Here is a 57,671-nt window from a genome sequence, read left to right on the forward strand (position 1 = left end):
GGTACCTTCAACATTGTGGTGGTGCAGGGTGCTTCCATTTAATGCAATGGGTGCTGCAAGTGGAATTTCGCTTTCAACTAATGCTGTTGCAAATGCATGCTCTTCAAGAATTTGAGCGTCAGTCCATCGTCCAGGTCGGTAAAATTTAGCAACGTAGCGCTTCCCGTCTTCAGCTAAAAACTGATACACACGGTTTTCGTAGCTGTTTAGCGCAAGCAATCCGCTTTGTAAAAAAATGCCCTGAGATTCCAGGGCATCAAGTATGGTGTCGGGGCTAAGCCCCGAGAAAGAAAAATCAGTCATCGATAAAGAAATTTAGTTGGCTCATCAACGGTAACTGCCTCGCCATCAATGGTGGTGGTTACGCTAATGAAGATATCCGTTACCGTATCTTCCAGATTATAGGCATCGGTTGCAACTGATATCGGCGTGCTGTACACCTCGCCACCTTTAACAGTTACTTGTTGCTCCCCAATGTAGGTGTAGTCAGGCAAACCTTTTACCGCAATAGTGTAGATATGCTCTTGCTGGGTTTTGTTTAGCACCTTAATGGTGTACACATTTTCAATTAAGCCTTCGTTGGTTTCGCGATACAGTGAGTTTCTATCGCGAATGATGTCAACTTCGGTGGGGCTGCGCGTATAAATATTGGCGAATAATAGGCCTAACATGATCACGAGCACCACAAAGTAACCTACTAATTTCGGACGAATAATATGGGTCTTACCGCCTGCAAGCTCCTCTTCAGAAGTGAAGCTAATAAGGCCTTTGGGGTACCCCATTTTATCCATCACACCGTTACAGGCATCAACACATGCACCGCAGTTGATACACTCGTATTGAAGACCGTTTCTAATGTCGATACCGGTAGGGCACACTTGTACACATAAGTTACAGTCTATACAGTCACCAATACCCTTTTCTTGCACTTGTTCATGGCTTAACTTTCTTGGGCGAGGGCCACGTTGCTCACCGCGATTCGCGTTATATGACACGGTAAAGGTATCTTTATCAAACATAGCCGACTGGAAACGTGCGTAAGGACAAATATGCGTGCACATAATTTCGCGCATATACCCAGCGTTGCCGTAAGTACATACAGCGAAAAAGATGACTGAGAACCCGGCCCAAAAGCTAGTATTTAGCGTAAAGAAATCAATAAACAAGCGGTCGATGGGGGTGAAATAGCCTACAAAAGTAAGTGCGGTTAATAGGGCAACAGCAACCCATGCGCTGTGTTTGGCTGTTTTGCGAAGAAACTTGTCGGTATCCATAGGGCGGTTATCTAGCGCTATGCGCTTGTTGCGAGGGCCTTCAATTTTTTCTTCAAACCAAGTGTAAATGTATACCCACGTAGTTTGCGGACACATGAATCCGCACCACACACGCCCTGCGAATGTGGTGACGAAAAACAAGGCAAATGCAGATACGATAAATATGTACGCTAGCAGCGTAAGGTCTTGTGGCCAAAGCGTTAACGAGAATATGGTGAAGCGCTGCTCGCCAATATCAAGTAACACTGCCTGCTGATTGTTGTACTGGAACCAAGGAATAATAGCGAACAGGCCTAAAAAGAATAGGCCAAAAAAACGGCGGAAAGATTCCAGTGGACCTTTTACGGCGCGCACATAAATGCGGCTGCGAGAATCGTAACGTTTCCCTTCAATAGCCCCTTTGGGCTTATGCACTTTTACCGGAGTGACATTTTTTACCGGTATTTGGTCATTCATAGTTACACCTTCGCTAACAACATCTACTGCTACGTTGAGTATAACAGCATGTGCTACATCATCTTTAATGTAGATCAATAGTGACGTGAATGATCCATTTTTTTTATGTTTCAGTCAATACTGAAAGTTCAGAAAGTTTTAGGCTGTGATTTTATGTAAGCTTAGTTCTAAGTTCAATTAAGGCCTTCTAACCACTGACCTTAATCGAGCTTTAAGTAAAACCGTCGCTATTGAATAAGGTTTACTTGCTGTACAGCGGTGTCTGTTTGAAGACCGAAATGACCTAAAACATAAGTATATGACGCGTCTTCACCGTCTATTCTGCTGGTGTGAACGCCGTTAACTGTACATACGCCAGTTGCGCACACAATTTGATCAATATTGCTTTTAATGGAATACACGTTTCGACCAATAGGCACGTTGGCAATGCTGTCTAAAAATGGGCTTGAAATAGAAAGGCCATCTCGTCCGCACGTGCTTGACCACACGTTAAACGGGTACACGCCACATGTGCGCAGGCCTTTTGTTGCACCTGCTATGCCTACAAAGCTATCAACAAAACCTGATGCTGCTAATTTATCGATTTGCTGAATAGATAAGGTAACACCCATTGAGTGTGCGATAACATCAATACGCCCCGTGCACGATGCGTTTACCGCATTGATAATGGCATTCCTAACCGGTGTTTCCTCCGAACCGCTGTGGTTATTGCAGGCAGCGCATGACTTTGAGCCCCAGTTGGGCAAGAACAAGTCGCTTGATGAGTAGCCTCGTCGGTATAACTCATTCACCGTATTGTTCCAACTTGATGGTGATGCACTGTTCCCATGTACCAAAACTACCGCGTCTTTACAGGCATTAGCATAAGTAGCCACAACCGACGAAATTAATAACAGCCCTATCATTTTTATAATTTTCACTTTCTTCAACCCTCGCTTATTAACAATTATTTAACAAGGCTAGGGTAGAAGGCCTGTAACATTATTTCGATAGTACTTTCGTACAGCAAATGAACAATTTATAGTAAAGGAAAGCCAGCACTCAAATATTGAGTGAATGCAAAAGATGATAGTAGTAAGGCGCACGTTGTTTATAGCAACGCGGTAATGCTGATGGTGTGATTTAAATATATATGCAGGCATATATACTGGCGTATAGATAGCGCTATTTATGACCCATAAATGTATGTATATACTCACTAACGTTTAATGGAACTGAACGAAATACAGTGCTTATTCTCAACCAAATATCTATGCTGAATAAGTGCTGTTAAACGTTGTATACAACTGTAGAAGTAGGCTGAGAAGTCATGTTACGTTTTTTTGTTATTGCTGCTGAAATTATTCTTTTGGTACTGGTGCTACGCTCGCCTTTTGCACAATATTTATTTGAGGATGTGCAAAACTCTATTTCTGATTGGCTTGCAGAAATGGCTACCATGCCCGAACGCAACGAATTAGAAGCGCTTAGAGAAAACGTGGTAATGCAAATTGGCCCGCTTAAACCCTACCAACAAACCTATTTACAGGAAATAACCGTAGATAAAGCAAGTCTTCGTCGTTTCAGTGGCGTGTATTGTGATGGCGACGATATAAACCCAAATTTTACGGGAACTAAAAGGGCACAATTGTGCCTAATAATAAAACAGTCGTCGGTTTTGCAAGCACCTAATTAGTTGCTGCTAAGTAGCAACTAATTAGCTAGGCGTTGTAATCGATAGATGAACAAGTGTTGTTTACCTGTAGCGGTTTTTTAGGAGTTTCAACGTGAATAAAGTTATTCTATGTTCTTTGATAGGAAGTGCGGTGGCGCTACCGCTGCTTTTCGCTAGTGCGCCGGTGTCTGCGGCTGAAGTGAAAGTAACATGGGAAAATGCAGAGAAGTACACCGATGTACGTCCTGCCAATGAATCAAGAAAGCGATTTCGCGAACGTACCCTAGCAGCATTGGAAGAGCATATTGTTGAACTTGCATCGAAGTTGCCTGACTCACAAAAGTTAACGATGACGGTAACGAACGTAGATTTAGCAGGCCAGGTTTGGCCAAGTCAATTTGTGGGGTTTGGCGTAGGTGCGGCCAACGATGTACGCGTTATTCAACGTGTAGATATTCCCAGAATGACGTTTAGCTACACCTTGTCAGATAAGCAAGGCGCTGTGATCTCAAGTGCTGAAGAAGTGCAGCTGAAAGACATGAATTTTATGGAGTCGAATATTCGCCAAAATCGCGGAGACACGCTGAGCTACGAAAAAATCATGTTAGAAGACTGGTTTAACGATACTTTTACGACAAACGTGGCTGCAAACGAAGAGTAGCGAATTGTCCTCTTACCGGCTATCGTGCCTGCGCTAATATAAGCCCGATATAAATATATAAATGCTAAGGAAAAGGCCGCCAATTCTTGACGAATTAGGCGGCCTTTTTGTATCTACGATGTGACGACAGCTCTGCTTATTTGGCAGGACTATCTACTTACGTTTACAAGTAATCGAACTCACTGCCAGCAATGGCAAGTGTGCTGTCAGGACCCGCAAGGTACGCTGCTTTGTGTGCATCGCGACGAGGAAGTAGACGTTCAATGTAGAAATCACGTGTCTTTTTCTTCGACGCAGCAAGTACAGCATTGTCGCCGCGTGCTGCCGTGTCGGCCATGCTGTACCACAATACCCCAATTAGCGAGTATGCAGTGTAGTTCAGGAAGTCACAGGCAGCCGATGCTGCTGTAGTTGGATCCATGCCCAAGCAGTCCGACGCCGATGCACGCCAGTCGTCTAGAATGCCTTGAGCAAGCGCTTTGTCTTCTGCATTTTGAATGTCAGCAACTAATGCACTAAATGCACTGTACGTTGCTTCCATCATTTGACCGCCATCGCGCGTTAATTTACGGCCAATCAGGTCAAGTGCTTGAATACCGTTAGTGCCTTCATAAAGCATAGCAATACGCACATCACGCATTAATTGCTCCATGCCCCATTCGCGAATGAAGCCGTGACCGCCAAATACCTGAACACCAATGCTAGTGGTCTCTAGGCCCATATCGGTCATAAATGCCTTACAAATTGGCGTTAAGAACTGCAGAACTTTGTCGGCATTTTCTTTTTCTTCACCGTCGCTTAGCTTTTCTACGTCCATAAACTTCGCGTAAAGCAGCGATAGCGCACGACAGCCTTCAATTAACGACTTCTGCGTTAATAGCATACGTGCAACATCTGGTTGGAATACAATAGGGTCAGCTTTGCCTTCAGGGTTTTGAATACCTTGAGGCGCACGTGACTGAACACGCTCGCGTGCATAAGTAAGCGCACCCTGATAAGACGCTTCAGCAGCCCCTAGACCTTGCATACCTACTTGGAAACGCGCGTCGTTCATCATAGTAAACATGCACGCTAAACCTTGGTTTTCTTCACCTACTAACCAGCCAGTAGCATCATCGAAATTCATTACACAGGTTGGGCTCGCTTTAATCCCCATTTTGTGCTCAATGCTACCCACAGATAAGCTGTTTGCTTCGCCTGGTGCGTTGTTAGCGTCTGGTAGGAATTTAGGAACAAGGAACAAGCTAATACCTTTGACGCCTTTCGGTGCATCAGGAAGACGCGCCAGTACAAGGTGAATAACGTTCTCACTCCAGTCATGATCGCCGGCGGTGATAAAGATTTTGTTACCTGTAATTTTATAGCTGCCGTCGCCTTGCGGCTCAGCTTTAGTATTAAGCAAGCTAAGGTCGGTACCCGCGTGTGGCTCTGTCAGGTTCATAGTACCAGTCCACTCGCCGCTAATTAGCTTAGCAAGGTAGATATCTTTCAGCTCTTTGCTGGCGTGCTTAGTCACCGCTAGCGTTGCACTTTCGGTTAGCATAGTGGTTAAACGCCAGCTTAAATTCGCCGCGTTTAGCATTTCATGAACCGGAACTGCCATGGTATACGGTAAGTCCTGGCCATCGTACTCTGCAGTACCTAGCATCGCATTCCAGCCGTTGGCCACATACTCTTGGTATGCTTCAGCGAAGCCTTTAGGGGTCGTCACTTTGCCGTTTTCTAGTTTACAGCCTTCTTCGTCGCCTTCACGGTTAAGAGGAGCAACAACATCAAGTGCGAACTTCGCGCCTTGGGAAATAATTTCATTGGCCAAGTCACTGTCGAAATCGCTAATACCTAGCTTTTCGTAGTGCGCATCAAGTCCAAGCCAGTCTTTCAGAAGGAACTGAAAATCAGCTGTTGGGGCATGGTACAGAGGCATGGATGACTCCTTTTTCAAACAAGTGTTTTAATTTTGCCTATTATAGTCATAAAAAGCATAGTCAGAGTAGTCCGTTAAAGGAAAGTTAATAATAAATTTGGTTTATATTGCGTTCAGAAAACATCGCAAGTAGGTCAACAGCTAAGGTAATTCATCACATATCGCACTTGCTTTTCTGCTGTGCCTTGGCATGCTTATCTACTGGTAATTAAATTAATAAGAAGCGTGTTATATGACAGAGCAGCATCCCGTATGCGTTGTGACTGGTGGAAGCCTTGGCATTGGCTTAGCCGTTTGCGAGGTGTTTTCAAGTAATGGCTATAAGGTAGTTAACCTAGATATTCGCGACTTTGAAACCGCCCCGTTAAATAGTGAGTGGGTTGACTGCGATGTAAGCGTTGTAGCTAATGTAGCAAGGGCAATAGATCAGGTTGCTGCAAAGTACGGTCGTATAGATGCCTTGGTATGCAATGCAGGCATGCATGTGTCGGCAACCATTGAAGAGACTGATGAAACACTGCTTGATAAAATATTTAACCTTAATGTTAAAGGTGCCTACGGTGCTATTAAAGCCACGTTACCAGTAATGAAAAAGCAGGGGGCTGGTGCCATTGTGGTGATGGGATCAGATCAGTCCTTTGTGGGCAAACGAAATTCATTTGCGTATGGGCTAACAAAGTCGGCGCTGGCGTCGGTGGCAAAAACAACGGCCCTAGATTACGCTCCTTTTAATATTCGCGTGAACGCAGTATGCCCCGGTACTATTGAAACGCCTTTGTTTCATAACGCCATAGATAAATACGTAGCGGCTTCTGGAGCAAATAAGCGTGAAGTGGTGAAAGAGGAAGCCGCTGCACAGCCTATCGGTAGACTAGGGCAGCCTGAAGATGTTGCCGAGTTAACCTATTTCTTATGCAGCGAAAAAGCATCGTTTATTACAGGTAGTCTGCACGCTGTCGATGGCGGGTATACTGCGCAATGACCGTAAAAGGTGGTGCGGTTGAACCTCGTGATAAATGGGTAGACCCTCATATTCATTTGTTTGCGCTAGATAAAGGGCATTACGATTGGCTAAAGCCTAGCAACCCCCCATACTGGCCTGATAAAAGCCAAATTACCAGCTCTCGAACAGAAACACAGTTAAGACTGGCATCACATAATAAGTTACGCGGCTTTGTGCATATTGAAGCGGGTTTCGATAACGAAAGGCCGTGGCGCGAAGTGGAGTTTTTAACACAGCACTGCACTATGCCTTTCAAAAGTGTGGCGTGTATAAATGTAACTGCAAATTCGGCCATACAGCATATCAGTAAACTAGCACGCTACAGCGCTGTAGTGGGAGTAAGGCATATTCTTGATGACGATGCCTACGACATTCTTCGTTCGCCAAAAACGCGTCATAGTTTGGCTTATTTAAGTGAACAAGGGCTGTCGTTTGACGCGCAGTTTGATGTATCAAACGCTCAGGCAGTAAGCGCGTTATTGCGCGTGGTTGAGAGTAACCCGGCGTTAAAGGTTATTGTTAACCATACAGCCATCGCGCCGTTAGATATGGCCAGTAGAGCGTTCCAAAATTGGCAACAGCATATTCAGTTAATGTCGAACACCGGCCAAGTGGCGTTCAAATTCTCTGGCCTTGAAATGCAAGACAGAAACTGGCGATGGCAGCGTGCAAACTCGGTGTTTAACGCGTTAGTAGACGCAGCGTCAGGGCAAAATGTTATGTTTGCAAGTAACTACCCACTATCGCTTTGGCGTATGCCATATATTGCGTTGTGGAATGGCTTTAAGCAAATGGCGGAGCGATATGACAGTGCGCTACAAAAAGCGTGGCTTACAGACAATGCGAATAAATGGTACTGCCTTCACAACTAGCGCGCCTTGTAAATAGCACTTCTTTTATCTAGCTCGTTTTTGCAATAAAAAAGGGTTAACCGTAAAACGTTAACCCTTTTTTGATGTTTAGCATTTTGTTAGCACTATTATTTTAACGACGTCACCGTCATGTTCGGTGAACGATATACCACTTCATCGTTAAGCTCTATGCCAATTCCAGGAGTATCAGGCGCTTCAATAAAGCCATTTACAGGCTGCGGGTCTTGAAGGCAAAGTTCGCGGTTCCAATCTTTAATGGCGTAGGTGTGATGCTCGTGAATTAAAAAGTTAGGAATAGCCGTCTCTAAGTGCAAGCTAGCCGCCGTTGCTACCGGGCCGCCACACACGTGAGCCTGAATGCGTACATCGTAAATATCAGCGTAATCACACACTTTTTTCGCTTCAGTAAAACCGCCGCATAAGCCAACGTCGGGCTGAAGTACGTCAAGCGATTGGTCTTCAAGGTAAGGGCGTACATCCCAGCGGTGATACAAACGTTCGCCGCCTGCAATGGGAACTCTTACATTTTTCGCTACCTTGTCGTGTAGTTTTGAGTTCAGATAATTAACCGGCTCTTCGTAATACAAACAGCCAATTTCTTCTACAATGTCACCCAGCTGAATTGCCGTAGAGGCGCCTAGTAAGCTATGACATTCAAAGATGATATCGCCATCTTCACCCATGGTGTCTCGAATGGCTTGAAGACGCGCTTTAAATAGTTTTAGCTCTGGTTTAGTGAAAAGCTTGGTTCTATCGAAATGGGTATTGCCGTCTTTGTCGTAAACGATAGGATCTACTTTTACGGCATCGTAGCCATCTTTTAACGCTTTTTCTGTCGCACGCGCATAGTCGGCAGGGTCGTTCAGTTTGGTAACTTCTTTATCCCAGTCAAACTGCAGCTGGCTTGCATAGCTGCGTAATTTACCGTTTGTTTTGCCACCTAATAGTTCGTAAACAGGGAGGCCCAATGCCTTACCTTTGATATCCCAAAGTGCAGTATCGATAGCGCTCATTGCTGCATAAATAACTGGGCCGCCGCCTAGGCCCCAAAAACCTTCTCGCAGCATACGCGACCACAATAGCTCGGTGTGAAACGGGTTAAAGCCAATTAGCATTGCTTCAGCAATTTCTTTAATCATATGAGCGGCAGCACTGTGACCCCAGTCGTAGGCCAAGCCGGCTTCGCCCACACCCGTTAATCCTTCATCGGTGTAAACACGCACAAAAACCGGGTTCCACTGAGGGCGTTTAGGGCATTCAATATCAAAAATTTCTACTTTTGTGACTTTCATTGTGTTGATGTTATTCCGTTAAAGTAAGGGTTATTCGCAAAAACTCGGGTCTAGCTTGTAGGCTTTACGTAGCATGGCTGGCCACGCTTTTTGACCGCCGGTTTCGCCGCTGTGTACCACTTTGGCTTGTTCGTATATACCGTCGATAATAGGTTTAGGGATCTCAATAATGTCTTCATTCGACTGCATTAGCGCTAGCTGAATTTCACACGCGCGCTGTAAATCATAGAAGCGCATAAAAGCATCGCCAACGGTAGGGCCTACTGTAAGGCCACCATGATTAGGTAGCAGCATGTGGTTGGTGTCACCTAAGTCATTTTGTAGACGCTGTTTTTCGCCATCATCTACGGCTAAGCCTTCATATTCGTGATAAGAAAGTGAAGGTAAAGAAAACATAGAGTACTGGCTCCATGGCCTTAAGCCGCCTTTTACCGACGCCACGGAAATGGTGGCAAGCGTATGCAGGTGGATGACACATTGGGCGTCGTGACGAACTTCGTGAATGGCACTGTGTATGGTAAAACCGGCAGGGTTTATACCGTAAGGGGTGTCATCAAGAATGTTGCCCGCCAAGTCTACTTTAACCAGGTTAGACGCAGTTACTTCATCGAAGGTTAGGCCAAATGCATTAACCAAATAATGGTCGGTGCCGGGCACTTTTGCCGATATATGGGTGTAAATAAGGTCGCCCCAGCGCATATCTGCCACAAGGCGGTAGCAGGCCGCAAGGTCTACTCGGGTTTGCCACTCTTCATCAGACACTTTGCCTTTAAGGCTTAAGGTGGGCAGTGAAAACAAGCTGGTTCTCCTAAAAGGTGTAAGCGCTCAATTTACCAATACGCTTTGAAATGAACAACGCTTTGTCAGTACAGATTGTTATTAGCTAGAGCGTGTGGCTATTACTTGGTTCTTATTACCACGCTATTTTACCGAGTATGCTGTGTAAGCATCGCGAAGTACAACCAAGTCATCTGCAAAGCGTAAATCATCATGGGTGAGTAAAAATGGGTCTACTTTTTCTAGTGCTGTCACCTCAACGGTAGCCCAAGCAGGTGCGTCGAATACTTCTGGTAATACGTCTAGCCCTGCGTCGGTATAACACCCAAAAAGTAGTAAGCCATTGCTACTTTGTCCAAGAAACTGCTGTACTTCAACGTTAAACCCCGTTTCTTCCCATGTTTCTCTATGCGCCGTGCAGGCCGCAGAAACGCCATCAATACGGCCCCCACCGGGAAAGTCTAGCTTTCCAGATAAGCGATGACGAATGAGCAGTAAACGGTTATTGGTTTTTATGACACAGGCAGCAGCTTTGAAAGTATCGGCAGATGAATCGAGATGCACTTTAGATAAGTTTTTATGCATGCGGCACGCGGGCGTGTTTGGAATAGATTCTGAGCAGCCTAAAAGCGTTAAAACCGCGAAAATTACTGATAAGCGAAATAAGAATGACATCGAATTGGGTAAAATACTCGTAACAAAGACGTGCAAAACAGTCGTGCTCAAAATGGGCTTTGCACAACGTAAGTAAAAATAACAAAACAGCATGTAAGTTAACCGCTTGATGACACACTCTCAAGCGAAATTTTCATGTCAACTGCTTGGATTAACGGCCGAACAGTATTTTACCTATAGGAAAGGTTATGTCTTCACGTATTTCAGTGTCTCCACTTTTAATCGGTGTTGTACTTCTTGCTGCCATAGTGGTGTATTTAAACCTGCCAAACGAGCAAGCTTCAGGACAACGAGGCCCGCGCGCAACGCCGGTGAAAACTGCAATTGCTGAAACGAAAACCTTACCCATTACTATAGAGTCGTTAGGCACTGCCGTTGCTAACGAATCGGTAAATATTACCGCGCAAGTTACCGAAACCGTGAAAGCTATCAACTTTGAAGATGGCGATAAAGCAATGGAAGGTGAGCTGCTTGTTCAATTAAATAACACCGAAGAGCGCGCTCGAGTAGAAGAGCTTAAAGCCAATATCGACGAGGCAAAACGCCAGTTTACGCGTATTGCTGACCTGCGCCAATCTAATGCAACCTCTGAGCAGTTGTTAGATGAACAGCAAGCCCGAGTGAAAGCCCTTGAAGCGCAGTTAGATATCGCCATTGCTCAGCTTAATGACCTTCAAATTCGAGCGCCGTTTAGCGGCTTATTAGGTAATCGTGAGATTAGTATCGGCTCATTGGTTCAGCCGGGCACCACAATTTCAACGCTTGACGATATTAGCGTAGTAAAAGTTGACTTCAGCATAGCTGAAAACCATTTGGGAAGCGTTGCTAAAGGGCAGAGATTGTCTGCCACGTCTGTCGCCTATCCTGGCGAAGCATTTGAAGGTGAAATTACGAATATAGACACTCGTTTAGACCCGGTAAGCCGTGCTATTCGTGTGCGCGCTACTATTCAAAATAAAGACAGCCGTTTGCGCCCCGGCATGCTGCTTACTGTGGTTGTAGAAAAACGCGTGCTAAATACACTGGTACTGCCAGAAAAAGCCTTAGTACCCGTAGAAGATAAACAGTTCGTTTACGTGGTGAAAGGCGATGTTGCACATCAGCAAGAGGTGGTGATTGGTGAGCGTCGTCCAGGCTTCGTACAAATTATTGAAGGGGTTAGCGTAGGCGATGAAGTGATCACAGAAGGTACGCTTCGCGTTCGCGACCAGTCGCCTGTTAATGTCTTAAACCGATAGGAGCGCATATCATGCTATTGTCTGACGTATCGGTTAAGCGCCCGGTCTTTGCTACGGTAATCAACCTTATTCTTATTATTTTCGGCATTGTGGCAGTGTCGATGTTGTCACTGCGTGAATATCCCGACATTGACCCGCCCATTGTGTCGGTATCTACCACTTACACTGGCGCTTCAGCAAATATTGTTGAAACACGTATAACGCAGTTGCTTGAAGATCGTATTTCAGGCATTGAAGGCATAAAAAATGTCACGTCGACGTCGAGAAATGGACGTTCGGACATTACCATTGAATTCAAGCTTTCCCGAGATATCGATGCTGCAGCGAACGATGTGCGCGAGCGTGTAAGCCGCGCGTTAAATAATTTGCCTGACCAGGCCGATCCGCCTGAAGTGTCAAAGGCGAATTCTGATGAAAGCGCAGTGGTGTGGTACAACCTAAGAAGTACCAATTTAAACACCATGGAACTTACCGACTACGCAGAACGGTTTTTAGTAGACAGGCTATCAATTGTTGATGGTGTCGCGCGTGTGCAAATTGGCGGCGGCCGTCGTTATGCGATGAAGGTGTTTTTAGACCGCAATGCAATGGCCGCTCGTGGTATCACTGTTAGTGACGTGGAACAAGTCATTCGCGCTGAAAACGTTGAGCTACCTGCCGGTGAAGTAGAATCGGTTGACCGTAATTTTGAAGTGCGCGTAGCCAGAACGTTTTTAACGCCAGACGACTTTGCTGCGCTTACTGTAGCGGTGGGCAGTGACGGTTATTTAGTGCGCTTGGGAGAGATTGCCAACGTAGAGCTAACCGCTGAAGACGATGAAACCGAGTTTCGTGGTGACGGCGTAAACATGATTGGTTTGGGTATAATCAAACAATCAAAAGCAAATACGCTAGACGTAGCTAGGGCAGCAAAAGAGCAAATTACACGTATAGAAGAGTCGTTACCCGACAATATCTTTATTGTACCTAGTTACGATTCAAGCGTGTTTATCGAAGCATCCATTGATGAAGTTTATCAAACACTTGCTATCGCCATGATGATGGTTGTGATAGTTATCTACCTGTTCTTGGGCAATGTGCGCGCCACCTTTATTCCTGCTGTCACCGTGCCAGTATCTATTATTGCCGCGTTTATTGTGATGTACGCACTTGGCTTTTCAATTAATTTGCTTACGTTGTTGGCCATGGTACTTGCCATAGGTTTGGTGGTAGATGACGCCATTGTTGTACTAGAAAACATCTATCGTCGAATTGAAATGGGTGAGCCACCAATACTTGCAGCCTATCGCGGCGCACGAGAAGTAGGTTTTGCTGTTATTGCTACCACGTTAGTCCTTATTTCCGTATTTGTACCGTTGGTATTTTTAGAGGGGAATATTGGTAGGCTATTTACTGAATTTGCGCTAGCTATTGCTGCTGCTGTGGCATTTTCAAGTTTCACAGCACTGACCCTATCACCCATGATGGCATCTAAAATTCTGAAAAAACGTGAGCGTTCATCGGGTTTTGGTAACTGGATGGATAAGCGGTTTAGCGCGCTTGAAAACAGCTATTTCAACAGCTTAGGCAAAACCCTTCATCAACCATTACTTATGGTAATCATGTTAGTTGTAGCAGTAGTTGCTTTAGTGCAGCTTTCTGAACGTGTCCCTAGCGAGTTTGTACCTAAAGAAGATAGAGGTAACTTCTTTATTTTGATGAATGCCCAAGAAGGTGCCAGCTTTGAAAGCAATGCGTCAAACCTCAAGCAAATTGAAGATGTGCTTATGCCGTATCGTGAGAACGGAAAAATAAACCGTCTTTTGGTACGCACACCGGGGTTTGGCGGCAATGCAGGTATTGCTATTGTAGGTTCAGCAGATTGGGATGAGCGAGACTTTTCCACCTTTGAGCTCATGGACGAAATAAGCGCAAAGCTTAATACCGTGCCTGATGTTCGTGCATTCGCCATTATGCGAAGTGGTGTGTCAGGTGGTGGTTTTGGACGTCCTGTTCAGTTTGTATTGCAGGGTGATACCTATGAAAACTTGGTTGCGTGGCGAGATACTGTGCTTGAGAAAGCCAGTGAAAATCGCAATCTCATTCGCCTTGATTCAGATTATAAAGAAACATCTCCTCAATTATTGGTGAACATTAATCGCGACCGAGCAGCGGACCTCGGTGTTTCAATAAGTGACATTGGCGGAACACTGGAGGTGATGCTAGGGCAGCGTAGAGTATCTACCTTCCTAGACAGAGGTGAAGAATACGACGTTATTATTGAAGGTATCGAAGATGATTTTAGAAGCCCCAACAGTATAGAAAACTTGTATGTGCGTTCTTCGCGTACCGGTGAGCTTATTCCTATGGATAACTTACTTACTTTTGAAGAGCAGGCTACGTCGTCACGATTAAACAGATACAACCGTATGCGTGCGGTTACTATTTCTGCCAATTTATCCGATGGCTACACACTGGGCGAGGCATTAGCGTACCTTGAAGATATTGTTCGAACGGAATTACCAGATAACGTATCGATAGACTACAAGGGCGAGTCGCAGCTGTATAACGAAGCCGGTAACTCATTTGTCTATGTATTTCTTCTGGCGTTGGCAGTGACCTACCTTATATTGGCTGCACAGTTTGAAAGTTGGGTGCATCCATTGGTTATCATGCTAACCGTTCCATTGGCCCTTGTGGGCGCTTATATTGGGCTTTTCTTCTCAGATATGACCATAAACATCTACAGTCAAATAGGTCTAGTTATGCTCATTGGTCTTGCGGCTAAGAACGGTATTCTTATTGTTGAATTTGCTAATCAGCTTCGCGATGCAGGAATGGAGTTCGAGCAGGCGCTTAAACGCGCCGCAGCGCAGCGCCTACGTCCTATTGTGATGACAGGTTTTACTACGGTATTTAGTTCACTGCCACTCGTGTTGGCTTCAGGCCCTGGCGCTGAAAGCCGTATGGTTATTGGTATGGTCATTTTCTCTGGTGTGTTGTTGTCTGCATTTATGACGCTGTATGTTGTGCCTACTGCTTACAGTTGGATGGCCAGAAACACAGGCTCGCCACTTATGCGAACGCAAGAAATAGAAAAACTTGAAAAAAATATACCTTACAAAAAAGGTGAATAGTTTACGTGAGCGGGCCAACACACTGTGTTTGCCTGCTTTTTGTGCAGATATGCTGGGCTAAGGCGAATAAATAGTAAACATTCAGGTATTTGATGCTATACCCTAATATTATTAGGTATTCGTTTTTATATAAAGGTATATGTTTTTATATATTTGATATACAACACTTATTTTTCTTCTGGCTAGCAATTAGTCACCTAAAAATGGCAAGTTAATGCGTTGGAACGTATTCATTAGACAATTGTATAGTTGATTAAACTTGCCCTTCCTCTAAACTGCGCCCAATTTCAAACGCTTGTATAAGTTATTAATTTTTAAACAGTAAAAACTTAATGCGCAAATTGGCGAATATGGCTTTTGTGACTAATACTTACTTCGTTGTCTGATAATTAGCATAAAAGATATCGCAACGCTTAACACCTTGCCTACGAAGAGTAGCAGTTGATAAGCAAAAGAGCATGAAACCTAATAGTAGAGTTTAGAGGACACATCATGAAGAAATGGATACTTGCAGCAAGCCTATGCTGCAACGTGGCTTTTGCTGAAGTAGCAGTTATCGTTAATCCAAGTAACGGTGACGCCCTCGACAAAGATAGCATCAGCCGTCTATTCCTTAATAAAGCGAAAGCGTTCCCAAGTGGCACGCAAGCAGAGCCAATTGCACTGGAAGAAAGTGCGGCGGCAACAGATGAATTCAACGGTAAAGTGTTGAACAAGACAGCGGCACAGCTAACTGCGTTTTGGTCGAAGCTTGTATTCACCGGTAAGGGTCAGCCTCCTAAAGCACTGTCGAGCGATGCAGACGTTGTTGCAGCCGTAGCGGCAAACGCGGGTGCAATTGGCTATGTAGATGCAAGTGCAGTAAACGACAGCGTTCGTGTAGTTGCTACGTTTTAGTTTACCGACAAATAAAGATTTAAAGGAACACACATGAAAACCAAATTAGCTATGTTATCTATGGCTGGCCTTTTGGCGGCACCTGCAATGGCAGACGTACAGATTAATGGTTTCGCGAACCTTATTGGCGGTATGACGCTAAGCGATGGCGAGACTGTTTACGACTACGACGATGATTTCAGCTTCGATCCTGCAAGCGTATTTGGCTTGCAGGTACGTGGCGAAGTTAGCGATAAGTTATCTGCAACGGCGCAGGTAGTTGGACGTGGTCGCGACGATTACGACGCAGACTTTGAATGGGCGTACATGACCTATGCGCTAAGCAACAATACAAACATCAGTGCTGGTCGCCTACGTATGCCGTTATTTAAATACTCAGCATCACTTGATGTTGGTTATTCGTACCACTGGCTAACACCACCTGATGCTGTGTATGGCATCGACTTTAACAACATTGATGGTGTACGCGTTGACTACTCAAATTATGCTGGCGATTGGGAATACGGCGCACAGTTTACTGCGGGTCGTGTTGAAACTAACACAACAATTTCAGGCACACCTGCGCTACTTGAGCTTGAAAACGTACTTGCAGTGTCTGTAGAAGCCACTCGCGATTGGTTTAGCGTTCGCTCGCTCATTGCACGTGGTAAAACAAGCGCTCAGAACCCAGAGTTTGACGGTTTTGTTGCTGGTTTAGGCCAATTCGCCCCGTTTGTTCCAACAGCAGGCGCCGCGGCTGAAGGCTTTAGCGTAAATGAAGATACAGGAACCTTCTTTGAAGTAGCGGTAGATATCGATAAGTACGACTGGTTTGTAGGTGCAGAATTTACACAAACTGAAGTAGATGGTTCTATTATTGCTGATAACAAAGCGTACTACATTACCGCAGGTCTACGTCTTGGTAAGTTCACGCCACACATTACTTATGAAGTAGAAGAGGCGGATAATGCAAACCAACTAGCGCTTGTTGCTGGTCTTCCATCAACAATTATGACGGGCGATGCAGTAACTGATGTAACATATGCAGGTTTAGTGCAAGCCGCGGGTGGTATTGCAGCGCAGCAAGAGCTTGATGTTTCGGCTGTTACTGCGGGTCTTCGTTATGACGTTGAGCCAGGTTTTGCTCTTAAAGTTGACGTTACTTGGTATTCTGACGACTTGAACGATGCAAACGATGCGACCCTACTGAAAGTAGGTGCGAACTACACGTTCTAAGTAGTGAAAATAGGGTCGCGCTTGTGTAAAGCGCGACCCTTTTAATTTAGATTAAAGTTTTTCGTAAATAAGAAGATATAATAGAACAAGAGGTATTTTCGGGTTAGCCTGAAAGTAGATGTAAATAATAAAACAGTGAGATAGCTGATGAATTTCCTGAAGAAAATGCCCATAGCGACAAAGATATTTCTAATTCCGGGAATAGCGGCGTTAAGCTTTATCATATTTTTGCTTATCACCGTATACACGGCGCTAAATAACGGCGCTACGCTTGAAAAGGTACAAAAGGTACAGTTCCCAGCGCTACAGCTATCCGCTTCAACGCTTGTTGATATGCAGAAAGTGCGAGACACACTTTCAAGCGCCGTAACAACGGGCGATCAAGACACACTAGCAGTTGCACAAGACCTAGCTGCTGAAGTGGAAACAGGCCTTAATCAAATTTCATCCATAAGCCCAGATTTTCGTTCTGAGATCTCGCGCATTTCTTCAGGTTTTGAAGATTACTTTAAAGTTGCCTTTGATGTGTCGCAGTCAATGGTTAACGGAACCGCTGATTTTAGCCGCCTTGGCGAGTTGTCGTCACAAATGAATGGCTCATACGACGGCGTTATTGCCTCGATGACGCGCTTCAGAGACGCACAGCAAGCTGCATTTGAAAAGGCATTCAAAAATACTGATTCAGCAAATACATCGCTTATCAGCACGGGTGTAATTCTTACTATCGCCGTAACCATTTTATTATTTGCTACAGCTGTACCGATTGTACGCGGTATTAAGCAAAGCATTGACGATGTTGTTCGCTCGTTAAAAGACATTGCCCAAGAAAACGGCGACCTAACGGTACGTATTGAAACGAAAAGTGAAGATGAAATTGGTGAGCTTGTTTATTGGTTTAACCAATTTATGGATAAACTTCAAGGCGTTGTAAAAGACGTTGTTGAAGCTAGTTTGCCACTGTCTAACCTAGCGCAAAACCTTCGCGGTGTAACGGAAGAAACGCAGCGTACTATCGACGTTCAGCAGAAATCAGCGACCAATGCGAAAAAAGCGGTTGATACCATGAGTGGCTCGGTAGATGGCGTGGCACACAGTGCAGCACAGGCAGCGAGCGACGCTAATGAAGCGACGTCTGCGGCAAGTGAAGGCCGTCAAATTGTACAGCAGACGGTAACCAGCATTCAGCAGCTCGCTGAGAACGTGCGTGAGACCGCTGACGTAATTGCACGTCTCGAGTCAGATTCAAACAAAGTTGGCTCTGTGCTTGATGTAATTAAAGGTATTGCTGAGCAAACTAACCTACTTGCACTTAACGCGGCGATTGAGGCTGCACGTGCCGGTGAACAAGGCCGCGGCTTCGCGGTTGTTGCTGATGAGGTACGAACGCTAGCTTCACGTACACAGCAGTCTACTGAAGAAATTCAAAGCACCATCGAGCAGCTACAAAATGCAGCCCATTCTGCGGTAGAAGTAATGGCTCGTGGTACTGAACAGGCAACAAGCAGTGTTGAGACTGCCAATAAAGCCGGTAGCAGCCTAGAAACTATTACTAGCACTATCGGCCGTATTAATCAGATGAACGAGCAAATTGCACACAACACCGAAGACCAACGCACGGTTGCTGTTGATATTGTACGCCACGTAGATGAAATTCATGAGCGTACAGAGCAAACTGCAAGTCGCTCTGGTGAATTAGGTAGTATGTGTAACGAGCTTGCAGATTTAGCGCAGCACCTAGAATCGATTGCTAAGCAGTTTAGAGTGTAAGCTAAAAGCTAGCATCAAAGTAATTCAAGAGCCTCCGAAAGGGGGCTTTTTTGTGTCTGCGTGTTGAGAGTAAAGCGCATTACATCTAAAAGGTGAGGTTTATTTTAAACGTGTCGCTTTTTCAGGGGCTCAATGTTTAAAAACGCAGACATCAAAAATCCCCAGCCAAAGCCGGGGATTTTTATTCGAAGTATTACTTTTTACTACTCGTCTAAGAAGCTGCGAAGCTGCTCTGAACGGCTAGGGTGGCGAAGCTTACGAAGCGCTTTCGCTTCAATCTGACGAATACGCTCACGCGTTACATCAAACTGCTTGCCTACCTCTTCTAGCGTGTGGTCGGTGTTCATATCAATACCGAAACGCATACGCAGTACTTTCGCTTCACGTGCTGTTAGGCCTGCTAGAACTTCTTGAGTAGCGTCTTTCAAGCTACCGCCAGTTGCAGAATCGAGGGGCTGAATAATTGTGCTGTCCTCGATAAAGTCACCAAGATGTGAATCTTCATCATCACCGATAGGCGTTTCCATCGAGATTGGCTCTTTTGCAATTTTCAGAACCTTACGGATCTTATCTTCTGGCATTAGCATGCGTTCCGACAATTCTTCAGGTGTAGGCTCACGTCCCATTTCCTGAAGCATTTGACGAGAGATACGATTAAGCTTGTTAATAGTCTCAATCATATGCACAGGTATACGGATAGTACGAGCTTGGTCCGCTATTGAACGCGTGATTGCCTGACGGATCCACCATGTTGCATAGGTAGAGAACTTGTAGCCACGACGGTATTCAAACTTATCTACCGCCTTCATTAGGCCGATGTTACCTTCCTGAATAAGATCAAGGAATTGAAGGCCGCGGTTTGTGTACTTCTTCGCAATTGAAATTACAAGACGAAGGTTAGCTTCTACCATCTCTTTCTTCGCACGGCGTGCTTTCGCTTCACCGATAGACATGCGACGGTTAATGTCTTTGATATCAGCAATAACTAAACCAGTTTCTTGTTCAACTTGGTTCATCTTGCTGATGCAACGCTCAATTTCTTCTTGGTTAATGGCTAAATCTGCTGCGTAAGCCGCGCCAGATTTTACTGCTTCATGTAACCATGCCGTTGATGTTTCGTTGCCTGCGAACGCTTTAATGAAGTCTTTCTTCGGCATTTTTGCGTTAACAACGCAGAACTTCATAACAAGACGTTCTTGGATGCGAACCTTGTCCATCATCTCACGCATGTTTCTTACCATGCGGTCGAATTGCTTGGGTACCAATCGGAACTCTTTAAACACGTCGCTAAGCGCAGTGATTTGCTCGCGAGAGTCGGCATGAGCACGACCTTTCTTCTCGATAACAGCGCGCGTTTTTTGATACTGCTCACGTAGCTCAGCAAAGCGCTCGCGAGCTAGTTCAGGATCAACACCGCCTTCATCTTCATCGCTGTCGTCGTCATCACCGTCGTCATCTTCGTCATCAAGCTCTTCTTCTGAAAGCTCTGAACCAACGTGAGTGGCCGTAGGTGCTAAATCTTGGTCGTCGTTCGGGTCTACGAAGCCTGAAATGATATCGCTTAGGCGAATTTCTTCCGCTTCAAAAAGGTCCCATTGGTCAAGTAGATAAGTGATGGCTTCAGGGTACTCAGCAACAGAGCACTGAACCTGGTTGATACCATCCTCAATACGCTTAGCGATTTCAATCTCGCCTTCACGCGTAAGAAGTTCAACCGTTCCCATTTCACGCATATACATACGAACAGGATCGGTTGTGCGGCCAATTTCACTTTCTACAGTAGCAAGTGCCTGTGCTGCAGCTTCAGCAGCATCTTCATCGGCATTAGCTTCTTGCATGAGAAGTTCGTCTGCATCAGGAGCTGATTCAGAAACTTGAATTCCCATGTCGTTAATCATGCGGATTATGTCTTCGATTTGATCAGAATCGACAATGTCTTGCGGCAGGTGGTCGTTAACTTCTGCAAAGGTTAAGTAACCTTGCTCTTTACCCTTTGCAATCAGGAGTTTAATCTGAGACTGCTTGCTTTGCGCCATATAACCTACACTTCTCACATTCAATTAGTTTGCATTAAAAAAGACAACACACACGTCGGCATGTTCCCTTATTTGCTGTATTACTGCTTTTGTATCAAGGCCGTTTTGTTGCTCGATGCCACGCTGCTTTCATTTTACGCATATGCGGTGCACATCGGCTCGGGTTCGGTTCTGCCCGTTATCGTCGGCTATATCTTTGCTACTTTTGTTGCTGTATTCTTGTTCACATAAGCTGTTCAACTTAGCAGTTCGCATTGGCGTTCATATTAGAGCTGCCTAATGCTTCCAAGTCTACTTACAGCGAATTAGCCAGTATAGCAGAGTCAACGGTTGTTTGACCAGATTGACGGCTGATTTTTTAGCCAGTATTTTGTGAGCAAAAAGGGTTAACCCGTTGGTCAGCTTTTTTGTCTTTCCCTCATAAGTAGGTTCAGTTCCTCTTTCTCCGCTTTTGTCAGCGGTTGAACCCTAGAACGAGAAATTAAGGTCTCTATTCGGCTATCGAAATGCCCATCAAGTAAGCGAGCGAAGCTGTCGTTATAAACACGTTCAGCATCCTCGTCTTTAACTAAGTGTTCTTGCAACAATAATTTCGCGATAGTAGAAGAATGGGGATGGTTGCGGAAATTTTCAACAAGTTGCGCAGTATTAGCTTTAGGATTGGTTAAACAAAACGTGTGAATATCGCGCAATAAGTCCATGCCAGCAGCGTTGCTTCCGGCGAAAATACCAATTTGTACGTCTTCGCACTGGCTTGCCAACGCAGGTTGGTCTAATAGCAGACGAATTAGCATACGCAGCGGCGAAAGCTTAGGCTTGTTAACTTGCGTTCTATTAGGTGAATACGCTTGTTTGCTGCCCTGGTTTGCTCGAGTTATATCTTGCTGAAGTTTAAAACGATCGAATTCTCCAGTGTGTTTGGCAAGCTCTTCAAGCAGCATTTGTTTCTGATCTTCACCCAACGTACTTTCAATAAGTGGCATAGCGGCTTTTTTAAGTGCTATTTTGCCCTCAGGTATACCCACATTATGGGTTTTCAACAGGTTTTCAAAGAAAAATCGCGACAAGGGCATTGCCGTATCGAGCATACCCATAAAGGCATCTTTACCAACTTGGCGTACCATGGTGTCTGGGTCTTCGCCGTCAGGCAAAAATAAAAACGAAAGTCGCACGCCATCTTTAAGCGAGGGCAGGGCATTTTCAAGTGCACGCCATGCGGCTTCGCGACCAGCGCGGTCTCCGTCATAACAGCATACAATGTGTGACGTCGCGCGCACTAGCATTTGTATATGTTCGGGAGTAGTGGCCGTACCTAGCGCGGCAGTAGCAATATTGATGTCGAACTGGCTAAGCGCAACCACGTCCATATAACCTTCAACAATCACTACCGTATCAAGGTTTCTGTTTTGCTGCCGGGCAGAATAAAAACCAAAAAGCTCGCTTCCTTTGTGGAAAATACGCGTTTCAGGCGAGTTTAAATATTTAGGACCACCGTCTTCTAATACACGTCCGCCAAAACCAACTACGCGTCCTCGCTTATCGCGGATGGGGAACATAATTCGGTCACGGAAAAAGTCATAGGTGCGACCTTGGTCGTTCTTGTTCACCAGCTTTAAATCAATGAGTTGCTTTATGCGCTGGGGATCGGTTCCAAATGTCTTTAATAAGGCATCCCAACTATCAGGGGCGTAACCAATTTCCCATTGCTTAACAATATCACCGCTTAAACCGCGATTTTTAAGATAGTCGATGGCCTTTTTACTGTTGCTGTTCTGACGAAGCTGATGCTGGAAAAAACGAGCTACTTGTTCCATTACAGCGTAGTCGTCTTGCTGCTGTTGTTTTTTCTCCTCGCTCATAGCGGGGCGACTGCCTTTTTCACGAGGAACTTCTAAACCGTGATAGCGCGCTAGTTCCTCAATGGCTTCAACGAATTCAAGCCTGTCGAATTCCATCATAAATGAAATAGCGTTACCGTGAGCACCACAGCCAAAGCAATGATAAAACTGCTTGTCTTGGCTTACGGTAAACGAAGGGGATTTTTCATTGTGAAAGGGGCAGCATGCTTGATAGTTCTTGCCAGCTTTTTTCAACTTAACACGACTGTCTACAATCTCTACAACGTCGGTACGAGAAAGTAAGTCATCAATAAAATCGCGAGGTATTTTTCCAGCCATGGGAGAGTCAAAAACGTAAATCGAACAGTACTGTAACAGGGAAGTTTGAAAATGAGAACGACTAACCAATCAGCGTTCTCATTTTTACCTCTTATAAATGCATGACTAGGGTGTTGCGCCTTCGTTATACACTTTTTGCATTTGGACTTATGCGTTCAGGCGAGCCTTAATTTTAGCGCTTAGCGCGCCCATGTCGGTGCGGCCCTGTACTTTTGGCTTTAATGCGCCCATTACTTTACCCATGTCTTGCATACCGCTTGCGCCTGTTGCGGCCATTGTTTCATCAATAAGCGCACTAAGTTCATCATCAGTTAATGGCTTGGGCAAGAAACCTTCAATATGCGTAATTTCTTCGCGTTCTTTACTTGCAAGATCATCACGATTGGCAGCATCGAACTGAGACGCAGCGTCTTGGCGCTGTTTTACCATTTTGGTTAATACCGCAAGAATTGCGCTATCGTCTAATGTGATTTGCTCGTCGATTTCTTTTTGTTTAATCGCAGCAAGCGCCATACGGATAGTGCCAAGGCGAACTTTATCTTTCGCGCGCATTGCGTCTTTCTGTGCATTTTTTAAATCATCAATTAGTGCCATGATGCTTCCTGTTTTTGTTTGATTAAGCGAAGTAAAAAATAGAGGCCCAGAAACGCGAAAGGTGCTGCAATTGCAACACCTTTCAGACTCGTTACTTAACCCTATATTAGTAGAGTTTTACGCGACGTGCGTTTTCACGAGCTAGCTTCTTAAGATGACGCTTTTTAGCGGCAGCTTTCTTGCGCTTGCGTTCCCAAGTTGGCTTTTCGAAGAATTCACGACGACGAACTTCAGAAAGAACACCTGCTTTTTCACAAGAACGCTTAAAACGACGCAGCGCCACATCAAACGGCTCGTTTTCTCTAACTTTAACGATAGGCATTAAACACTCACCTCAAAACTTTTACTGTGTAAATCCGGGTAAAATTGTGCGCTAAAAAGGCCACCCGGGTTAAAAATGGTGCGAAATTCTAATCATATCTACAGAGAAAGTAAAGGATGAATTGCCAAAAAATAGTCAATAAACTGCAATTACCCCTTTGTTAGCATTCCATGAATGCTGGTTTAAAGGTAAACTCTGCGCCCATATGATATGAGCGACCCACCGCAAAGAATATGTTTTGATGTGGAGTCGGATTCGATCGCGGGCAGATCATAAAGAGGATCGCACAAGATCGCCAGTAATAATTTTAAGATCTTTGAAAATCTATAAGTAGTGAATAGGGGTCGCCTTAATGCGGATTTTGGGAATAGAAACATCGTGTGACGAAACAGGCATTGCCGTGTACGACGACGAAAAAGGGTTGTTATCGCACGAATTATACAGCCAAGTTAAGCTGCATGCCGACTACGGTGGTGTTGTTCCAGAACTGGCCTCACGCGATCACGTTCGTAAAATTATCCCTCTTATTGAAAAAGCCATGCAGGATGCCAACAGCAAACCTTCAGATATTGACGGCGTTGCATTTACACAAGGTCCAGGTTTGGTTGGCGCACTGTTGGTAGGTTCTTCTGTAGGACGCTCGTTAGCTTACGCATGGAACGTGCCCGCGGTTGGCGTTCATCACATGGAAGGACATCTTCTAGCCCCTATGCTTGAAGCACATGCCCCTGAATTTCCTTTTGTGGCACTGCTTGTGTCTGGCGGTCACTCTATGTTGGTTAAAGTAGAATCCATTGGTGCTTATGAAGTACTTGGTGAATCTATCGACGATGCAGCCGGTGAAGCATTCGATAAAACTGCAAAACTGCTTGGTTTGGACTACCCAGGTGGCCCGCTGCTGGCAAAGTTGGCTGAAAAAGGTGAACCGGGGCACTATAAGTTTCCACGCCCTATGACTGACAGACCAGGTTTAGATTTTAGCTTTAGCGGTTTAAAAACGTTTGCCGCTAATACTATTCGCGATGCAGACTTAACCGGAAACGATGCTGAGCAGATAAAAGCCAACATTGCGTATGCGTTTCAAGAAGCGGTTGTAGATACGCTTATTATCAAATGCAAAAGAGCACTTAAGCAAACAGGCATGAAGCGACTAGTAATAGCGGGCGGTGTAAGTGCCAACACTATGCTGCGCGAGCAAATGCAAAAGTTAATGACGGAGCTTAAAGGTGAAGTATTTTATCCTAGCCTTGCTTATTGCACAGACAACGGTGCAATGATTGCGTACGCGGGTATGCAGCGACTAAAAGCGGGTGAAATACTTGGGCTTTCTTCTCAGGCCAAACCGCGTTGGCCGCTAGACACCTTAACAGCTATCTGACGTTAAGTTAGGCGCTTTAGAATAAAAGTATGCAAAACATAAAGCACGGCAAAAAAATAAAAGAAGTTGAGGTAGTAGTGTGAGTAGGGCAGCAAATAGTTTGAATATGCAGGGCATTACTTGGTTTTTAATATGTTTCTTTTTATCGTGTACACCGACACATGCTGCCAACGAAAATATACAATTAAAGGTAAATGCACCACAGTACGTGGTGTTAATGTCGCTTGATGGTTTCAGGCACGATTACGTGGAGTTACACAATGCCAAGCACCTCAATCGCATAGCTAAAGACGGTATTCGCAGCGCGTCGTTAACACCGGTTTACCCTGCCAATACATTTCCCAATCATATTTCGTTAGTAACCGGGTTATTACCTAAAAACCACGGCATTGTTAATAATAGGTTTTACGACAAGTCACGCCCGAATATGCAAAATGGTATGCCGGGCTATGCACAATACAAGCTGGGCGGCGGACTTAAAGACAGTACGTGGATAACGGGTATTCCGCTATGGACATTGGCTGAGTATCACGGTTTAAAAGCCGGAGCCTTTTTCTGGCCTGAATCCGATGCGCGCATATCAGGTGCGCTGCCTACTTATCACTACCACTACTCAAAGTTTGCGAGCTATCAGCAGCGCATCGATCAAATTGTGCAGTGGATGAGTTTGCCGGAGGTGTCTCGCCCCCGGCTTGTCGCAGGTTATTTTTCACTAACCGACACCATAGGTCACAATGAAGGCCCAGCGTCTGATGAAACTAAAGATGCCGTACAGTTCGTGGATGCGTTAATTGGGCAGCTGTATGACAGATTAAATGCCCTTGGTATTAACGTTAATCTTGTTGTGGTGTCAGACCACGGTATGACAAACATTGATAACAACGCGTTAATTGATGTTGCCACGCTCAATATTTCAGATAATTTTATTGCTGAAAACGAAGGGGCACAAATTCATCTTTATGCACTGCCGGGCGTATCTGACGACGAAATAAGCAGAGAAAAAGAGCGTCTAAACTCTATATCGCAAGGCAAGTTCTTAGTGCTTAACGATTCGCAGCGTGCAGATAGAGCAATGCAGAAAGGCGACCGTACCGGCGATATTTTAATTGAAATTGCGCCACCCGCGCGTTTTGTTAGCGGCGGGAAAACCTATTCTAATAAAGGCAGTCATGGATATTTAAATACGCTGCCCGATATGGGCGCGCTTTTCATTGCTGCCGGGCCCGCTTTTAAAAAGGGAGCAACGCTTCCGGCATTTTCAAACCTTGAAATTTACCCCGCGTTGGCAAAAATCCTAGGTATAACGCCGCTTTCACCCATTGACGGTAAAATTGACGTATTGGAAGACGGCCTTACTCTTTAATATTGCCCTTGTCCCATACTTTACTTTCGTTGCCAGCAAATAAGCGGCTGATGTTGTCTTTATGGCGTACAATAATAAGTAGAGACAACATAGCTACAGGAATGGTGTACAGAGGTTTAATAAGGTAGGTAAAAATGGGTGCAAGCGACACCGCAATAAGTGCGCCCAGCGATGAATAGCCAGTAAAAAACACCGCAATAACCCAACACAAAATAAGTAGCCCAGCCAAGTCCAATCCTATGGGTAACATAGCACCGAAGGCAGTAGCCACTGCTTTACCGCCTTTAAAACCAAAATACAGTGGGAAAATATGGCCTAGGCACGCCGCTATTGCGATAACGCCAAGTAAAATGGGCTCAATACCTAAAAAGTAACTTCCGTAAACGGGAATAGTGCCTTTTAAGATATCCATTACAAGTACCAATAGGGCGGGTATTCTGCCGCCTAAGCGATAGACATTTGTAGCTCCAGGGTTTTTTGAGCCAGCTGTCCTTGGGTCGGGTAATCGAAAAGCGTGGCTAATTACCACAGCACTGGATAGCGAGCCAAATAAGTAGGCCACAGTGATCATTAATAGAGTTAGCGATGTCATTGGTAATTCACGTACACGTTTATAGCTGCCTTGCTGTTTTATTTCACTTCTAGACTACGGTGCTATTTTTAGGTGCCATATTTAAGGGCCGTATTAAGTGCTATCTGGCGTAGTCGTACTTATAAATATTTAACGTTTTATGGCGTAAACATACGTTTAGACGTTAAATTTGAAAACCTTGGTTGCCCCTAGTAATAGTACAGCGTTATAGTTGTGCCACATTTTCTGCGGTGGTTTAGCGTAACGCTACTCCATCCAAACGCGATATACCACCTTTACGCCGCAATAATGAAGGTAAAACCGCAGTCGTAAGACCAGTAATGACACGAGTAGATTAATTTCATGGGCAAAATTTATATAACAGGGCTAGCTGTAGACACCCTGATTGGCGTGTATGACTGGGAAAGAGTTCAAATGACCGAGCTTTTACTGGATATCACATTAGATGTTGATCTAGATGCAGCAATGCAAAGCGATAACGTGCACGACACGGTAGACTATGCCAAAGTGGCCGATTGTATTGTTGCTGTAGGCAAAGAAAGTACCTTTGAGCTTTTAGAAGCCTTTGGTTCACGGGTAATGGATACCGTGCTTGCAACGTTTAACGTTCACGCTATTAAGCTAAAAATAGTGAAGCCAAACATTTTGCCAAATGCACAGACCGTAGCAGTAGAAATGACAAGAGAGCGCGCTTAATGGCTCACCACGTCATACTTATCAGTATTGGTTCAAATATTGAAAGAGAGCGCTACACGCGTCAGTCTGTTGTGGCGCTTAAACAGCATTTTAGCAACGTTACGGTGTCGTCGGTGTATGAAAGTGAAGCCGTCGGCTTTAATGGCAACCCTTTCTACAACTTAGTCGCGCGAGCTGAGACCGACATGTCAGTTGATGACGTGTGCAATATTCTTAAAACAATAGAAAAAGAGAATGGCCGTGTGCATAGCGCGAAGAAGTTTTGCGCACGAACGCTAGATTTAGATTTACTCACGTTTGATGACCGAGTGATAAACGAGCCTGTGGTGCTGCCTAGAGACGAAATTACGTTTAATGCTTTCGTGCTGTGGCCGCTAGCTGAACTGGTGCCTAATGATATTCACCCAGTGACAAAACAGTCCTACGCACAAATGTGGCAGGCATTCGACAAACAGAAGCAGCAGCTTTGGCCTATTGACTTTACTTGGAGCTAATCAAGGGAATGACACTTTTCGAAATTATTATACTTGCTATTATTCAAGGCGTTACCGAGTTTTTACCTATTAGTAGCTCGGGGCACCTATTACTACCGGCAGAGCTTTTAGGCTGGGTAAGCCAAGGTTTAGCCTTTGATGTAGCGGTGCATGTTGGCAGCTTACTTGCGGTTATTATTTACTTCCGCCAAGAAATCGCAAGAATGACGGTGGCATGGGTAACCGAAGGCTTTACTAAAGAACAATCAACCGACAGCAAACTGGCGTGGTACGTTATTCTTGCCACTATTCCTGCGGTTATTGTCGGCTTTTTAATGAAAGGTTGGATTGAAGAGAACGCAAGAACTGCCTTGGTTATTGCTGGAACCACTATTTTGTTTGGGCTGCTGCTATGGTACGCCGACGCCACCGCCAAGCGAAAGCAAGAGTTAGATACGCTAACCATGAAGCAAGCCATCTTTATAGGTATTGCGCAGGTGCTAGCTTTGATACCGGGGACTTCACGTTCTGGTATTACGATGACCGCCGGTTTAATGCTGGGTTTAACTCGTGAAGCCTGTGCACGTTTTTCATTTCTTTTGTCGATCCCCGTTATTTTGGGAGCAGGCTTACTGGCAACGTTAGATTTATTAAGTGCGAATGAAACCGTAGATTGGGCTGCATTAGTGTATGGCGCGGCATTTTCTTTTGTTAGCGCTTACTTGTGTATATTCCTATTTTTAAGCTGGATATCGCGCATTGGAATGTTGCCGTTTGTATTGTATCGCTTGGCATTAGGCGGTGTTTTATTGTGGTTTGTGTTTGCATAATAAAAAACCAATAGATAATTGGTTTTGCATTAATTGTAAAGAAGGAAGAAAAGGTTATGGCCGAGACAATTTTTACTAAGATTATCAATAAAGAAATACCGGCAGAAATACTTTATGAAGACGACATGGCGTTGGCGTTTAAAGACATAAACCCACAAGCGCCAGTGCACTTCTTAGTCATTCCAAAGAAGCCAATTGCTACGATTAATGATATTGCACAAGAAGATAGGGAAGCGGTAGGTCACTTGTCTTTCGTCGCCGCTAAAATAGCCGCTGAACTTGGCTTTGCCGATCAGGGGTTTCGTACGGTAATGAACTGCAATGAATATGGCGGGCAAACCGTTTACCATATTCATCTTCACGTGCTTGCGGGTAAGCCTTTGGGATGGCCTCCTTACACGGAAAACATGAAACAGCACGTAGAGTAAAACTTGATGGGCTGACCGTTGAGGTTAGCTGAGCGTGCTTAGCTACAACAAGCAAATAAAAAAACGCAGTGGGTAAGTCACACTGCGTTTTTTATTTGTGCTTTAGTACTTGCTAGTAGGAACTTGCCTTAATGCAGTGCCTAACCGCCAGCACAAGTGAGCTTATGCGTTAACGCTATTCAGTTAACCCAAGTAACTTTTTGCCTTGGTTAAAGTGAATATCTACAGGAATGTTTGCCGCTTCTAAACGGGCTAAATCAGAAGCTAAATCTGGCTTTATCATTCCCATTGTAGCCACTAAGTCAGCAACACCACCGTAGTTACCGTCGCCTTGTAGCGTTAATATAAGCTCGGATAACGCTTCAACCGCCGCGCCCATTTTCTGCATATTGACGCGATATAAGCCGTCGTCAGTTTTCTCAAAAGCACCTTGTTGTGCAAAGAAGTTAAAACGGATCATATTCGCTTTACCGTGTGCTGAGCTTGCGCCAAAGCGCACCGAGCGGAATATGCCTGCCATAAAGGTTACATAGTAGTCTTCTAACGACCCTTCAGTAATTTCACCTTTCTCTAATAAGCTTTGCACCATGTAAAGCCCAAGAATATCTGCTTTACCTTCCTCAAGTGCCGAGGCGTGCTCTTTAAGTGCTCCGCGAACGGTGCCTTCACCGTCTAGCGTGTTTTTAATACCAAGCCCATGCGCAACTTCGTGAAACATCGTATTTGCAAAAAACGCGTCAAACGTAATGTGGCTACGCTGCTCTTCAACAATAAGCGTGTTGGCAATAGGCACTAGAATATTGTCGAATTTAGCCTGCATTGCATTTTTCAGTTGAAGCCTGCGTGTGCCTTTTTCTAGTTGTACACGTTCATCGTTAGGCAGGTTAATCGCAATAGTTTTGCTCCCCGCATTTGAATGACCGGCATAATAGATAACATCATAGGCGTTAAGGTCGGCATCAGAACCTGGCATTTCTGCTTTGTAGGCTTCTGCTACAGGTAAACCTTGTTGAAGCTCTGGTAAAAATGCTGCGTATTTTGCAAGTTTCTCGCTCCACGCTAAGTCTTTTACCAATACATAGGCTTCAAACGCTGCGCGATAACCAAAAAGCTGATCTTCATAGCTTTCAATAGGACCGATAACCAGTTCGATTGGGTTGGTTTTCATATCCATCCAGGCCATATCTGATGCAAGATAGTCGTCGGTAAGTAACGCTTTAGAACGCAGTGTTAGATATTGTTTAAAGCTCTCATCATCAGCAAGTTCTGCAGCTTTTGTAAGCAGCTCAGAGGCTTTCATAAGCTCGCTTTTAAATGCTTCTGAGTACGGCTGTGAATAAAGCTGACCAGCGTCGTCTCGTTTTACGACTGAATAAAGCCCGTCTTTATTGGCAAAGTCTGCTGTTGCGAATTCCGCTTTGTCCATATCGTGAGGGTAAAACTCAGCCCCCATCGCTTTGTCCTCATAGCCAGCTAAAAATGGCGTGTCACCATTTAAGCGATCCCAAGGGCCATAATTAATAGCTGCAAAGTGACGCACGTTTTTATTTTCAATAGACTGAAGAAAGGTATCTTTGTCATCAAAAAAAGCCTGTTTCCAGAACAAGTCGTCCATAATCTTCGATGCATCGATAAGTAACGACAGCATGGCTTTTTGATTGTCAGATAAATGCGATAAATCTGCGGTAAGGTCTACTGGGTGATAAATTTCTAGTCGTGATTCATCCACTAATAGCGACTGCGCAGTGGGTGCTGCGTCGTCTACCGATGTTGTGGCGGTGTTTTCTGTGTTTTTTGTACAACCTGATAAAAGGAAGATACCCGCTACTGCCGCAGCAATAGGTGAGAAAGAGGCGCGTTTTATTGTTTTCATATTATGTGTTCACCGTTTTCGTTAAGCTGACTTTATCTACTGTTTTTATATCTATGCTTTTGATTTCATACAAAAGTATGAAAATATTTTTGGCAATATCAATAGTGCTTTCTTACTTGTTGTCTATACTTTCAAAAGCAACTATTTACAGATATTGAAATTTTTGTGATTACCATCAAAGGGGTCGGATGTGTTGGATATTTGTCACAACTGACACGTTTTTAGTTGGTCGAATCGTTTCAGCTACTATAGTATGTTGGTTGAAATACTAAAAGAAAACAATGAGCTTCTGTGCGCTGGTTTAAACCCTGTGCATTGACAACAAACGATTAGAAGCTAACAAGCACAACTAACCTATTTGGTATATTGGAACGCCAATCAAATTACCGTAGGTAGGTTAAGATAATTAGTCACTGGTTGCCTTAAACAGGCCACACGGAATTTTCTAAGGGTAGAAATATGTCTACACAGAACGCGCTCTCAACAATACTCGTTGAAAAAATCAATAACGATACACTCGTACTGCCTACGTTGCCAGCAATTGCACTTAAAGTGCGAAAAGCAGCGGATGACCCTGATATCAACCTTAGCGACATGGGCGACGTAATAGGCCAAGACCCTTCATTAAGCGCTAGAATGATTAAGATTGCCAATAGCGCCTATATGGGCCGCAGCGTAAAGGTCTCCTCTATAAGCCAAGCGGTTACGCGTATTGGACTTCGCCAAATTAAGAATATTTCTACTGCACTTGCAATGGAGCAGTTGTTTGTTTCAAAAAACGACATTGTGGCTAGACAATTACAGAAAGAGTGGGCCAATACGGTCAATATAGTTGCTAACTCGATGGCCGTGTTACAAGTTTACATTGCACGAACTAAGAAGCGTGAAATGAGTATGGACACTATGACGCTTGCGGCATTGGTTCACAACATTGGTGTGTTGCCTATTTTGACAGAAGCTGAAAGACACCCAGAGGTTTTTGCAACGCCTACGTTTTTAGAAAATGCGATAGACAAACTAGCAGGTCGTATTGGCGCCAGCATTATGCGCGAGTGGGGCTTTGGTGATACCTTTGCCAACGTAGCAAAAAACTGGAAAGATCTTAGCTATATGCCAGAAAATCTTAGCTACATCGACTTTGTACGCGTTGGTGCTGCTATATCTGGTGCAATAGATAGTCAAAAAGACGCGGTGTTAAACCTTGCCATGCAGCGCGGCGTTGTTGAAGACATGGGTGAACTGCACTCAGATGAGTTTGAAGAGTTGGCGAGCGCAGCAAAACAAATCTTCGCTTAATAAACGTTCTTTTATCCTCTAAAAGCCGGCATTTAGACATAAATTGCCGGCTTTTTTGTGCATGCCTTTAAGGCTTCTTCTTTTGAACCAATAACAGTAATAAGCCCAACGTTAGCCCCCACACTGCTGACGTGATAGAAAATAAGCTAAACCCTGATGCAGTGCAGAGCAGCGTGATTAACGCCGGAGCGCGATGCTGCTCTATTTCTACACACTTTGCTAGTGCACCCTGTAAGGTGCCCAATAAAGCTAGCCCGGCAAGCAGATGAATTATAATAACGGGCATACTCACAAATAAGCCAACCACCACTGAAGCAAGTAGCCCCATCAATAAATACCCTATGCCCGCGGCGATGGCTGCTTTATAGCGCTGCGATTCATCTTGGTCTGCTTGTTCTCCCATGCACAGTGCAGCAGTGATTGCCGCTAGATTAAATGTAAACCCTCCTAATGGCGCCAATAAGCCTTGAACAAGCGCAATGCCTGATAGAATAGGTTTATGATCGGGGCGGTAACCGTGTGCATGATGTATAGCAATACCAGGTAAGTTTTGTGACAAGGTAGTGATAATAAACAGGGGAATAGCCAAACCCACTGTAGCCGATAAGGAAAAGTGGGGCGTAACCCAGACAGGCGAGGGAAGGGTGAAATGCAAGGCAGCGTTTGTTTCTGACTGAAAAAACAGGCTTATAACCAACGAAAGTGAAAGTAATACAAGCATTAAATAGTGCGGAAATAGGCGGCTTCCCACCATATATACAGCAAGAAATGTAGCAACGAGTAATGGCGCTTCATTCACATCACTAAAAATTGCTAAGCAAATAGGCAGCAAAATACCCGCAAGCAACGCTGATGAAATGGCCACAGGAATGCGACTTATTAGGGTTAAAAGGCGGCGACTCTGGGCGGCAACAAGAGAAAGCAGAGCACAGATGACAAAGGCACCTATACTTTCTTGAAGTGAATAATCACCTACACTGGTTAACAAAAAAGCGGCGCCCGGCGTAGACCATGCGGTAACGACAGGAAGCTTGGTAAGCCAAGAAAATACAATGCAGGTTGCGCCCATTCCGATACCAAGCGCCAGCAACCAGCTCACTACCATGGGCTCAGTTGCACCCGCACTTCGGGCAAGATCGATTACAATAACCACTGCACTGCTATAGCCTACGGTCACCGCCGTTAGACCTGCACTTATATGACTTAACTTCCAGTATTTCATGCTAATTCCTTAAAAGAACGCTTGAGACTTACGCTAGTATTGCTACAGTTGCTTTGTATTATGTGCGTTATAACGTACGTCTATTTCTGTAACTGTAGCATTTGTGCGTTATAGCGCACAACTCAAAATGGAAATAATAAGCAAAGAAAGAAAAAGCAGCAGCATAAACGATTTCACGAATACATTTGGTTAGCGAAAAGCATAATGACATCACAGAATCAAAACGACATCTCTGCGCGCATTGCGAGCCACCTTAAGGCACTACGAAAATCGCGAGGCCTCTCGCTTGATAAAACAGCGCAGCTTACCGGTGTGTCAAAAGCCATGCTTGGGCAAATTGAAAGAGGTGAATCTAGCCCCACTATCGCGACCTTATGGAAAATTGCTACGGGGTTGTCTGCATCTTTTTCATCTTTTATTACGCCTTCAGAAGGTGTAGTTGCTGATGATCAACATTCAGTAGATAACAAATTTTCAAACGACCCCAATATGGATGTGAAAACACTGTTTGCTTTTGATGAGTTAACACAGTTTGAAGTATTTGCACTAGTGCTTAGAAATAAACATGAACAGCATTCAACGGCTCACCAAGTAGGGGTAACTGAGCGAATTCATGTGACAAAAGGATGTTTAAGCGTTTTACAAAATGGCCAATGGGAAAAATATGAAGAGGGCGAACAATGCCTGTTACATGCAGACCAAGCCCATGGATATAGAGATGAAGTAGGCGAGACCCATTTTATTGCGGTTATCCATTATCCCAATGGGGCATGCGCTTCAAAAAGTGTCGATTAAAGTGCTGATTGCAGCAACATAATGGGCACGAAGCGTTGAATAAACTCGTGAATCACGCCTAGTGCCCGAAATTTGCGCTTAATTAAAGCGCAGTGTCATTCAAATTTAGCTCATCTCTTAAGAAGTTAAGCAGGGTAGTAATTTCTGCCGACATTAATGCAAACTCTGCGTCTAACCGTGCTTCAACCTGGTCTTTAGGTACATCATCGGTTTCTTCTTTAATGCGGTCAGTAAACTTAATGCGTTTAACCGCCCCGTCTTCACAAATAATAGCTGTCAACGTATCGGCATACTCAAAAGCGACCTTTTGAACCAGTTTTCCAGCATCTAAGTGAATACTAATTTCTTCGCTGTCTAACGGCTGGTTTTTACAGCGGATAACGCTGCCGGTGTCGTCGCTAGACTTCAACTCAGCTTCTTCAAGCAGTGAAATGCCCTCGGGTGTTGCGTCTGTAACCCAATGCGTCAGTTCGCTTTGTAGACTACGTCTGGCTAATGGCACTACGGGCAAAGAACCAATGGCTTTGCGTACCATCGCAAGAAAAGCTTCTGCTTTTCCGTCAGAAGAGGCATCAACAACTACAAGGTTGTCTGGTAACGAAATGAAACCGTGGGTATAGCTATTTTTAGTAAAAGCCTGCGGAAGTAAGCGCGTTTGGATTTCCTGCTTTAAGTCGGCTTTCGCTTTTTTACCAACAGGAGAGCCGGTTTCCATTTCGATCTTCGCAACCATCTCTTCTAACTCAGCATTTACCACCGCACCGGGTAAAATCTTTTCTTGTTTCTTAAGCGTGATCCAGAAACGCTGCTGGACTACGTGAAACATAGTGCCTTGTTTACCTGCTTGTGAAAACGGAGAAGCAAAGCCCATTGTTGCTAAGTCTTGACTACCACACGGACGAAAAGCATGTTCGCTTAACACGCGTTCAAGATCGCCTTCGTCGAGTGATAAGGGTTGGGTTAGTTGATAGGCTTTAACGTTTTTAAACCACATAGGTAAGCTGTCTCTTTGTAAAAGTGGGGCGCAAGCGTACCAACGTACGCTTAGCCGTGCAATTGAAAATAGGGGGGAGTTTTTTTATTAAGCGCTTCGAGATGGGAAGCGAATAGTGTACTTAAGGCCGTCGCCAACCGCGCTCTTGGCCTCAATTTGGCCATTAAGTGTTTGCGTGACTAAGTTGTACATAATATGCGTTCCAAGGCCACTGCCACCTTCGCCACGCTTGGTGGTGTAAAAGGCGTCGAAAAGCTTGTCTAATTCGCTTTCAGAAAGTCCTCTGCCGTTGTCAGCATACTCAATAACAACATCGTTCTTATTTTTGCTGACGTCGAGTTTTATTTCGCCCGTCTCTTTGTTTTCGAAGCCGTGAGTTAGGGAATTAACCACCATGTTCGTTACAATTTGAGCAATAGCACCAGGTGCGCAGCTTACCACTAAGTTCTCTGGGCACGTAACCTCTATAGTGTGCTCGGTATGTTTAAAGCTGGGCTTTAACGACTGAATAATTTCTTGAATATAGTTGCCTAAGATAAACTCTCGCTCAGTTTCGCTAGTTTGGTCGACGGCAACCTGTTTGAAGCTGGCAATTAGGTCAGAAGCCCGTTCTAAATTGCTAAGCAGCAATAAAGCAGTTTGTTCTGCCTCGTCAATAAAGCTAGCCATATTCTTGCTGGTTAGGCTTTTATCTTCAAAATCGGTTTTCAAATTGTTTAACCGCTCTTGAAGAAAACTAGCCGCCGTCACACTTACCCCAAGCGGGGTATTAACATCGTGTGCAATACCCGCTACTAAACCACCAAGCGACGCCATTCGTTCACTTTCGACCAGTTGTTCTTGCGCCTGATTTAGCGTGTCCATGGAGCTGGCAAGCTCTTCATTTCGTTTGCGCAGTTCAGCTTCAATGTACTGACGGTTTTCATTTTCTTGTCGCAATTCACGTTGGTGGGCTATTAGTTCGTCTTTTTGCTGCTCTAAGTCCAACATTATTTGTGAAAGCGATGCAGTTTTCTTGGCGACTTCTTGTTCTAAAATTAGGTTTTGATCGTCAAGTTTCTTGTTTGCCAGCGTTAACTCGTCTTGCGTACCTTTCAACTTGTTGTTCGACACTATTAAGTCGTCGATTACATGGTTATACGATTCTTTTAATTGAAGTAACTCGTTATCTTCATCTAGCTGTATCGTGAGCTTACTCTCTTCAGGATGATGTGGGTCAAAGTTACCCATTTGTTCCGTCATCTTTTGCAGCGGCTCTGACAGCATGGTTTTGAATGCGGTCATAAACAAGAATACAAGGAAGGTGGTTTTCACCAATGCGTTGCCAATAAGAAAGAAAACACCTACTTCAATACGACTAAAAATGGTGTCGAAGCTGGAATAAAGCGTTACGTCACCTACGGTGGACTCTCGCCCTGAAAACTTAAAAACAAGGGGGAAACTGTAGCTGAATACACCGCCAGGGTGGTCTTCTATTAATTCTCTATCGATAGGGGCAGAGGAGCGTTGCGTGCGGATGCCGTATTCGGCAATGTAATTGCCGTTTTCACCTCGTACCTGCAGCCCTTCTACAATGGGAAGCGACATAAGGCCTTCGGCGATAGCTCTTACTTGGTCGTTGTTAAGTTCCCACAACGCCCGCGTAAGACTTGACGAAAACGTGTTTTTTAGTGTTTGAAGTTCACCTTCTACGTGGTTTTTTGTACTCAAGTATTCAGTGAAAATTTGACCAACGGTGACTATTAGCGTTAGAGAAAAGTACACCGATAGTACTCTTGCTAATAGTTTCCTTGATAACCCTGTCTTTACCGCAGCCATCGATAAACATACCCCTGTTTAGCATCGACACTATTAATTTACTTTCCAAGAATATGCGTAAACGTATGAATAAACAAGCCAATGCGATTAAACTTTGGTCACACCGTGTTGGGTTAATCATTGCGCCAGTCACTGTTTTATTTTTGTCCACAACTTGACACATTTGTGTAATCCATTTAATAAAACTGTCACACACCGCATGAATAATAACGGCGTTTTAACATGATCAGGAAAATATCGATGTCTCGTACAGTATTGGTGGTTGAGGATGAAGCGCCTATTCGTGAAATGCTAAAGTTTGTGCTTGAGCAGTCTGGCTTTAATATTATTGAAGCTGAAGATTTCGATATCGCACAGGAAAAAATTTGCGAGCCTTACCCAGATTTGATTTTGCTAGACTGGATGTTGCCGGGTGGCAGCGGTGTACAGTTGGCGAAAAGCCTAAAGCAGCATGAATTTACCAGAGACATTCCAGTAATTATGCTAACGGCGCGTGGTGAAGAGGAAGATAAAATTCGCGGTTTAGACGCTGGCGCGGATGATTATGTCACTAAGCCGTTTTCGCCAAAAGAGTTAGTGGCGCGAATTAAAGCGGTAATGCGCCGTGTAACGCCTACTTCAAATGAAGAGCCTATTGAGTTTAACGGCTTGAAACTTGAGCCTGTATCGCATCGCGTTATGGCCAACGATGAGCCGCTTGATATGGGGCCAACAGAGTTTAAGCTTCTTCACTTCTTTATGACGCACCCAGAGCGCGTATATAGCCGAGAGCTTTTACTCGATAACGTTTGGGGTACAAACGTTTATGTGGAAGACAGAACGGTAGACGTACACATCCGACGTTTACGCAAAGCTATATCTCGTAACGGTCATGATGCTATGATTCAAACTGTGCGCGGCGCGGGATACCGTTTCTCGACAAAGCTGTAACAAATAGGAAGTGAGGATCAATAGTCACTTCCTCTGTCTTTTTTGCAACAAATAAGAGTTTATTCATGTACTACCCATTCTCTTGGTTGAGAAGCTGTTTACGTTTAGTGCTTTTCCTTGTGGTGTTTGCACTAATTGGGTGGTATTTGGACGACATGGTCTTCGCGGTAGCAGTAGGCGCTACCGTTCTGCTTATTTTCAACTATTGGCATCTTTATAAGCTTAATCGCTGGCTATGGCACAGTAGAAAAATGTCGCCACCTACAGTACGCGGCGTATGGGAACACATTTATGAAGGTATTTATTACCTTCAGCGTCGCAACAGAAATAAGCGTAAAGAACTTGGTGAACTAGTAAAGCGTTTTAGAGAAGGGTCAGAAGCACTTCCTGATGCCGCAGTCGTTGTTGATTCTAAAGCGTGTATTATTTGGTGTAATAGACTGGCGCGTTTGGATTTGGGGCTTAAATGGCCGCAGGATTCAGGCAGAAGAATCGATAACTTAATACGCCACCCTGAATTTATTCAGTACTTTCACGAAGGGAATTATAAATACCCTATTGAAGTACCATCGCCCACAAACCCGAATAAAACCTTCGAATACCGTATTATGCCCTACGGTGAAGAGCACCTACTTCTTATTGCGCGTGATGTTACCCGCGTCTCGCAGTTAGAAGAAATGCGTAAAGACTTTGTGGCGAATGTATCCCACGAGCTTCGCACGCCGCTAACGGTAATTAATGGGTATCTAGAGATATTGCCTGTTGATGAAGAGGGCGACCCGTTCATGCAAAAAGCCATGAAGGAAATGTCGTCACAAACCCATCGAATGCAGAACTTAATTGAAGATTTGCTGGTGCTCTCAAGAATTGAAGCGAGTTCTGAGCGTATTTACGAAAATGTCGTTAACATGCCCGCTGTGCTTTCTCAGATAGAGCGCGAGGCACAGGCACTGAATAAAGAAAAGCAGCATACTATTCGTTTTCATATCGACCCAGAGCTTTATGTGTTTGGTGTGGAAACTGAACTGCGAAGTGCCTGTTCGAATTTAGTATTTAATGCCGTACATTACACACCGTCTGGCGGTGAAATTAACGTGCACTGGCGACGCAGCGATACTGGCGTGCACTTTGATGTTGTTGATAATGGTGACGGCATAGAGTCTAATCATTTGACCCGCTTAACAGAACGATTCTATCGCGTTGATAAAGCGCGCTCTCGTAAAACCGGCGGTTCAGGATTGGGGCTATCCATTGTAAAACACGTATTAAGTCACCATAATTCTCGCTTAGAAATATCGAGTGTAGTGGGTGAAGGAAGTACTTTTGCCTTTGTACTTGATAACGAATTAATAGCCGAACAGCTGTAACGACATTGTACTTAATAAGTGTACTTTAAATAGCATGCTTTGATGTTGTACTTGAACGAGGTACGTTAATGAAGCGGTTTACTCTTAGCTTTTCACACATACTATGCACGGTGATAATTGCTTTTTTCTCGCAAGCAGTATTAGCGCAAAATCTGTCAATTGGGGAAGCGCAAACTACCGAAAACGTGGAAACTAAAACAGCCCCCATATACAACGTTCCGTCATACTCACGCATCCCTGGCGTTGCAGGTAAAATATCCTCCGTTGGTTCAGATACCCTCGCGAACTTAATGACGTTCTGGTCTCAAGAGTTTAAAACGCTTTACCCGCAAGTAGGGTTTCAAATACAGGCATCAGGGTCTTCTACGGCGCCTCCTGCTCTTATTGAAGGCACTGCAACGATAGGCCCAATGAGCCGCGAATTAAAACCCAGCGAAATAAGAGACTTCACTCGAGTGCACGGTTATCCGCCTACCGTATTAAAAGTAGCCATGGACGCCATCGCTATTTTTGTTGATAGACGAAACCCAATATCGGGCATGACCCTTCAGCAAGTTGATGCGGTTTTTTCTCAAACCCAATACTGTGGTAGCGACACCAGAATAGAGCAGTGGTCCCAGCTAGGGGTGGATGAAGTGGGCTACCGCAGCCCTATTAGAACCTACGGCCGAAACTCGGTATCGGGCACTTATGGGTTGTTTAAGATAATGGCCTTGTGCGATGGCGACTTTAAAAATACGGTGAATGAACAACCCGGCTCAGCATCGGTTGTACTGTCTGTGGCCAGCGGTACCGGTGCCATAGGCTATGCGGCATATGGCTATAAAACTGCGGGGGTGCGCGCCGTTCCATTAGGTGAAACACTCGACTCACTTATTCCGCTTTCTATTGAAACGGTAAGAAATGAAAGCTACCCATTTGCGCGCTTTCTTTACTTGGTTATTAATAAAAAGCCTGGCGAACCTCTGCCTACCTTAGAAAGAGAGTTCTTGCGGTTTATTTTGTCAAAAGAAGGACAGGCGCAAGTAATTCGCGATGGCTATTTCCCTATTCGAGAAGATGTATTGCTTCGTCAGCGCAGGTTGCTTGATGAATGAAAAGCATTAACCCTTAACGACTCAAAATCATCAACGATATACATTTAACTCAAGGTTTTCTCGTCGCTTAGAACAGGTGTGAAACTCTGCTCATACCGATTCTTGCTGTCATAATAGCTTCACAAATTAAAAAGTAATATTCGCAATTGACCTGCTGTTTGCAGTTAAAAAGAGGTGAGGTGTGTAACCAATATCATGCCGCATTCAATTAGGTTGTATAATCTTCATTCTGGTAAGTTATAGAAAAATAAACAAAAATTAGGGATTTACTTTGTATTAAGCGTCTATTGTGTAGTTTTTTAGTCCAAAATAGAACTTTTTCTATGAAACTTTTGTTACAGCGCAGTAATGTAACAAATGTGTCATCTACCTTAGGTAAAGTTTCCGCGTTTTCAAAATCCATAATTATACCGTACTTGGAGAAACACATGGAACTTAAGCAACTTTTTAAAGCTTCAGCGATTGCTACTGCGCTTGTGCTAGCAGGCTGTGGCGGCGACATCAATATCAGCGAAGGCGATATTGATAATAGCGTTACTAATACAACCAACAATAATGGTAGTGATAATAGTGGTGGCGATACTGGCGGGGATACAGGTTCTACTGACACAGCTCCAGGTGAAGTAAGCTCTTTTCTAAGTGGCGAGGTTTCTGATGCGTTCGGTCAAACGGTTGAAGTACGCGTTCTTTCTGGTCGCTTAACAGCTGACGATGCTGACGATCAAGGCGTTATCACACTTACTAACGACAAAGTATGGGCGCTTGAAGGCCCAGTATTTGTTGGTAACGACAAAGCAGACAGCGTAACGCTAGCAATCGAAGAAGGTACAATCATCTTTGGTCGTACTGGCGCGGACTACCTTGTAGTTAGCCGTGACTCTCAAATTGAAGCAGAAGGTACGGCAAATTCTCCAATCATCATGACTTCATTTAATGATGTAGTTGGTGACGAAGTTGGCGCTGGCCAATGGGGTGGCGTGGTTATCCTTGGTAATGGTAACTCTACAAAATGTCCACAAGACGGTTCTGATTGTGCGCTTCAAGTAGAAGGTGCAGAAGAAGGTGCGGTATTCGGTGGTACTGACGATACAGACAGTTCAGGTATTCTAAGATACGTTGTTGTTAAGTACGCGGGTTTTGAAATTGCACCAGACAATGAACTTAATGGTATCACGTTCGGTGGTGTAGGTTCGGGTACAGAAGTTGATTATGTACAAGTACACAGCAACGCTGATGACGGTGTAGAATTCTTCGGTGGTGCGGTAAACGCAAAACACTTAGTGCTTACGTCTAACCAAGATGACTCAGTAGACTGGGACAATGGTTACAAAGGTAAGCTTCAGTATGTTTATGTTCAGCACGCAGCTGACAACTCTGACGCAAACCGTGGTATCGAAGGCGACGGCGACGGTGGTGACGGTCTAGAGTTCTCTAAGCCAATGATCGCTAACATGACGGTTATCGGTAACACTTTCGACACAGCTGACGCTGACTCTGAAGGTCTTCTACTTCGCGACCAAACTGGCGCAAACCTAATGAACTTCCTAATTACTGGCCCAGAAGCAATGGGCGAGTGTTTAGAAATGGACACAGACGAAACGGTTCAAGCTAACCTTTCTGATGGTGACCTAACCATGACTTACTCAGCTATTGCTTGTTCTGAGCCGTTCAACACACCTGAAGGTGCAGTTGATCTAGAAACTTGGTTTACAGGTCAAGAAGGCAATCAGCTAATCGCATTTGAAGACCGTGCAAACCTTGGTCTGAACCCAGATGGTACTTTAACAGCGCAAAGTGACCTTCTTACAGCCGGTGGCGATGCGTCAACATTGCTTGATACATTCTTTGAAGCAAACACATTCATCGGTGCTATTGGTGAAGATGACTGGCGTCAGGGTTGGGCTTTTGGTTTTGGTGGCGGTAACATCGAACTAGCACAATCTGCTTCTGGCTGTCCTTCAGGTACAACGTCAATTACCCCAGTAGACGGTTCAACCACTACGTGTGAAGTGTCTGGCACTATCACGTCTGACCTAACGCTTACAGCAGGTAACTTCTACGCGCTTTCAGGTGCAGTATTCGTAGGTGGCGACAAAGAAAACAGCGCAACCCTTACTGTTGAGCCAGGCGTTACCGTTTACGGTGCCTCGGGTAATGACTATCTAGTAATTAGCCGTGATTCAGAAATTAATGCAAACGGAACGGCTGCTGACCCAATCACTTTCACCTCTCGCGACCACGTCGTTGGCGGCCTTGAGGCGGGTGAAGCTGGTCAATGGGGCGGCATGATCGTTCTAGGTAACGGCGAATCTACTAAGTGTCCTCAAGACGGTACCGATTGTTCACTTCAAGTAGAAGGTGCACAAGAAGGTGCAGTGTTTGGCGGAACTGACAACACAGATAGCTCTGGTACTCTTCGCTATGTTCGCGTGATGCACGGTGGTTTTGAAATTGCACCAGATAACGAACTAAATGGTATTACGTTTGGCGGTGTGGGTTCTGGTACTACTGTTGAGTATGTACAAGTTCACAAAAACGCAGATGACGGTGTTGAGTTCTTCGGTGGTGCAGTAAACGTTAAGTACCTTACGCTAACTGGCATTCAAGATGACTCAGTAGACTGGGATAACGGCTATGTAGGTAAGCTTCAGTTTGTACTTGTTAAGCACGCTGAAGACAACTCTGATGCTAACCGCGCAATTGAAGGCGACGGTGACGGCGGCGACGGTACTGCGTTCTCTAACCCAATGGTTGCTAACATGACTATCATTGGTAACGAGTTCGACACTGCTGATGCAGATTCTGAAGGTGTTCTACTTCGCGACCAAACTAATGCACAACTTTACAACTTTGTTGTAACTGGTCCAGCGGGTATGGGTGAGTGTTTTGAAGCAGACCTAAGCGATGGCGACACTACGCTACTTGCTAACATGGACGGCACAAATACTCCGCAGCTTACTTTTGAAACGTCTGTATTAGCTTGTGCAGAAAACATCAAAGATTCTGGCGACTTTAGTCAAGAAGCTTGGTTCACTGCGCAGACAGGTAACAGCTTACTTGATAACACTGCAACGGTACTTGACGGTATCTACACAGTAGATGCAACTGTAGCGACAGACGTATCGACGCTAGACAGCTTCTTCTCTTCAGTGGACTTTATCGGTGCGGTTAAAGACGCTGATAACGACTGGACAGCAGGATGGACTGTTGGCCTTGAATAAGGCCCAGTTCGCATAGCCAAAAACAAGCAAGTGCGTTGCAAAAGTGGCGCACTTGCTTTTAAGTTTGTAAGACACGAATAACTTTCGTGAAAGTATTCCTTTCTAAAGAGGTTCATCATGAACAGACCTGCTAACAGGTTTCTTCTAAAACCCATCAGCTTAGCCGTTGCTGCAAGCATTGCGCTTCCAACGTCTATGGCTTTCGCTCAATCGAATGAAGAAGAAGTGATTGAGGAAGTTGTCGCGACCGGTACACGTCTTAAAGGCACGGCAACGGCAGTAATGGAAGAACGTAAAAATCAAGCTTTCGTGGCTGATATAATGGGTGCAGAGCAGATCGCTCGTACAGGTGACAGTGACGCTGCTGGTGCGCTTCGTCGTGTAACTGGTCTAACGCTGGTAGATGGACGTTTTATCTACGTTCGTGGTCTGGGTGAGCGTTATTCATCAACACAGCTAAACGGTGCAATTGTTCCAAGTCCTGACCCTACGCGTAACGTAATTCCTCTTGACTTGTTTCCGTCGAGCATTATTGAAAGCCTAGCGGTTCAAAAGTCGTATTCTCCTTCAATGCCAGCGGCATTTGGAGGTGGTAACGTAGATATTCGCTTGAAATCTATACCTACCCAGCGCGTTTTCAACGTGTCAGCTGCGTTTGGAATTGATACAGAAAACTCTGGTGATGTTCTGGATTATGCTGGTGGCGGTCGCGATTGGACAGGTGAAGACGATGGAACACGTGCAGCCTCTGCCGCTATTCAAGACCGCTGGGATTCAAAGAATTTCTTAGACGATTTAGAGCCAGAAGAGGCACTAGAGTTGTTTAAAGGCACTAACAGAGAGTACGGCCTTGAAAAAACATCAGCCGATCCAGATATGCGCTTCAACGTTACCTTCGGTGACAGTTATGACTATGATGAAGACTGGCGTTTTGGCTTTTTGGTAACTTCACGCTACTCGGCCCAAACTCGCTCTTCTGACGAATACGAGCTACAAGACCCTGACTTAGTGGGCGATGACATTATCAATGTCCGCTTCTTCGACGATATTCAGGGCACCGAGCAAACTGTGACTTGGTCGTCGTTGCTAACCCTTGGTGTTGACTACAACCGCCAGCATCGTATTGATTACAGTCTTATTGTTCTAAACGATACACGTGATGAAATTCGCGAAATGTTTGGTAACACTGAAAACTTGAACCAAGCAGAAGGCTTGCGTATTCGAGATATTGACGTTCAGTACGAAGAGCGCTCGCTGTATACCAACCAGATTAAAGGTCAGCATACAATCCCAGAGCTAAACTTCATGGGGATTGACTGGACTTACTCACTAGGCCGCTCTGTGCGCCATGCGCCGGGTAACTTCAATGCTCGCTTCGTTATGGAAGATGTGAATCAGGACGGCATCTTTGACGATGAAAACGAAATCTTCTTATCTGATGCGCAAACTGCGGCTCGCTATACTTTCCAAAATCTTCACGATCGTTTGGAAAACTTTGGTTATAACGTGACTTACCCAATGTCATTGGGCAAGTGGGAAACAGAGTACAAAGTGGGCGCAAGCTTTGTAACCAAAACACGTACTGCTGAAAACCGTCGTTTCGACGTTAATACACTTGGTGTTGAAGATCGTTCGATTTTGGACGGTAACGACTTTAGCGAAATATTTAGCGACAGTGTTTTAGATACCCTATCGTTATCAAGCCGCCCAATTATCCGTGATACAACCATTGCAGGTGATGACTACGTAGCGGGTCAAAAAATTGATGCGTACTACCTTGAAGCTGATTTCTTCTATGACAATAAGTGGCGCTTCACGGGAGGTGTTCGTTGGGAAGACTTCCGTCAGGTGGTGGCTCCCTTAGATCCTCGTACTAACCAGTTTGATTTAAGCGATGAAGCAGATCGTTCACAACTAGCGTTCCAAGAGGATGGCTTTTATCCAGCGCTTGCTGTTACGTACTTCCTTGAAGACGATATGCAGCTACGTGCAAGTATCGGGCAAACGGTAGTTCGTCCTGACCTTCGTGAAGTCTCGTCAGCAACTTACCTAGATCCATTAACTAACTTCCCAATTGCAGGTACCCCTGGTGTTAGTACCACGGATATCATTAACTATGATTTACGCTGGGAATGGTACCGTGAAGCAGGTAACAACGTATCGGTAGGTTTATTCTACAAAGATATGGAAGCACCTATCGAATCAGTGCAGTCTCCGGCTCAGGATGGTCCTCCGCTTATTCGTATTGCTAATGCTGAATCTGGCGAAGTGTACGGTGTTGAAGTTGAATTCCTGCAGGACCTAGCCTTTATTGGTGACGGTATTTGGGACAACTTGTTTACTACTGGTAATATCACCATCAGTGATTCAGAAATTGTGTTAGACCGACAAAATATCGTTGAGCAAACCGGTGTTTCTGCGGCAATTACTAATGTTGAGCGTCGTATGACGGGGCACTCTCAGTATGTACTTAATATGCAGTTGGGCTATGACTCAGACAACGGTGAACACTCAGCGTCACTTGTTTACAACGTATTTGGTGAGCGTATCCTGATTGCGGGTATTGATGGTTTCGATGATAACTTCGAACAACCATTTCATTCACTTGATATGGTTTACAAGTACTACCCAGACTTTAATAGCACTGTCACATTACGTGTTCAGAATATCCTAGGTGAAGATCGTGAAATTGAGTTCAACGATACGCTGCTTAGGTCTGAGACAAGGGGCACAGGTATTAGGTTGTCATTTAAATACGACTTCTAAACCTATACTTATGGAAAAGGCCGCTAGTTAGCGGCCTTTTTTATGCGATGAAGATGACGCTTTTGGTCGATTTATGACAGTTTCGTAATAAAACTGTCACAGAAAACTCCTATCCTACGCGCAGAAATTTATAGTCGGATAGAACCGATTTCTTTTAACTTGAAAGGTTTGAATGTATGAAGCTTATCAATGCTTTGCTTGTTGCGGGTGCGTTAGCAGCGACACCGGTACTTGCACAAGACGATGAAGTCTTAAAACCCGTTGTCGATTCGGCAGCGAAAATAAATGAATCAGCGGCTACGTCGCAAGAAAAGATTAACGGTATTACCGATCAAATCGACAGCAAACTTCAACAGTTCAAAACATTGATGAAAGAAATCGAAGGTCTTGAGGTTTACAACTCTCAGCTTCGTAAACAAATCAATAGTCAAGAGCAAGAAATGGCAGACCTAAATGCTGCTATTGACGAAGTATCTGTTGTTGAACGTCAAATCACGCCACTAATGATGCGTATGATTGACGGTCTAGAGCAATTCGTTGCACTTGACGTGCCTTTCCTTCCAGAAGAGCGTGCTAATCGCGTTGCCGACCTACGTGCAATGATGGACCGTGCTGACGTTGCTGCGTCAGAGAAATTCCGTCGCGTAATGGAAGCATTCCAAGTTGAGATGGACTATGGCCGCACAATGGAAGCATACAGCGGTATCCATACTATTAATGGTCAAGAGCGTGATGTTGAATTCCTACGCCTTGGTCGTACAGCGCTTATGTACCAAACACGTGATGCAAGCATGCAGGGCGTTTGGAACAAGCAAACCCGTCAGTGGGAAGAGCTTGATAGCAGCTACCGTACACAAATTACTAAAGGTCTGCGCATGGCTAAGAAGCAACTTGCTCCAGACTTGCTAATGCTGCCAGTGGCAATTACAGACTAAGAGGTTGATGAGAATGTTAAACACAGTTAAACGTATCGCTGTTGGTCTAGCCGCCCTTAGTATCAGCGTTGGCGCTTTTGCACAAAGCGACCGTGCAATGGACTTAGACGCACTTCTTAAGCAATTAGAAGAAGGTCAGTTCGCACAAACACAACAAAACAAACAGCGCGAGCGCGACTTCCAAGCACAACGTGCAGAGCAAGACCGCATTCTTCGCGAAACCCGCGAAAAGCGTGACCAGATGCTAGCGCAATCTGAGCAGCTTGAAACTCAGTTTGAAGAAAACGAATTCAAACTTGCTGATCTTAACGGTGCACTAGACACGCGTCTTGGTTCACTAAAAGAGCTTTTCGGTGTACTTCAGCAAATCGCTGGCGACACAAAGAATAAGTTCTATAACTCAGTTATCTCTGCGCAGATTCCTGGCCGTTCTGAGTTCCTAGACAAAATGGCGCAAGACATGGGCTCTAGCTCTAAACTTGCTTCAATTGAAGAAATTGAGCGCGTATGGTTTGAAATGCAGCGTGAAATGACAGAAGCAGGCAAAGTGACCACTTTTACTACAGACGTAGTTGAAGCGGGCGGTGCTAAAGTAAGCAAGTCTGTTGTTCGCGTTGGTCCTTTCGCACTTGTTGCCGACGGCAAATACCTAGACTACAACGGCGTAACAGGTACAGTGTCTGAACTAGTGCGTCAGCCAGCTGACCGTTACATGAGCTCAGCAGCAGAACTTCAAGGTTCAAACGGCGAGCTAGTACAGTTCGGTATCGACCCAACAGGTGGTTCAATCCTTGGTCTTCTTGTTCAAGCACCTAACCTTCAAGAGCGTGTAGAGCAGGGCGGTGTAGTTGGTTACATCATCCTAATCGTTGGTGCGTTCGGTCTTCTTCTAGCACTTGAGCGCCTTGTAACACTGTCGCTAACGCGCATGAAAGTGAACAAGCAGCTTAAGAGCAAAGAAGTTAACACTAACAACCCGCTTGGCCGTGTACTTAAAGTACGTGACGAGCACCCAGACGCTGATGTTGAAGCACTTGAACTTCACCTTACAGAAGCTATCTTGGGCGAAGTGCCGAAGCTTGGTCGTAACCTAACTATCATTAAGATTATCTCAGTAGTTGCACCGCTTATGGGTCTACTAGGTACAGTTACCGGTATGATCAACACCTTCCAAGCAATCACATTGTTCGGTACAGGTGACCCGAAACTAATGGCTGGTGGTATTTCAACAGCACTTGTAACAACGGTACTAGGTCTTGTTGTAGCGATTCCAATGACACTGCTTTATGCAATGCTTAACACGCGTTCTAAGAACATCGTGTACATCCTACAAGAACAGGCGTCTGGCGTAATTGCAGAGCGCGCTGAGCGAGGCTAATTATGATCGAGTTTCTAGAAGCAATTCGCGATTTCACAGAAACAGGTGGCCAGGTTCTCCTGGTCATCGGTCTGCTGATATTCGTTATGTGGCTTTTGATCCTCGAGCGTGCGATGTATCTGATGGTATGGCACAAGCAAGCAAAGAAAGAAGCGGTTGCAATGTGGGCAGCCCGTGCTGACCGCTCTTCTTGGTTTGCTGAACAAGTACGTCAGAAAACAATTTCACAGTTAACCATGCGCCTTAACGGCAGCATCCCAATTATTCAATCGCTTGTTGCGCTATGCCCGCTGCTAGGTTTGATGGGAACGGTTACCGGTATGATTGAAGTGTTTGATGTAATGGCGATTTCGGGCTCAGGTAATGCCCGTTCAATGGCGTCAGGTGTATCAAAAGCCACTATCCCGACAATGGCGGGTATGGTTGGCGCACTTTCAGGCGTTTTCGCCGCTACTTGGTTAACCCGTATGGTGAAATCAGAACGCACGCATCTTGAGGATGCATTGATTATTCAACGTTAATGCCCTAAGGCATTAAGGTAAGGTACTTATTATGAAGCAGCACTTTCAAAACTTGGTCGATGAGGAAGAAGCAAACATCGACATGACGCCCATGCTGGACGTTGTATTTATCATGTTGATCTTCTTTATCGTGACTGCGTCGTTTGTGAAAGAAGCCGGTATCGATGTGAACCGTCCTGAAGCAGCTACCGCTGTGAAAAAGGATCGCGCTAACATTCTTATCGCTATTTCTGATAAAGGCGAGATTTGGATTAACAAGCGCCGCATTGACGTTCGCGCGGTTCAAGCGAACATTGAGCGTCTGCACGCTGAAAACCCTCAGGGTACTGTTGTTATTCAGGCTGATAAAAAAGCCACAACAGAAACACTGATTAAGGTTATGGACGCGTCGCGAGCAGCAGGCGTGTACGATGTTTCGATTGCAGCCCAAGAGCAATAAATCATGCCACGATATTTAATCGCATTTGTTATTTCCCTTGCGATCACGTTAGGCCTGTTCTTCTTGATGCAATCGCTTATCAAGATGGGTGGCAGTGCACTAACTGAACCGCCAAAGGGAAGCGTGCTTGACTTCGTAAGGGTTAAGCAGGATGAGCAAGTAGAGAAAAAAGAGCGTAAGCCTAAAAAGCCGCCTAAGCCTGAAGAGCCGCCACCACAAATGGAGCAGCCTCAAATGGACTCGCCTTCTCCAGATGCGGAAGGTACGTCGATGGACTTTGGCGCAGAAGTGGGTGACGATATTTCGCTTGAAGGTGGTTTAGCCCTTGAGTCGGGTGATGGTGAGTACCTTCCAATTGTAAAGGTAGCACCGGTATACCCAAGACGTGCGCTTCAACGCGGTATTGAAGGCTTTGTTATTGTTGAATTTACAGTAACCAAGCAAGGTGCCGTTCGAGACCCTATTGTGGTGGAAGCCAATCCGCAGGGAATCTTTGAACAAGCGGCAATTGATGCTGCAATGAAGTTTAAATATAAGCCTCGTGTGGTAAACGGTGAAGCGACAGAAGTATCGGGTATTCAAAATCGTATAACGTTCCAAATTGATGGGTAACAGAGCATGATGAAAAAACAGACGAATACGTTGCTTAGTGCACTGGCGTTTGCATTTGCATCGGCCACGGTTACGGTGCCAAGCTTATTTGTGGCTACCGACGCTGTTGCACAAGAACAAAAAGCGAGTGAAAAGAAAACTCGCCGCGTGCCTACGCTACGCGGTAAGGTTTATGAGCAGCTTGCGCGTGCCCAGTCTGCAGCTGATGACGCGGGTAACGTTGAAGAAGCTATCTCTATTTTGAAAGAAGTAGAAGATAAGTCTGATTCAATGAATGCTTACGAAAAAGCCATGATGTACAACTTTTTCGGCTTTATTTATTACAACAACGAAGACTATACAAAGGCGTTAGAATCGTTCGCGAAAGTTGTTGAGCAGCAGCCAATTCCTGAAAAGTTTGAAATGACCACGCTTTTCAGTTTGGCGCAGCTACACCTTATGCAGGGTAATTTCGACGACACCATCACTTATTTAGAGCGTTGGGAAAGTCTAAATCAAGGCCCAGTACCGGTAAAAAATAAAGTTATAAAAGCGCAGGCTTACTATCAAAGCAAGCAGTACGAACTTGCGTCTAGATGGATTTCAGAAGCCATTAGCGATCATGAAAATGAAGGTATGATCCCTGATGAGGGCTGGCTTATTCTCCAACGTGCGGTTTTCTACGAACTAAAGCAGCCTGAAAAGGTAAAGGATGTTTTAGTTAAAATGGTAAAACTGTTTGATGAGCCAAAGTACTGGATCCAACTTGCGGGTATGTATGGCGAGTTAGGCGAAGAGCGTAAGCAGCTAGCCATTATGGAAACGGCGTATCAACGTGGTTTCGTTGAAACATCTGCAGATATCTTCAACATGGCACAGCTTTACTACTATCACCGCGTACCCTACAAAGGTGCGAAGTTGATGGAACAAGCTATGAACGAAGGCGTGCTTGAGAAAAACTTGCGTAATCTTAAGTTCCTAGGTCAAAGCTGGTCGCTGGCCAAAGAGCAGGATAAAGCGATTCCTGTTATGGCCCAGGCTGCAGAACTATCTGAAGATGGTGAACTTGACGCACAGCTAGCTCAAATTCTTCTTAACGAAGAGCGTTTTGACGATGCCATCGCGGCAGCAGATCGTGCAGTAGAGAAAGGCGAGCTTAGAAACCCTGGACTTGTATACCTGATTAAAGGTATGGCGCTGTACAATAAAAAGCAGTACGCATTGGCGCTTAACCAGTTAGCAGAAGCTGAAAAGCATCAGAAAAGTCGCGCTATGGCACAGCAATGGAAACAGTTCGTGCAGGGCGAAAAACGCCAAGCAGATGCGATTGCTGCCGAGCTAGGCGCTAGCTAACGCTAATATTTATCTAAAACGCAAAAAGGCCACATAATGTGGCCTTTTTCTTATGACTTACGAGATATGACGTCGGGTATAAAACTGTCTATAGACGGTAACAAGTTCTCTTCTTCAAGTTTATCCCAGTACTGCTTAGTCGTTAATATACTCTCCTTTGCATCAAGAAAGTGCTTCACAAGGGTAGGGTCAAAATGTGTACCTGCATGTTTTGTAAGATAATCAAACGCGTCGTCGTGAGCCCATGCTGGTTTATAAGGTCTTTTCATCGTAAGTGCATCGAACACATCTGCGATAGCGACTATTCGAGCACTTTGAGGGATCTCTTGGCCATTAAGCCCTTTTGGGTAACCTGTGCCATCCCACTTTTCGTGATGATAGAGTGCGACCTCGGCCGCCATAGAGAATAAGGGAGTATTAGATTGCGATAAAATTTTGTGCCCTATTGCTGCGTGCGTTCTCATTGTCTCCATTTCGTCATCGTTAAGCTTTCTAGGTGCTTTTAGAATGCTATCTGGGATCCCAATTTTTCCGGTATCGTGCATAGGCGCGGCTTGTGAAAGTAACGTTGCTTGTTCATATGACCAACCAGACTGCAGTGCAAGGAGTTTTGCATAAGCTGCCATTCGCCAAATGTGATGGCCTGTATCGGTATCGTTGTAATGTCCTGCAGCGGCAAGCATAGTAATTGCGCTTTGTTGACTCGCCAATAAATCCTGGGTTCGCTCTTTTACCAGCGCTTCTGTTGTTTTCATTTGATGCGCCAAACTAAGGTGTGTCTTCACTCTAGCAAGCGTAATACTTGGAGAGACTGGCTTTGTGATATAGTCAACAGCCCCAACACTAAATCCATGCTCTTCATCCTCACCTTGGCCTAGTGCTGTTACAAATATTACAGGGATAGATGCTAACCTTTTATCCGATTTTAATCGTTTGCACACTTCAAAACCGTCCATGCCTGGCATCATGATATCGAGTAAGATGAGATCTGGGATAAACTGCTCAACTATCTTCAGTGCCACAAAGCCAGAAGGTGCTACTTTTAATTTATAGTAGGGTTTTAGAATACCAAGAAGGATGTCGATGTTTGCTGGCTCGTCATCCACAATCAGAATACTAAAATGTTTACTTTCGCTAGTCGCGTTAGTCGTCATTATCTAATAGACCTCGTAGTTGTATAGCAGCATCTAGTGCTACCTCAAAGTCATACATATTGGCGTTGTGTTTTATATGATTAATATGATGTGCATAGGTTGTATGACCATATTCGCTAACAAGTAGAGCAATCTTATTTATCGCTTCCGCATCATAGTTTTCTAACGCTGTTATTATTTGGTTAAGTTGCTCCTGAAGGCTTATTTTGTCGAAGTCAAAAGTAACGTCAGATTGCATATCAATAGTGTGTGCAATTAATCGCATGGTTGTATCTAGCGCGATAGAAACACGAGAGACACTATTGGCAAAACCCTTGTGCTGCCTGTCTGTAAAATTCAAGACTTTATCAAGCTCATGGACAAGAGAGTTCGCGCCTATATCTTTTGCATCAGAGGACATTATTGTTAAGACTGAAGTATCCGCTTCAGGACTAGATAGGTGACTAAGAAGGTTTGTCATGATCTCAGGTTGCCTATACTTCTCATAAAAGGCAATAAGTGAATTGATGAAATCCTCATTATGATGTGTTGCTTGAACTTCAAGGTAACCAGAGTGAATGTGAACATCGAGTGCATGAATAATTTCTTCTACTGTTGCGGGTTTTATAAGATGCTCGCACATACCCGCATCAAGCGATTTAGCTTCGTCAGATTCATTAGCACTTAATGCTAATATAGGCGTGTTCCATTGCTGCCTGTGGGTCAACTTTTCTGCCACGTCATACCCACTAATACCAGGTAGGTTACAGTCTAGTATTAATGCATCGAACACTTGATGTTCACAAAGAGAAAGTGCCTGTTCTCCATTGCTAGCGTGGCTAACGGAAATGTCAAAAGACGACAACATCTGCTGCGTGATTTCAAAACTAATGATATCATCTTCTACCACAAGCACGTGTTTGCCAGTAAGTCTTTTTTTCCGTAATTTTTTTCCTTCTAACCCGTATTCTGCAGTGAGAGCTGCTGTTTGCTTACTCTCTGAGAGTGTCGCTTTAAGTTCCTCGTCAGTAAAAGGTAACTCAATAATATCAAGGTCGTTAAAATAGAGTGCCCCCATGCGCTTTATTACATCAGCTTTACTTAGAGGGCTGATAAGAGTGCTTAGTCCTAGCTTTTTAAATTCACCAAACTTCAAAAGGTTTAAAAAGCGCGTCCAAGGCTTTTCTTCACAACTAAGCATTATTATTGAGTGTTGGGCGTCTTCGGGCAGCGTGTCCTCATCCATATTCACAAGATTACAGCTCACCCCAAGTCGCTTATACGTTCTTTGTAAGATAGAGCCAGCCTTGTCAACAGCCATATCTGCCATCAGACAGGTCACATTGTTAGCTGTCAAGTGGGCACGTTGCGTAGGAATAGTTGTACAGCAGCCTTCGTTTGAAAAAGGAAGTGAAAACGAGAATGTGCTTCCCACGTTCACTTCGCTCTCTAATTCCAGTTTACCGCCCATAAGTTCAACAAGGTACTTACTGATAGTAAGACCTAAACCTGTGCCTCCATATTTTCTTGAGATGCTTGCGTCTGCCTGAACAAATGCATCAAACAAAACAGCTTTCCCTTTTTCACTTATTCCCATGCCTGTGTCGCTTACTGCAAAGTAAACTCTGTTATCCTCGCGTTTTATTTGAACCAGAACATAACCTTTCTCAGTAAATTTAATTGCATTACCAACTAAATTCATTAGCACTTGATAGAGCTTTTCACTGTCGCCCAAGCAATTAATATTGATATCAAATTGAATGTCGAAGAGCAGTTGAAGCTTCTTTTCCCTTGCTTTAAGTTGAAAAACCTGTGCAAGTTTCTCAATGGGACGTGCCAACATATAGGGTTCGTTATTTATTTGAACCTTATTAGCCTCTACTTTAGAAAAGTCTAATATGCTGTTGATTAACTCTAAAAGTGACGTTGCACTGTCTTTAACTTTTTTAAGGTAATCTTGCTTTTGGTCACTGTCAGTGGCTTCTATTGCTAAATGAGTTAAGCCAATTATGGCGTTCATAGGAGTTCTAATTTCGTGGCTTATTGTGGCTAGGAAGTTGCTCTTCGCTTTATTGGCACTTTGGGCTTCTTTATACGCCTTTTCGAGTTTTTGTTTAGTCGCCTTCTGGTCGCTTATGTCACTGAAAACACCCACATGCCCATCTGGTTCTCCATTGGCGTCTAGGAGAGGTACGGCCACTATAGATACGGGAAATATACGGCCGTTTTGGTCGGTAAAATATTCTTCATAAGAGGTATATGAAACCCCTCGTTGAATGTGATTACTAATATCACATTCGTCTCTTGATATAAGGGTGCCGTCTTTTCTCTGATAATGTACGGTGTCGTGAAAGGCTCGTTTTTGTAACTCTTCGAAAGTCCATCCTAGTAGTTTAGAGGCAGTAGGGTTGAGAAAGCGTAAATTATCATTACCGTCTACAGCATAGACGCCTTCCCCTATACTGTTGGTAATACTTCGATAAAAACGACGGTCTTCCTTAAGCGTATCTCTTAGTACTTTTTGTTCATCGATTAGCTCTAGTACACGATGAGAAAGATCTGAAAGGTTCGAATACCCGTGTTCAATTATTGGTTTATCAAGCTCAGTAAGAAGTTTATTTACTGATACTCTTAGCATTTCGATAACGTTATGCTGAGCCTTATTTTCGTTACGAATTTTTTGATTGGCTGACATCAGTTCTTCTGAACTGAGTTGTAAGCTTCGGTCGCGAAGTACAATATCTCTTACATGTGCCTCATAGCTATCTTCTACTCTAGGTAGCAATGCGGCTAACCCTGTTCTCAGCTTATTGAATTCTTCCTGATTATTCTCTAATTCGTTGTTGTTTAGTTTACTCAACCACTGCTCAAGAGAGAGGTCGTCTTTGAAGCCGAATGCTTTTCTTAGTTGACGAGAGAAGAGGGGATTCAAATTCTTTCTCTCAGCAACATGATGGTTAGCGTCTGGTTGTGTAGTTGGCTGTGTAACGTTCCGTTAAAAGGGCTCATTTCTCCGTATGAATAAAAACCTGCGATTTTCACGTTTTCTGGTAAACAATGCGCAACTTCTTCTATTTCCTCTTCAACACGATCGCCCATGACCAATTTTCGACCCACGCAACTGGTTATCAGCGCGATGTCTTGCGACTTGTTATGTGCTGCGGAAGCTGAACGGTGCACGGGAAGCTGCATAGAGGCATGAGATGCGCCGTCAATAAGATCATCTGTTGAAGCGTGCATCAACCTAACGTATGAACCTTCATGTACTTCCCCCGCCAAGGTCAAACTTTGCTGCCTTTCATCTACACCCAAAATAGTCCGTATGATTCCAACAGAGCGGCCTTCGCTATCAATAACTTCAAATGGAAACAATAGACCGCTAGCAGGAAGGTCCTCGGCATATTCGCCTAGGTATTTTTTATAAATATCTAATGCTGACTGATAATCTAATTCGTAGAGCTGATTCTCGGTTGCTTTAGTCACTAGGCGGGTTGGACCGAAAGATCTCCAACCACCCAGTGCTGCATAATCAAAGTCGAGTTTATCGCCATAAAGTGCAAGTGCTACAACTTGTTGATTGCTGATGCCATTTGGCCCCATGACAAATGTCTTCTCGAAGGCATCACCATCTCCAGCAAGGCCACCACTTATGCCAACGTGCTGTGGTAGTTTTTGCCTCAACCCATCAACCAAGGCCGAGCCGTTTACGTTAACGCCTGGAGCGAGTATATACACTCCTCTCAGGCTGTCGCTTTGAATTTGGTTTGCAAGCGTAATGCCGACCTCTTTTGATGCCTGCATTCCAGCAAGTTCACACGCATATATTTTCGCGTGAGCATCGGTTTGAAAGTGCCACAAAATAATTGAAATACTGTTTTCACGTACTTGTTCTCCTGATACTTCACCTGCTGTGCTGCAACCTAGCAGGTTGCCGCAAAACGGCAGTAGCGTGGCGAACAGTCGGTCGTCATCAAAAAATGAGGCAGACGCATACACTATTATCACATCGGCGTGAAACTGGGACAGTGCTTCCCGGTGAATCAATAATTCGTCAAGACTGCTACAAGAAATTGTTTTGGATTGCATGTAAATAACGTATTACTTTCTAGATACCTTAGTTATAGTAAGGTTTGAAAGCTTATACAATTTGAATAGCTTATTCTTTGGTAGTAATAAACTGATTTGTAAATAAAAAAGCAGCGAGCTAGCGCTGCTTTATACAATATTGTGGT

The 57,671-nt window shown here is 44.6% G+C and carries 47 protein-coding genes (1 of these 47 only partly in view); 28 read left to right on the forward strand and 19 right to left on the reverse strand.

The window, feature by feature from the left end:
- From ACGHAV_RS12145 to ACGHAV_RS12155, 3 genes are all read right to left on the reverse strand, one after another.
- Positions 1 to 303, reverse strand: the 5' portion of a protein-coding gene (locus ACGHAV_RS12145) for a serine/threonine protein kinase (protein WP_390380920.1). The gene continues 681 nt to the left of window position 1, outside the view; only the first 303 of its 984 coding nucleotides appear in the window; the start codon lies at positions 301 to 303; its stop codon lies beyond the left edge, outside the window.
- Complete coding sequence (gene ccoG, locus ACGHAV_RS12150) at positions 300 to 1,730, reverse strand: cytochrome c oxidase accessory protein CcoG (RefSeq protein ID WP_390381283.1); 1,431 nt, start codon at positions 1,728 to 1,730, stop codon at positions 300 to 302. The genes ACGHAV_RS12145 and ccoG overlap by 4 nt, the downstream gene beginning before the upstream one ends.
- Before the next feature lie 227 nt (positions 1,731 to 1,957).
- The gene (locus tag ACGHAV_RS12155) at positions 1,958 to 2,635 is read right to left on the reverse strand and encodes a lipase (RefSeq protein WP_390381286.1); all 678 of its coding nucleotides are present in this window, start codon (positions 2,633 to 2,635) and stop codon (positions 1,958 to 1,960) included.
- Positions 2,636 to 3,039: 404 nt separating this feature from the next.
- Here ACGHAV_RS12155 and ACGHAV_RS12160 point away from each other — a divergent pair, with 404 nt between their 5' ends.
- Positions 3,040 to 3,405, forward strand: coding sequence for a hypothetical protein (locus tag ACGHAV_RS12160; RefSeq protein ID WP_390380923.1), 366 nt, complete (start codon positions 3,040 to 3,042; stop codon positions 3,403 to 3,405).
- Between the two features lie 91 nt (positions 3,406 to 3,496).
- Complete coding sequence (locus tag ACGHAV_RS12165; protein WP_390380926.1) at positions 3,497 to 4,045, forward strand: DUF3016 domain-containing protein; 549 nt, start codon at positions 3,497 to 3,499, stop codon at positions 4,043 to 4,045.
- Between the two features lie 163 nt (positions 4,046 to 4,208).
- Here ACGHAV_RS12165 and ACGHAV_RS12170 read toward each other — a convergent pair whose 3' ends face one another.
- The gene (locus ACGHAV_RS12170; protein ID WP_390380929.1) at positions 4,209 to 5,969 is read right to left on the reverse strand and encodes an acyl-CoA dehydrogenase family protein; all 1,761 of its coding nucleotides are present in this window, start codon (positions 5,967 to 5,969) and stop codon (positions 4,209 to 4,211) included.
- A gap of 232 nt (positions 5,970 to 6,201) precedes the next feature.
- On the opposite strand from ACGHAV_RS12170, the gene ACGHAV_RS12175 reads away from it, so the two are divergent.
- A complete protein-coding gene (locus ACGHAV_RS12175) occupies positions 6,202 to 6,951 on the forward strand; it encodes an SDR family NAD(P)-dependent oxidoreductase (protein WP_390380932.1) in 750 nt (249 codons plus the stop codon).
- Complete coding sequence (locus tag ACGHAV_RS12180; RefSeq protein ID WP_390380935.1) at positions 6,948 to 7,844, forward strand: amidohydrolase family protein; 897 nt, start codon at positions 6,948 to 6,950, stop codon at positions 7,842 to 7,844. The genes ACGHAV_RS12175 and ACGHAV_RS12180 overlap by 4 nt, the downstream gene beginning before the upstream one ends.
- Before the next feature lie 107 nt (positions 7,845 to 7,951).
- Here ACGHAV_RS12180 and ACGHAV_RS12185 read toward each other — a convergent pair whose 3' ends face one another.
- From ACGHAV_RS12185 to ACGHAV_RS12195, 3 genes are all read right to left on the reverse strand, one after another.
- Positions 7,952 to 9,136 carry a mandelate racemase/muconate lactonizing enzyme family protein gene (locus ACGHAV_RS12185; RefSeq protein ID WP_334015383.1) on the reverse strand — a complete coding sequence of 395 codons (1,185 nt, stop codon included), beginning with the start codon at positions 9,134 to 9,136 and terminating at the stop codon, positions 7,952 to 7,954.
- Positions 9,137 to 9,166: 30 nt separating this feature from the next.
- A complete protein-coding gene (locus ACGHAV_RS12190) occupies positions 9,167 to 9,934 on the reverse strand; it encodes a class II aldolase/adducin family protein (protein WP_390380938.1) in 768 nt (255 codons plus the stop codon).
- Between the two features lie 123 nt (positions 9,935 to 10,057).
- Positions 10,058 to 10,498 carry an NUDIX hydrolase gene (locus ACGHAV_RS12195; protein WP_390380941.1) on the reverse strand — a complete coding sequence of 147 codons (441 nt, stop codon included), beginning with the start codon at positions 10,496 to 10,498 and terminating at the stop codon, positions 10,058 to 10,060.
- Positions 10,499 to 10,776: 278 nt separating this feature from the next.
- On the opposite strand from ACGHAV_RS12195, the gene ACGHAV_RS12200 reads away from it, so the two are divergent.
- The 5 genes from ACGHAV_RS12200 to ACGHAV_RS12220 all read left to right on the forward strand — a co-directional run bounded on the left by ACGHAV_RS12200 (position 10,777) and on the right by ACGHAV_RS12220 (position 18,821).
- Positions 10,777 to 11,826 (forward strand): efflux RND transporter periplasmic adaptor subunit, encoded by a 1,050-nt coding sequence (locus ACGHAV_RS12200; protein ID WP_390380944.1) that lies wholly within the window; start codon positions 10,777 to 10,779, stop codon positions 11,824 to 11,826.
- An 11-nt stretch (positions 11,827 to 11,837) separates the two neighbouring features.
- A complete protein-coding gene (locus ACGHAV_RS12205; protein ID WP_390380947.1) occupies positions 11,838 to 14,942 on the forward strand; it encodes an efflux RND transporter permease subunit in 3,105 nt (1,034 codons plus the stop codon).
- A 492-nt stretch (positions 14,943 to 15,434) separates the two neighbouring features.
- A complete protein-coding gene (locus ACGHAV_RS12210) occupies positions 15,435 to 15,839 on the forward strand; it encodes a phosphate ABC transporter substrate-binding protein (protein WP_390380950.1) in 405 nt (134 codons plus the stop codon).
- 33 nt (positions 15,840 to 15,872) lie between these two features.
- A complete protein-coding gene (locus tag ACGHAV_RS12215; RefSeq protein ID WP_390380953.1) occupies positions 15,873 to 17,054 on the forward strand; it encodes a topoisomerase IV in 1,182 nt (393 codons plus the stop codon).
- Between the two features lie 147 nt (positions 17,055 to 17,201).
- Positions 17,202 to 18,821: a methyl-accepting chemotaxis protein gene (locus tag ACGHAV_RS12220; protein ID WP_334015390.1), complete on the forward strand. Its 1,620-nt coding sequence runs from the start codon at positions 17,202 to 17,204 to the stop codon at positions 18,819 to 18,821.
- A 203-nt stretch (positions 18,822 to 19,024) separates the two neighbouring features.
- Here the strand turns inward: ACGHAV_RS12220 and rpoD are convergent, their stop codons facing one another.
- The 4 genes from rpoD to rpsU all read right to left on the reverse strand — a co-directional run bounded on the left by rpoD (position 19,025) and on the right by rpsU (position 23,950).
- Entirely contained in the window at positions 19,025 to 20,857 is a 1,833-nt protein-coding gene (gene rpoD, locus ACGHAV_RS12225; protein WP_334015391.1) for an RNA polymerase sigma factor RpoD, read from the reverse strand.
- A 398-nt stretch (positions 20,858 to 21,255) separates the two neighbouring features.
- Positions 21,256 to 23,034 carry a DNA primase gene (gene dnaG, locus ACGHAV_RS12230; protein ID WP_390380958.1) on the reverse strand — a complete coding sequence of 593 codons (1,779 nt, stop codon included), beginning with the start codon at positions 23,032 to 23,034 and terminating at the stop codon, positions 21,256 to 21,258.
- A 147-nt stretch (positions 23,035 to 23,181) separates the two neighbouring features.
- Positions 23,182 to 23,628 (reverse strand): GatB/YqeY domain-containing protein, encoded by a 447-nt coding sequence (locus ACGHAV_RS12235; RefSeq protein ID WP_390380960.1) that lies wholly within the window; start codon positions 23,626 to 23,628, stop codon positions 23,182 to 23,184.
- A gap of 106 nt (positions 23,629 to 23,734) precedes the next feature.
- Positions 23,735 to 23,950 carry a 30S ribosomal protein S21 gene (gene rpsU, locus ACGHAV_RS12240; RefSeq protein WP_012517258.1) on the reverse strand — a complete coding sequence of 72 codons (216 nt, stop codon included), beginning with the start codon at positions 23,948 to 23,950 and terminating at the stop codon, positions 23,735 to 23,737.
- Between the two features lie 352 nt (positions 23,951 to 24,302).
- Between rpsU and tsaD the strand changes: the two genes are divergently transcribed.
- Both tsaD and ACGHAV_RS12250 read left to right on the forward strand, forming a co-directional pair.
- The gene (tsaD, locus tag ACGHAV_RS12245) at positions 24,303 to 25,328 is read left to right on the forward strand and encodes a tRNA (adenosine(37)-N6)-threonylcarbamoyltransferase complex transferase subunit TsaD (protein WP_390380965.1); all 1,026 of its coding nucleotides are present in this window, start codon (positions 24,303 to 24,305) and stop codon (positions 25,326 to 25,328) included.
- A gap of 106 nt (positions 25,329 to 25,434) precedes the next feature.
- A complete protein-coding gene (locus ACGHAV_RS12250; protein WP_390381289.1) occupies positions 25,435 to 26,691 on the forward strand; it encodes an ectonucleotide pyrophosphatase/phosphodiesterase in 1,257 nt (418 codons plus the stop codon).
- On the opposite strand, the gene plsY is transcribed toward ACGHAV_RS12250, so the two are convergent.
- Positions 26,681 to 27,283 (reverse strand): glycerol-3-phosphate 1-O-acyltransferase PlsY, encoded by a 603-nt coding sequence (gene plsY / locus ACGHAV_RS12255; RefSeq protein WP_334015398.1) that lies wholly within the window; start codon positions 27,281 to 27,283, stop codon positions 26,681 to 26,683. The two genes, ACGHAV_RS12250 and plsY, sit on opposite strands and share 11 nt — an antisense overlap.
- A 342-nt stretch (positions 27,284 to 27,625) precedes the next feature.
- On the opposite strand from plsY, the gene folB reads away from it, so the two are divergent.
- Genes folB through ACGHAV_RS12275 form a run of 4 tightly spaced genes read left to right on the forward strand, consistent with a single transcriptional unit; the run spans position 27,626 to position 29,710 of the window.
- A complete protein-coding gene (gene folB, locus ACGHAV_RS12260) occupies positions 27,626 to 27,979 on the forward strand; it encodes a dihydroneopterin aldolase (RefSeq protein ID WP_334015399.1) in 354 nt (117 codons plus the stop codon).
- On the forward strand, positions 27,979 to 28,473 hold the full coding sequence (folK, locus tag ACGHAV_RS12265; RefSeq protein WP_390380970.1) for a 2-amino-4-hydroxy-6-hydroxymethyldihydropteridine diphosphokinase: 495 nt from the start codon (positions 27,979 to 27,981) through the stop codon (positions 28,471 to 28,473). Before folB ends, folK begins: the two co-directional genes overlap by 1 nt.
- 8 nt (positions 28,474 to 28,481) lie before the next feature.
- Positions 28,482 to 29,282: an undecaprenyl-diphosphate phosphatase gene (locus tag ACGHAV_RS12270; protein WP_390380973.1), complete on the forward strand. Its 801-nt coding sequence runs from the start codon at positions 28,482 to 28,484 to the stop codon at positions 29,280 to 29,282.
- A gap of 56 nt (positions 29,283 to 29,338) precedes the next feature.
- Entirely contained in the window at positions 29,339 to 29,710 is a 372-nt protein-coding gene (locus tag ACGHAV_RS12275) for a histidine triad nucleotide-binding protein (protein ID WP_334015402.1), read from the forward strand.
- 175 nt (positions 29,711 to 29,885) lie between these two features.
- On the opposite strand, the gene ACGHAV_RS12280 is transcribed toward ACGHAV_RS12275, so the two are convergent.
- Positions 29,886 to 31,583, reverse strand: coding sequence for a Zn-dependent hydrolase (locus ACGHAV_RS12280; protein ID WP_390380976.1), 1,698 nt, complete (start codon positions 31,581 to 31,583; stop codon positions 29,886 to 29,888).
- A 459-nt stretch (positions 31,584 to 32,042) separates the two neighbouring features.
- Between ACGHAV_RS12280 and ACGHAV_RS12285 the strand changes: the two genes are divergently transcribed.
- Positions 32,043 to 32,879, forward strand: a complete 837-nt coding sequence (locus ACGHAV_RS12285) for an HDOD domain-containing protein (RefSeq protein WP_390380979.1) — start codon at positions 32,043 to 32,045, stop codon at positions 32,877 to 32,879.
- A gap of 67 nt (positions 32,880 to 32,946) precedes the next feature.
- Here the strand turns inward: ACGHAV_RS12285 and ACGHAV_RS12290 are convergent, their stop codons facing one another.
- Entirely contained in the window at positions 32,947 to 34,101 is a 1,155-nt protein-coding gene (locus ACGHAV_RS12290; RefSeq protein ID WP_390380982.1) for a benzoate/H(+) symporter BenE family transporter, read from the reverse strand.
- A gap of 204 nt (positions 34,102 to 34,305) precedes the next feature.
- On the opposite strand from ACGHAV_RS12290, the gene ACGHAV_RS12295 reads away from it, so the two are divergent.
- Entirely contained in the window at positions 34,306 to 34,896 is a 591-nt protein-coding gene (locus ACGHAV_RS12295) for a helix-turn-helix domain-containing protein (protein ID WP_390380985.1), read from the forward strand.
- A gap of 82 nt (positions 34,897 to 34,978) precedes the next feature.
- Here ACGHAV_RS12295 and rdgC read toward each other — a convergent pair whose 3' ends face one another.
- Together rdgC and ACGHAV_RS12305 are read right to left on the reverse strand one after the other, a co-directional pair.
- Positions 34,979 to 35,890: a recombination-associated protein RdgC gene (gene rdgC, locus ACGHAV_RS12300; protein ID WP_390380987.1), complete on the reverse strand. Its 912-nt coding sequence runs from the start codon at positions 35,888 to 35,890 to the stop codon at positions 34,979 to 34,981.
- Between the two features lie 87 nt (positions 35,891 to 35,977).
- Positions 35,978 to 37,708: an ATP-binding protein gene (locus ACGHAV_RS12305; protein WP_390380990.1), complete on the reverse strand. Its 1,731-nt coding sequence runs from the start codon at positions 37,706 to 37,708 to the stop codon at positions 35,978 to 35,980.
- A gap of 240 nt (positions 37,709 to 37,948) precedes the next feature.
- Here ACGHAV_RS12305 and phoB point away from each other — a divergent pair, with 240 nt between their 5' ends.
- From phoB to ACGHAV_RS12360, 11 genes are all read left to right on the forward strand, one after another.
- A complete protein-coding gene (gene phoB / locus ACGHAV_RS12310) occupies positions 37,949 to 38,638 on the forward strand; it encodes a phosphate regulon transcriptional regulator PhoB (RefSeq protein WP_334015409.1) in 690 nt (229 codons plus the stop codon).
- 65 nt (positions 38,639 to 38,703) lie between these two features.
- Complete coding sequence (phoR, locus tag ACGHAV_RS12315) at positions 38,704 to 40,005, forward strand: phosphate regulon sensor histidine kinase PhoR (RefSeq protein ID WP_390380994.1); 1,302 nt, start codon at positions 38,704 to 38,706, stop codon at positions 40,003 to 40,005.
- 68 nt (positions 40,006 to 40,073) lie between these two features.
- Positions 40,074 to 41,102, forward strand: a complete 1,029-nt coding sequence (locus tag ACGHAV_RS12320) for a PstS family phosphate ABC transporter substrate-binding protein (RefSeq protein ID WP_390380997.1) — start codon at positions 40,074 to 40,076, stop codon at positions 41,100 to 41,102.
- 428 nt (positions 41,103 to 41,530) lie between these two features.
- Positions 41,531 to 44,323 (forward strand): hypothetical protein, encoded by a 2,793-nt coding sequence (locus tag ACGHAV_RS12325; protein WP_390380999.1) that lies wholly within the window; start codon positions 41,531 to 41,533, stop codon positions 44,321 to 44,323.
- A 117-nt stretch (positions 44,324 to 44,440) separates the two neighbouring features.
- Entirely contained in the window at positions 44,441 to 47,089 is a 2,649-nt protein-coding gene (locus tag ACGHAV_RS12330; protein WP_390381002.1) for a TonB-dependent receptor domain-containing protein, read from the forward strand.
- A 176-nt stretch (positions 47,090 to 47,265) separates the two neighbouring features.
- Positions 47,266 to 48,024, forward strand: a complete 759-nt coding sequence (locus ACGHAV_RS12335) for a DUF3450 domain-containing protein (protein WP_390381005.1) — start codon at positions 47,266 to 47,268, stop codon at positions 48,022 to 48,024.
- Between the two features lie 13 nt (positions 48,025 to 48,037).
- The gene (locus ACGHAV_RS12340) at positions 48,038 to 49,402 is read left to right on the forward strand and encodes a MotA/TolQ/ExbB proton channel family protein (RefSeq protein ID WP_334015416.1); all 1,365 of its coding nucleotides are present in this window, start codon (positions 48,038 to 48,040) and stop codon (positions 49,400 to 49,402) included.
- A 2-nt stretch (positions 49,403 to 49,404) separates the two neighbouring features.
- Entirely contained in the window at positions 49,405 to 49,923 is a 519-nt protein-coding gene (locus ACGHAV_RS12345) for a MotA/TolQ/ExbB proton channel family protein (RefSeq protein WP_334015417.1), read from the forward strand.
- 31 nt (positions 49,924 to 49,954) lie between these two features.
- Positions 49,955 to 50,362 (forward strand): biopolymer transporter ExbD, encoded by a 408-nt coding sequence (locus tag ACGHAV_RS12350; protein WP_012517280.1) that lies wholly within the window; start codon positions 49,955 to 49,957, stop codon positions 50,360 to 50,362.
- A 3-nt stretch (positions 50,363 to 50,365) separates the two neighbouring features.
- Entirely contained in the window at positions 50,366 to 50,974 is a 609-nt protein-coding gene (locus ACGHAV_RS12355; protein WP_390381010.1) for an energy transducer TonB, read from the forward strand.
- Positions 50,975 to 50,980: 6 nt separating this feature from the next.
- Positions 50,981 to 52,306 carry a tetratricopeptide repeat protein gene (locus tag ACGHAV_RS12360; RefSeq protein WP_390381012.1) on the forward strand — a complete coding sequence of 442 codons (1,326 nt, stop codon included), beginning with the start codon at positions 50,981 to 50,983 and terminating at the stop codon, positions 52,304 to 52,306.
- 50 nt (positions 52,307 to 52,356) lie between these two features.
- Here the strand turns inward: ACGHAV_RS12360 and ACGHAV_RS12365 are convergent, their stop codons facing one another.
- Genes ACGHAV_RS12365 through ACGHAV_RS12375 form a run of 3 tightly spaced genes read right to left on the reverse strand, consistent with a single transcriptional unit; the run spans position 52,357 to position 57,525 of the window.
- Positions 52,357 to 53,460, reverse strand: coding sequence for an HD domain-containing phosphohydrolase (locus ACGHAV_RS12365; protein WP_390381015.1), 1,104 nt, complete (start codon positions 53,458 to 53,460; stop codon positions 52,357 to 52,359).
- Positions 53,450 to 56,371, reverse strand: coding sequence for an ATP-binding protein (locus ACGHAV_RS12370; RefSeq protein ID WP_390381018.1), 2,922 nt, complete (start codon positions 56,369 to 56,371; stop codon positions 53,450 to 53,452). Before ACGHAV_RS12370 ends, ACGHAV_RS12365 begins: the two co-directional genes overlap by 11 nt.
- Positions 56,368 to 57,525, reverse strand: a complete 1,158-nt coding sequence (locus tag ACGHAV_RS12375; RefSeq protein WP_390381021.1) for an FIST signal transduction protein — start codon at positions 57,523 to 57,525, stop codon at positions 56,368 to 56,370. Before ACGHAV_RS12375 ends, ACGHAV_RS12370 begins: the two co-directional genes overlap by 4 nt.
- Between the last annotated feature and the right edge of the window lie 146 nt (positions 57,526 to 57,671).

Origin of the sequence: Alteromonas sp. MTD1, assembly GCF_042848195.1 — a bacterium.
Classification (GTDB): Bacteria; Pseudomonadota; Gammaproteobacteria; order Enterobacterales; family Alteromonadaceae; genus Alteromonas.

Coding starts and splice junctions, on each gene's coding strand:
- ccoG (WP_390381283.1), bottom strand. CDS start 1,730: ATGAATGACCAAATACCGGTAAAAAATGTCACTCCGGTAAAAGTGCAT.
- ACGHAV_RS12155 (WP_390381286.1), bottom strand. CDS start 2,635: ATGATAGGGCTGTTATTAATTTCGTCGGTTGTGGCTACTTATGCTAAT.
- ACGHAV_RS12160 (WP_390380923.1), top strand. CDS start 3,040: ATGTTACGTTTTTTTGTTATTGCTGCTGAAATTATTCTTTTGGTACTG.
- ACGHAV_RS12170 (WP_390380929.1), bottom strand. CDS start 5,969: ATGCCTCTGTACCATGCCCCAACAGCTGATTTTCAGTTCCTTCTGAAA.
- ACGHAV_RS12175 (WP_390380932.1), top strand. CDS start 6,202: ATGACAGAGCAGCATCCCGTATGCGTTGTGACTGGTGGAAGCCTTGGC.
- ACGHAV_RS12180 (WP_390380935.1), top strand. CDS start 6,948: ATGACCGTAAAAGGTGGTGCGGTTGAACCTCGTGATAAATGGGTAGAC.
- ACGHAV_RS12185 (WP_334015383.1), bottom strand. CDS start 9,136: ATGAAAGTCACAAAAGTAGAAATTTTTGATATTGAATGCCCTAAACGC.
- ACGHAV_RS12195 (WP_390380941.1), bottom strand. CDS start 10,498: ATGCATAAAAACTTATCTAAAGTGCATCTCGATTCATCTGCCGATACT.
- ACGHAV_RS12200 (WP_390380944.1), top strand. CDS start 10,777: ATGTCTTCACGTATTTCAGTGTCTCCACTTTTAATCGGTGTTGTACTT.
- ACGHAV_RS12205 (WP_390380947.1), top strand. CDS start 11,838: ATGCTATTGTCTGACGTATCGGTTAAGCGCCCGGTCTTTGCTACGGTA.
- ACGHAV_RS12210 (WP_390380950.1), top strand. CDS start 15,435: ATGAAGAAATGGATACTTGCAGCAAGCCTATGCTGCAACGTGGCTTTT.
- ACGHAV_RS12215 (WP_390380953.1), top strand. CDS start 15,873: ATGAAAACCAAATTAGCTATGTTATCTATGGCTGGCCTTTTGGCGGCA.
- ACGHAV_RS12220 (WP_334015390.1), top strand. CDS start 17,202: ATGAATTTCCTGAAGAAAATGCCCATAGCGACAAAGATATTTCTAATT.
- rpoD (WP_334015391.1), bottom strand. CDS start 20,857: ATGGCGCAAAGCAAGCAGTCTCAGATTAAACTCCTGATTGCAAAGGGT.
- dnaG (WP_390380958.1), bottom strand. CDS start 23,034: ATGGCTGGAAAAATACCTCGCGATTTTATTGATGACTTACTTTCTCGT.
- ACGHAV_RS12235 (WP_390380960.1), bottom strand. CDS start 23,628: ATGGCACTAATTGATGATTTAAAAAATGCACAGAAAGACGCAATGCGC.
- rpsU (WP_012517258.1), bottom strand. CDS start 23,950: ATGCCTATCGTTAAAGTTAGAGAAAACGAGCCGTTTGATGTGGCGCTG.
- tsaD (WP_390380965.1), top strand. CDS start 24,303: ATGCGGATTTTGGGAATAGAAACATCGTGTGACGAAACAGGCATTGCC.
- ACGHAV_RS12250 (WP_390381289.1), top strand. CDS start 25,435: ATGCAGGGCATTACTTGGTTTTTAATATGTTTCTTTTTATCGTGTACA.
- plsY (WP_334015398.1), bottom strand. CDS start 27,283: ATGACATCGCTAACTCTATTAATGATCACTGTGGCCTACTTATTTGGC.
- folB (WP_334015399.1), top strand. CDS start 27,626: ATGGGCAAAATTTATATAACAGGGCTAGCTGTAGACACCCTGATTGGC.
- folK (WP_390380970.1), top strand. CDS start 27,979: ATGGCTCACCACGTCATACTTATCAGTATTGGTTCAAATATTGAAAGA.
- ACGHAV_RS12270 (WP_390380973.1), top strand. CDS start 28,482: ATGACACTTTTCGAAATTATTATACTTGCTATTATTCAAGGCGTTACC.
- ACGHAV_RS12275 (WP_334015402.1), top strand. CDS start 29,339: ATGGCCGAGACAATTTTTACTAAGATTATCAATAAAGAAATACCGGCA.
- ACGHAV_RS12280 (WP_390380976.1), bottom strand. CDS start 31,583: ATGAAAACAATAAAACGCGCCTCTTTCTCACCTATTGCTGCGGCAGTA.
- ACGHAV_RS12285 (WP_390380979.1), top strand. CDS start 32,043: ATGTCTACACAGAACGCGCTCTCAACAATACTCGTTGAAAAAATCAAT.
- ACGHAV_RS12290 (WP_390380982.1), bottom strand. CDS start 34,101: ATGAAATACTGGAAGTTAAGTCATATAAGTGCAGGTCTAACGGCGGTG.
- ACGHAV_RS12295 (WP_390380985.1), top strand. CDS start 34,306: ATGACATCACAGAATCAAAACGACATCTCTGCGCGCATTGCGAGCCAC.
- rdgC (WP_390380987.1), bottom strand. CDS start 35,890: ATGTGGTTTAAAAACGTTAAAGCCTATCAACTAACCCAACCCTTATCA.
- ACGHAV_RS12305 (WP_390380990.1), bottom strand. CDS start 37,708: ATGGCTGCGGTAAAGACAGGGTTATCAAGGAAACTATTAGCAAGAGTA.
- phoB (WP_334015409.1), top strand. CDS start 37,949: ATGTCTCGTACAGTATTGGTGGTTGAGGATGAAGCGCCTATTCGTGAA.
- phoR (WP_390380994.1), top strand. CDS start 38,704: ATGTACTACCCATTCTCTTGGTTGAGAAGCTGTTTACGTTTAGTGCTT.
- ACGHAV_RS12320 (WP_390380997.1), top strand. CDS start 40,074: ATGAAGCGGTTTACTCTTAGCTTTTCACACATACTATGCACGGTGATA.
- ACGHAV_RS12325 (WP_390380999.1), top strand. CDS start 41,531: ATGGAACTTAAGCAACTTTTTAAAGCTTCAGCGATTGCTACTGCGCTT.
- ACGHAV_RS12330 (WP_390381002.1), top strand. CDS start 44,441: ATGAACAGACCTGCTAACAGGTTTCTTCTAAAACCCATCAGCTTAGCC.
- ACGHAV_RS12335 (WP_390381005.1), top strand. CDS start 47,266: ATGAAGCTTATCAATGCTTTGCTTGTTGCGGGTGCGTTAGCAGCGACA.
- ACGHAV_RS12340 (WP_334015416.1), top strand. CDS start 48,038: ATGTTAAACACAGTTAAACGTATCGCTGTTGGTCTAGCCGCCCTTAGT.
- ACGHAV_RS12345 (WP_334015417.1), top strand. CDS start 49,405: ATGATCGAGTTTCTAGAAGCAATTCGCGATTTCACAGAAACAGGTGGC.
- ACGHAV_RS12350 (WP_012517280.1), top strand. CDS start 49,955: ATGAAGCAGCACTTTCAAAACTTGGTCGATGAGGAAGAAGCAAACATC.
- ACGHAV_RS12355 (WP_390381010.1), top strand. CDS start 50,366: ATGCCACGATATTTAATCGCATTTGTTATTTCCCTTGCGATCACGTTA.
- ACGHAV_RS12360 (WP_390381012.1), top strand. CDS start 50,981: ATGATGAAAAAACAGACGAATACGTTGCTTAGTGCACTGGCGTTTGCA.
- ACGHAV_RS12365 (WP_390381015.1), bottom strand. CDS start 53,460: ATGACGACTAACGCGACTAGCGAAAGTAAACATTTTAGTATTCTGATT.
- ACGHAV_RS12375 (WP_390381021.1), bottom strand. CDS start 57,525: ATGCAATCCAAAACAATTTCTTGTAGCAGTCTTGACGAATTATTGATT.